A 52,383-nucleotide genomic window follows, 5' to 3' on the forward strand; every position below is an offset into this window, starting at 1 on the left:
CGGCCGCCACTAGCGTGGCGGCATGTTCGAGGAAGCGGGCCGAGGCCGCGCCGCGCCATTGCGGGTCGCTCGGGGGGAAGTGCATGCCGATATCGCCCGCGCCGATCGTGCCGAGCAGCGCATCGGTGATGGCGTGGAGCGCCACGTCCGCGTCGCTATGGCCCGACAGGCCCTTGCTATGGGGGATACGCACGCCGCCCAGCCATAGCGCCTCGCCCTCGGCGAAGCGGTGGACGTCATAGCCGGTGGCGGTGCGCACGCGCATCGCCGAGGCCAGGCGCGCCTCCGCGGCGGCGAAGTCGGCGGGATGGGTGATCTTTTCGAGCATCGGGTCTCCGGGGACGAGTGCGACCTGGCCACCGGCCGCGCGCAACATCTGGGCGTCGTCCGTCGCCTCCTGTTCGGCGGGCCAGCGGCGATGAGCGTCGAGAATGGCGTCGAAGGCGAAGGCCTGCGGCGTCTGCACGCGGTAGAGCCGGTCGCGCGGGACGGTGTCGCCGATCACGTCGCCCGCCCCGCGCACCAGCGTGTCGGCAACGGGAAGGGCCGGGATCGCGCCGCCTTTCGCATCCAGACTGGTCAGCAGGTCATCGATCACGCGGGCCGGCAGGAAAGGGCGTGCGGCGTCGTGGATCAGGACATGGCTGAACCCCCCGGCGAGCAGCGCCTCCAGACCGTTGCGCACCGACTCACGCCGGGTGGCGCCGCCGGTGACGAAGGGCGTGGTGCCGAGCGCCGCTTCGAGCAGCGCCTCCTGGCCGGCGCCGATCACGGTCAGCACCGCGTCGATCTTCGGATGGCTGGCGAGCGCCTGATGGGCGTAGGCGAGCAGCGGCTTTCCGCCGAGCAACGCATATTGCTTGGGCACGCTGCCCCCGGCGCGGGTGCCGCTGCCGGCGGCGACGAGGATGGCGGCGGTACGGGTCGCGTTCATGGCGGTGCGCCTAGCCCAGTTTGCGGGGCAGGGGTAGGCCGATCGAATTCCTCCCCGTGCCGGGGAGAAATTGGGGCGGCCTTGCCCTTGCGGCCCTGGATCGCTACATGCGCTGCCTGATTTTCAGGCAGAATTGATGAGCGAACTCGCCCCCATCCAGATCGGCCCCGTGCGGGTCGAAGCCCCGGTGCTGCTTGCGCCGATGACCGGCGTGACCGACCTGCCGTTCCGGCGCGCAGTGCGGCGCTTCGGCTCGGGGCTCAACGTCACCGAGATGATCGCCAGCGCCGCCGCGATCCGCGAGACGCGGCAATCGGTGCAGAAGGCGGCCTGGGACCCGATCGAGGAGCCCGTCTCGATGCAGCTGGTCGGCTGCACCCCGCACGAAATGGCCGAGGCGGCCAAGCTCAACGAGGATCGCGGCGCCGCGATCATCGACATCAACATGGGCTGCCCGGTCCGCAAGGTGACCAACGGCGATGCCGGCTCCGCACTGATGCGCGATCTCGACCATGCCGGCGCGATCATCCGCGCCTGTGTCGACGCGGTGCAGGCGCCCGTGACGGTCAAGATGCGGATGGGCTGGGACCATGACAGCCTCAACGCCCCCGACCTCGCGAAGATCGCCCAGGACCTCGGCGCCAAGCTGGTGACGGTCCATGGCCGCACCCGCAACCAGATGTATCGCGGCTCGGCCGACTGGAGCTTCGTGCGCCGGGTGAAGGATGCCGTCTCGATCCCGGTGATCGTCAACGGCGATATCTGCTCGGTGGCCGATGCGCGTGAGGCGCTGGCCCAATCGGGCGCGGACGGCGTGATGATCGGTCGCGGCGCGTACGGCAAGCCGTGGATCCTCCGCCAGGTAATGGACGCGCTGACCGGCAAGGGCGACAGGCCCGAGCCCACGATCGAAGAACAATATCGCGTTATTACCGAGCATTACATCGAGACGCTTGCCCATTATGGCAACGAGGTGGGCGTCAACATGATGCGCAAGCATCTCGGCTGGTATACCAAGGGGCTGCACGGCTCGGCCGAGTTCCGCAACAAGGTGAACCAGGTGGTCGATCCGGTGAAGGTGCTGGACATGCTGGCGGAGTTCTACGAGCCGTGGCTTTCCCGCGCGGCGGCCTGAAGCGGTTCCGCCCGCAAACCGTCGAAGGACCGAGTTTCGCCGAACTGTTCGGCGCGCTGCCGGTGGCCGTGCTTGTGCTCGACCCCGATGGTCGCATCGCTCACGCCAACCCGGCCTGCGAGGTGCTGCTCAATCACAGCGAGACCAGCATGGTCGGGCAGCCCTATGACGCCGTCCTGCTGCCGCCCGAGGATTACAGCACCCGGCGCGACGGCCGCGGCTTCGCGGCGTTCGATGCGGAGATCGAGGCGGTTCGGGGTACGCGGCTGCGCGTCGACTTCCTAGAGACGCAGGTGCCCGATCATCCCGGCTGGCGGATCGTGACGCTGCACCACGCCCCCCAGGCGCGCCGGATGGCGCACGGGCTGGATCGCACCGCAGGCGCCCGCGCGGCGATCGGCGCCGCGGCGATGCTGGGGCACGAGATCAAGAACCCGCTCTCGGGCATCCGCGGTGCCGCCCAGCTGCTCCAGAATGGCGGCGACCCCGAGACCAACGACGAACTCACCCGCCTGATCACCACCGAGGTGGACCGGATCGCCGCGCTGATCGACCGGATGCAGGATTTCACCGACACCCGCCCGCTCGACCTGCAGCCGACCAACATCTACCCGCTGCTCGATCACGGGCGGCGCGTGGCGCTGGCGGGGTTCGCGAGGGGCATCGTGATCGAGGAATGGTTCGATCCGTCGCTGCCCCCCGTACTCGTCGACCGCGACGCCTTTCTGCAGGTGCTGATCAACCTCCTCAAGAACGCGGCCGAGGCGCTGAACGGCCTTGCCCAGCCGCGCATCATCCTGTCGACGGCCTTTCGCCACGGCATGTCGGTCAGTGCCGGACCCGGCCAGCCGCGCCGGCCGCTGCCGATCGAGATCTGCGTGATGGACAACGGTCCCGGCGCCCCCGCCGACATTGCCGAGCATCTGTTCGAGCCGTTCGTCTCGGGCAAGCCGGAGGGGAAGGGGCTGGGATTGCCGCTCGTCGAGAAACTGGTGCGGGATATGGGCGGCATCGTCCAATATGCCCGCGAACGCGAACCGGAGGTTACGGTGTTCCGCATCCTGTTGCCGCGAGCCAAGGCATGACGCCCGGCTCGGTACTGGTCGTCGACGACGACGCCGCGATCCGCACCGTCGTCGCCGCCGCGCTGAAGCGAGAAGGGCACCGTGTCGCCACCGCCGCCAGCGTCGCCGAGCTGCGGCGGGCGCTGACCACAGGTCTGCCCGACGTGCTGGTGACCGACGTGGTGCTGCCCGACGGCAACGGCCTCGACGTCGTGTCCGGGCTGATGGCGCAGCATCCGGCGCTGCCCGTGATCGTCTTCTCCGCCCAGAACACGCTGGCGACCGCGGTGCGCGCCACGGAAGTGGGCGCGTTCGACTATCTGCCCAAGCCGTTCGACCTCGATGTGCTGACCCATGCGGTGCAGAGCGCGATGGCGCGCGGCAGGCGCCGCCCGGCGGACCAGCCGGATGCGGAGCAGGGCGGGGGTCCGTCGCTGATCGGCCGCTCCCCGGCGATGCAGGAGGTGTACCGGGTGATCGCCCGCGTCGTCTCCAACGATCTCACCGTGCTGATCAGCGGCGAGTCGGGAACCGGCAAGGAACTGGTCGCCAAGGCGATTCACGATCTCGGGCCCCGTCGCCGCGCGCCGTTCGTCGCGCTCAACATGGCGGCGATCCCGCGCGAGCTGATCGAGGCCGAGCTGTTCGGCCATGAGCGCGGTGCCTTCACCGGCGCGCAGGCCCGTGTCGCCGGCAAGTTCGAGCAGGCGGCCGGCGGTACGCTGTTCCTCGACGAGATCGGCGACATGCCGATGGACGCCCAGACCCGGCTGCTGCGTGTACTCCAGTCCGGCGAGTTCACCACCGTCGGCGGCGCGCGGACGATCCGCGCCGACGTCCGCATCGTCGCGGCGACCAACAAGGATCTGGGCCAACTGGTCCAGGTCGGCCAGTTCCGCGAGGACCTGTTCTACCGTTTGAACGTTGTGCCGATCAGCCTGCCGGCGCTGCGCGAGCGGCGGCAGGACATTCCGCTGCTCGCCCGCCATTTCCTGGACCGTGCGGCCGAGGACGGACTGCCGCGCAAGCAGCTCGACAAGGACGCGGTGGCGCTGCTCGAGACGCTGGACTGGCCGGGCAATGTCCGTGAGCTGGAAAACCTGATGCGGCGCATCGCCGCCTTGTCGCGCGACGAGTGGATAGACGCGGCGGCACTCCGTCGGGCGCTCGGGGACGGCGGCGGGGTTGCACCGGTTGTGCGCGATGCAGGCATCGAGGCGGCGATCCGCGCCCGGCTGGAACGGATCGCGCTGGAAGAACCCCGCGCGCTGGACGACGGCACCCTCTACGACCGGATCATCGGGGAAGTGGAACGGCCGCTGATCGAGATGATGCTTGCCCGGCACCAGAACAACCAGCTGCGCGCCGCGCGTGCGCTGGGCATCAACCGGAACACGCTCCGCAAGCGGCTGGACACGCTTGGCATCGCCCCGCGCGGGGAGGATGGCGGGGGGTGAGACACGTCCCTTGCGCCATGTTGACGCGATTGCGTGACAATCGCGCAATATTCTGTGTTCTTTCGGCCACATTCCCTGTGTATCAAGGGGGCAATGGTCGCCGTAACTCCAGCGAGTCTCGATAGCCCGAAGGATTGGTCGCGCCCGCGCCGCGCCTTCCGGCTGGTCGAGTTCGGGGTGCTGGCGATCGCGCTGGCGACGCCCATCGCCACCTTCTGGTTCGTTCAGGGGAATTCGAAGCAGCAGCTGTTCAGCCCCGGCGTCGCCGCGACGCTGCTGCTCGCCAACCTGCTGCCCTATGTCGCGCTGATCGTGCTGATCGGCAGGCGGATCGCGATCAATCGGACGGCACGCTCGGCGCTGGAGGGCGGCGGGCGGCTGCACGTGCGGCTGGTGGCGGTGTTCACCCTGATGGCCAGCGTGCCGATCGTGCTCGCGGTGATCGCCGCCTCGATCATGTTCCAGTCGGGCATCCAGCTCTGGGGATCGGAGCGGGCGCGCGGCGCGCTCACTTCCACCCAGGCGCTTGCCAATGAAGGCAAGAAGCTGGTGATCGAGAACTGGCGGGGGGAAGCCCGGCAGATGGTCAGCGACATGCTGGAAATCGCTCCCGACGTGCCAGAGCAGTCGGCCGTTTTCCAGGACTGGTTCCTGCGGCAGACCTATTTCCGCAAGTTCTTCCAGTCGGTCCTCTTCCGCGTCGTCGACGGCGAGCATGTCGAGGCGCTGTACGCCTATGAGGCACCCTCCGCGCCGACCTTCACGCGCCGTGTTTCGAGCAACGTCCTGAAGGTGCTGCGCAACGAGGACAGCTTCATCAATTATGATTCGGAGATGGTGTGGGTCGTCACCCCGGTGAACCGGTCCAAGAAGCTGTTCCTCTATGTGGCGACCCCCAACAATGTCGAGTTTCTCAACCGCCAGAACCTCGCCTCCGATCGGATCGGCCGCGAATATTCCGCGCTGATCGCCCGGTCGCGGGCGCTGCAACTGCAGTTCAACGCGGTGCTGTTCGGCGTCGCGTTGCTGATCGTCGGTATCGCCACCTGGATCGCGCTGGCAGTGGCGGATCGGCTGGTGCGGCCGGTCGACCAGCTCGTCCAGGCCGCGCGGCAGGTGGCGGACGGCGACCTCGGCGCGCGGGTGCCGACGCCGGAGACGATCGACGAGATCGCGACCCTCGGCATCGCCTTTAACAGCATGACCGAGCGGCTGCAGGACCAGACCAGCGCGCTCGTCACCGCCAACGCCCAGCTCGACAGCCGCCGTGCGCTGATCGAGGCGGTGCTTTCCGGCGTGTCGGCAGGCGTGATCGCGATCGGTAGCGACCACCGGGTGCGGCTGATCAACGCCTCCGCCAATGCGCTGCTCCGCCACAAGGCCGAGGATCCCGTCGGCCTCCCGCTGGAGGCGCTCGCGCCCGAGCTGGAGGCGATGCTGGCCAGCGGCGAGCGCGAGGGCATCGTCCAGATCGCCGCCGGCACGGACGCGCGGACGCTGGCGGTGAAGGTAACCTCGGATGAAGGCGGCCAGGTCTTCACCTTCGACGACATCACCCAGCAGCTCAACGACCAGCGCCGCGCCGCCTGGGCGGATGTCGCCCGGCGTATCGCGCACGAGATCAAGAACCCGCTGACCCCGATCCAGCTCGCGGCCGAGCGGCTCCAGCGGCGCTACGGAAAGCAGGTCGACCAGAGCGACGGCGTTTTCGCGCGGCTGACCGAAACGATCGTCCGCCAGGTCGGCGATCTTCGGCGGATGGTGGACGAATTCTCGTCCTTCGCGCGGATGCCCAAGCCGATGTTCCGTCGCGAGTCGCTGCTCGACATCGCCCGCCAGTCGATGTTCCTGCACGAGGTCGCCCATCCGGCGCTGCGCTTCACGCTCGACGCGCCCGATCCGGCGCCGACGCTGGTCTGCGATCGCCGCCAGATCGGCCAGGCGCTGACAAATGTCGTCAAGAACGCCGTAGAGGCGATCGAGGCGCGGAACGAGGCGGCCGCCGGCGCCGGCGCCGAGCTGCCGCAGGGCGAGGTCCAGCTGACGATCGCGCCCGAGGCCGAGGGCAAGCTGGTCCTGACCCTGGCCGACAATGGCGTGGGCCTGCCGGTCGAGCGCGACCGGATTGTCGAGCCCTATATGACCACCCGCAGCCGCGGCACGGGGCTGGGGCTCGCGATCGTCAAGAAGATCGTCGAGGAACATTGCGGCACCATCGCCTTCGCCGATCGCCCCGGCGGCGGCACGTTGGTGACCCTGTGCTTTGATACCGCAGCGCTGGCTGGCGTTGCGCTGACCGACACGCCGGACGACGCAAAGGATGCGCGCCCGGCGATGCTCACCCGAACCGGAAGCAGAGTATGAGCCTGGACATTCTCGTCGTCGACGATGAACGCGACATCCGCGAACTGGTAGCCGGCGTGCTGGAGGACGAGGGGTACGCCACCCGCAACGCCGCGGACAGCGACTCCGCCCTGGAAGCGATCGCCGAGCGGCGACCGAGCCTTGTGCTGCTCGACGTGTGGCTGCAGGGCTCGCGGCTCGACGGGCTGGAACTGCTCGACGAGATCAAGCGGCGCGATCCCTCGATCCCGGTGCTGGTGATTTCGGGCCATGGCAATCTCGACACCGCCGTCGCGGCGATCCGGCGCGGCGCTTCGGACTTCATCGAGAAGCCGTTCGAGGCCGAACGGCTGCTGCTGATGGTCGCCCGCGCGACCGAGACCGAGCGGCTGCGGCGCGAAGTCGCCTCGCTGCGGGCGGTGGCGGGGCGGGGGACGGACCTGCACGGCACCTCCACCGCGATCAACACCGTCCGCGCGACCCTCAAACGGGTTGCCTCCACCGGCAGCCGAGTGCTGATCACCGGCGGCGCTGGCGTCGGCAAGGAGGTCGCCGCCCGCCTGCTCCACGGCTGGAGCCAGCGCGCCGATGCGCCCTTCGTGATCGTCAGCGCCGCCCGCATGACGCCCGAGCGGGTCGACGAGGAGCTTTTCGGCGTGGAGGAGGGCGGGGACCTCGTTCGTCCAGGCCTGCTCGAACAGGCGCATGGCGGCACGCTGTTCCTCGACGAGATCGCCGACATGCCGGTCGCCACCCAGGCGCGCATCCTGCGCGTGCTGACCGACCAGAGCTTCAGCCGCGTCGGCGGCACCCGCATCGTGAAGGTCGACGTTCGCGTTGTTTCCGCTACCGCGCGCGACCTGATGGAGGAAATCTCGGCCGGCCGCTTCCGCGAGGATCTCTATTACCGGCTGAACGTGGTGCCGGTGCCGATCCCGTCGCTCACCGATCGCCGCGAGGACATTCCGCCGCTGGTCGAGCATTATGTCGCGCACTACGCCTCCGAACGCCGCGTGCCGACGCCGGAGATCGCCGCCGATGCGATGGTGGCGCTGCAAAGCTATGACTGGCCGGGCAATGTCCGCCAGCTGCGGAACGTCGTCGAGCGCACGGTGATCCTGGCACCGGGCGACCGGATCGGCCGGATCGACGTGGACCTCCTGCCGCCCGAAGTGCTGGGCCGACAGAATGAGGCCGGCAACGGCATGGCTTCCAACGCGATCATGGGCGCACCGCTCAAGGAAGCGCGCGAGAGCTTCGAGCGCGAATATCTGCGCGTGCAGATCCGCCGCTTCTCGGGCAACATCTCGCGCACCGCCAGCTTCATCGGCATGGAGCGATCGGCGCTCCACCGGAAGCTCAAGCTCCTCGGCATCACCGACGCGCGCGACGACTGAGCGCCTATGGACGCGGGCGGGGGAACGTCCTAGATTGATATCCGACGCCAGGGTGGCGTCGACCCTGACGCCGGGAACGGCGCATCGCGGGACAAATCCCGCCAAGAATAAACGGAGCCAACCATATGGCAGAGAAGCAGACGTCGCTTCAGGACCTGTTCCTCAACTCGCTGCGCCGGTCGAAGACGCCGGTCACCATGTTCCTCGTCAAGGGCGTCAAGCTCCAGGGGATCGTGACCTGGTTCGACAATTTTTCGGTGCTGCTCCGCCGCGACGGCCAGTCGCAGCTGATCTACAAGCACGCGATCTCGACGATCATGCCGTCCGGCCCGATGGACCTGGCCGCGCTGCTCGACGCCGCGGGCGAGTATCAGCACAAGAACCCGGTGCTGCAGGAAATCTTCCTCAACGCCGTGCGCAAGGCGCAGGAAAACGTCACGATGTTCTTGGTGAACGGTGTGATGCTCCAGGGCCAGATCGCCGCGTTCGACCTGTTCTGCATGCTGCTCCAGCGCGAGGGCATGGCCCAGCTGGTCTACAAGCATGCCGTCTCCACCATCCAGCCCGCGCATCCGCTGAACCTCGCCGAGGAAACCAATAGCGGCGACGACGATTGACATCGGCATGAGCACTGGTTTCGAGCGCGACCCCGATGAATTCGCACGGGGCGCGAAGGCGCTCGTCGTTTATCCGGACATGGGCGGCAGTTCGCGCGACGCCGAGGCGCGGCTGGAGGAAACGGCCGGCCTTGCCGCGGCGATCGGCGTGGACGTCGTCGAGCGGGTCGCCGTGCGGCTGCGCCAGCCCAAGCCCGGCACGCTGATCGGCTCGGGCCAGGTGGAAGCATTGGCCGAGACGGTCCGCGACGGTGAACTCCAGCTTGCGGTCTTTGATGCTGCGCTGACGCCGGTGCAGCAGCGCAACCTGGAAACCGCGCTGGGCTGCAAGGTGATCGACCGCACCGGCCTGATCCTCGAGATCTTCGGCGAGCGCGCCCGCACGGCAGAAGGCCGGCTGCAGGTCGAGCTTGCCCACCTGGATTACCAGGCGGGCCGGCTCGTGCGCAGCTGGACCCACCTGGAGCGGCAGCGGGGCGGCTTCGGCTTCCTCGGCGGCCCGGGCGAAACCCAGATCGAGGCCGACCGCCGCCTGATCCGCGATCGCATGGCGCGGCTGCGGCGCGAGCTCGACCAGGTCAGCCGCACCCGCACCCTCCACCGCGACCGGCGCCAGCGCGCGCCCTGGCCGGTGGTGGCGCTGGTCGGCTATACCAATGCCGGCAAGTCGACGCTGTTCAACCGACTGACCGGGGCGGAGGTGATGGCGGAGAACCTGCTGTTCGCCACGCTGGACCCGACGCTGCGGCAGATTTCGCTGCCCGGCATCGACAAGGCGATCCTGTCCGACACGGTGGGCTTCGTCTCCGAACTGCCGACCCAGCTGGTCGCCGCGTTCAAGGCGACGCTGGAAGAGGTGGTCTCGGCCGATCTGCTGATCCATGTCCGCGACATCGCGCATCCCGACACCGAGGCGCAGCGCGTCGATGTGGAGAAGGTGCTGCAGGAAATCGGCGTGTCCGAACACACGCCCCGCTTTGAGGCATGGAACAAGCTCGACCTGCTCGACGACGAGCAGCGCGAGGAGGCCCTGGCGATCGCCGCACGCCGCACCGACGAGGTGCGGGTGATCTCGGCGCTCACCGGTGAGGGCGTCGATGCGCTGGTCGAAGGGGTCGCGGGCCGGCTTACCGAGGGACACCGCCGCTACACGCTGCGGCTGGACCCGGCGGACGGCGCGGGTGCGGCGTGGCTGCACCAGCATGGCGACGTCATCGAACAGCATATCGAGGACGCGCAGGCGATCTACGAGGTCCGGATGGCGCCGCGCGATTACGAGCGGTTCCTGACTCGGGGGTAGGGGACGGGAGCGGCCTCTGCTTCGTTTCTTTTAGGCGCCCTTGAATTCGTCATCCCGGCGAAAGCCGGGATCCATTCGCCGCTCTCTTTCAGCAAAGGCCGCGACGTAGCGCCAATGGATCCCGGCTTTCGCCGGGATGACGTTGAACTGTTGGTACCCTTCACCCCCGCTTAACGGCCTGCCAAAGCACTTCCTTGTCGTCCAGAGACAGCCCGACGAACGCCGCACCGGCGCGTTCCTCCATTGCCTTGAAGCGGCGTTCGAACTTTGCGTTGCCTGCTCGCAGCGCAGCTTCTGGTTCCACACCCAATTTGCGGGCATAGTTCACCACGGCGAACAGCAGGTCACCAACCTCCTCGGCGCGATGCGCATCGTTCTCGGCGGCATCCACCTCGGCCAGTTCCTCGAGGATCTTCTCGCGCGCTTCTTTTGGATCCGGCCAGTCGAAGCCGGTGCGGGCCGCGCGTTTCTGCAGCTTCTCGGCGCGCAGCAGGGCGGGGAGGCCGATCGCGACGCCGTCCAGCGCGCTGGATGCCCCCTTGGCGCCGCGCTCCTCGGCCTTGATCGCCTCCCAGAGGTGGTGGCCGCCCTCTGCCACATCGCCGAAGATGTGCGGGTGGCGGCGCTCCATCTTGTCGCTGATCGAGGTGACCACATCGGCCAGCGCGAACTGCCCCGCCTCCTCGGCGATGCGGGCATGGAACACCACCTGGAGCAGCAGGTCTCCCAGCTCGTCCTTCAACTCGGCGATGTCGCCGCGCTCGATCGCATCGGCAACCTCATAGGCCTCCTCGATCGTGAACGGGGCGATGGTTGCGAAGGTCTGCGCGACATCCCATTCGCAGCCACGCTCGGGATCGCGCAGCCGTTCCATGATGGCGACCAGGCGGTCGATGCCGGTGGGGGACGTCATGCAAAAGGCCTCCTGAACGCGGGGTGCGGACAGGAGGCCTTTGAAGGTCCCGCGGGGCTTAGGCAAGCCGCGCGAGGGTCAGTCGAGGCGGCGCCCCAGTTCCTTGTTGAAGTAGAGCGCGATCAGCGTGCCCGCAGCGCCCGAGAGCAGATAGCCACCCGACGCGATCACGCCCCAGTTGCTCGCCAGCAGCAGCGCGGCGAGCGGCGCGAAGCCGGCGCCGAACAGCCAGGCCAGGTCCGAGGTGAGCGCCGCGCCGGTATAGCGGGCGCGCTTCGGGAAGTTGCTGGCGACCGCACCCGAGGACTGGCCGAACGCCAGGCCGAGCAGGATGAAGCCGATCACCATGAACAGCGCTTCGCCGACACCGCCCTTTTCGAGCAACTGCGGTGCGAACCCCGAATAGGCGGCAATGGCAAGCGCAGTGTAGCCGAGCAGCGAGCGGCGGCCGATCCGATCGGCAAGGATGCCGGAGATCACGATCGCAACCACGCCGCAGGCGGCGCCGCCCACCTCGATCCAGAGGAAACGGACCAGGTCCTCCGTCGTGTACAGCGCCACCCAGGAAAGCGGGAACACCGTCACCATGTGAAACAGCGCGAAGCTGGCGAGCGGGGCGAAGGCGCCGATGATGATGTTGCGCCATTGCGCCTTGATGGTCGCGGTGACGCGCGAGGGCGTCAGTTCGCGGCTTTCGAAGAGCTTCACATATTCCGGCGCCACCACCATGCGCAGGCGGGCGAACAGCGCCACCACGTTGAGCGCGAAGGCGACGAAGAACGGATAGCGCCAGCCCCAGCTCATGAAGTCGGCCGAGTCGAGTGCGCCCAGGAAATAGGCGAACAGGCCGCTGGCCACGATCAGTCCGAGCGGGGCGCCGAGCTGCGGCACCATCGCATACCAGCCGCGGCGATCCGCCGGCGCGTTGAGCGCCAGCAGCGAGGCGAGACCGTCCCACGCACCGCCAAGTGCAATGCCCTGGAGGATGCGCAGCGCCGCCAGCAGGATCGCCGACCAGGTGCCTACCTGCTCATAGCCGGGCAGGAACGCCATCGACACCGTCGCGGTGCCGAGCAGGAACAGGGCTAGGGCAAGCTTGGTGCCGCGACCGTGGCGACGGTCGACGCGCATGAAGATCTGGGTACCGATGGGGCGGGCGATGAAGGCGAGGGGGAAGAGGGCGAACGACCAGAGCGTGCCGGTCACGCGGTCCATGTAGGGAAACACCAGCGCCGGGAAGACCAGCACCGAGGCGATCGCATATACGAAAAAGTCGAAAAATTCGGATGTTCGTCCGATGATCACCCCAATGGCGATATCGCCGGGGCGGAGGTGATCGTCACCTTTTGCGGTGTTGATCAGGCGGGCGTCACGTTCGATCTGCGTCGAACCAAGCTGAGCATTGGCCATGGGATATGTCTACCGCAAAGCTTTGGGGAAAGCACCTAGGGAAACTCGCGGGTTGCGACCATGGGACAAATTGTCCTATTTCGCACCCGCACAACCCCTCCTAACTCGCGGCCGCTATGTTTCGATCCATGCCCCCATTCCGTCGCGCCCTCAGGCCGACGGCCCTGATCGCTACCCTTGCTGCTCCGCTGATCCTTGGCGGATGCGATCTTGTCGTGATGAATCCATCCGGCGATGTTGCACGGCAGCAGGCCGACCTGATCCTCTGGTCGACGTTCCTCATGCTGCTCATCATCGTTCCGGTGATGGCGCTGACCGTGTTCTTCGCGTTCAAATATCGCGCGAGCAACACCGAGTCGGAGTATGATCCGGACTGGGACCATTCGACCCGCATCGAACTGGTGATCTGGTCGGCACCGCTGCTGATCATCATCGCCCTCGGCGCGCTCACCTGGCTCGCGACCCACAAGCTGGATCCCTACCGGCCGCTCGATCGCATCGCGCCGGGCAAGCCGATCCCGGCCGACCAGCGGCCGCTGGAAATCCAGGTCGTCTCGCTCGACTGGAAGTGGCTGTTCATCTATCCCGAACAGGGCGTCGCGACGGTCAACGAGCTGGTGCTTCCGGCCGATCGCCAGGTGCGCTTCCGCATGACCTCGTCGAGCGTGATGAACACCTTCTACGTGCCGGCGATGGCGGGCATGATCTACACCATGCCGGGCATGGAGACGAAGCTCCATGCGGTGATGAACCGCGTCGGCACCTTCGAGGGCGTGAGCGCCAACTATAGCGGCGCCGGCTTCTCCGACATGCGCTTCCCGACCCTGTCGGTCGACGCGGCAGGCTTTGACCAGTGGGTCGCCAAGACCAAGGCATCGGGCGGTTCGCTGGATGCCGCGCAGTATCTCACGCTCGAAAAGCCGAGCGAGAAGGTGCCCGCGATGCACTTCGGCGCGATCGAGGCCGGGCTGTTCGACCGCATCGTCCAGATGTGCGTGAAGCCGGGCACCACCTGCAGCGGCCACATGATGCACCATGGTGCGGGTGCCCAGCAGGTCGCCCCTCCGGTAAATAACAAGCCGGGCGAAGGCGCGGACGGCGCGCTGATGAAGGCCCCGGACGAAATGAAGACGAGTCCGCACCTCACGCACCCGCACGGCGCACCCGCCGGCCATAGCGAGCCGGGCGCGGATTCGAACCGTAACATGACCCGCATGGACGCGACGACCTATCCCGGTCGCGCGGCGGCGGGCGAGGCTTGAGCACTGCCATGTCTGACACTTTGATCAAGATGATCTTCGGTCGGCTCTCCCTCGAGAGCCTGCCGTTGCATGAACCGATCGTGGTCGCCACCTTTGCTGGCGTCGCGCTCGGCGGCATCGCGCTCGTGGGCGCGCTGACCTATTTCCGCCTGTGGGGCTATCTCTGGAAGGAGTGGTTCACCACCGTCGACCACAAGCGCATCGGCATCATGTACATGGTGCTGGGCCTGGTGATGCTGCTGCGCGGCTTCGCCGATGCAATCATGATGCGTCTCCAGCAGTCGATGGCGTTCGGCGCCAACGAAGGCTATCTGAACGCGCACCATTACGACCAGATCTTCACCGCCCACGGCGTGATCATGATCTTCTTCGTGGCGATGCCGTTCGTCACCGGCCTGATGAACTTCGTGGTGCCGCTGCAGATTGGCGCGCGCGACGTCAGCTTCCCGTTCCTGAACAATTTCAGTTTCTGGATGACGGCGGCGGGTGCGGCGCTGGTGATGGCGAGCCTGTTCATCGGCGAGTTCGCGCGGACCGGCTGGCTGGCGATGGCGCCGCTGTCGGGCCTCGACTATTCGCCGGACGTGGGCGTCGACTATTATATCTGGGCCCTGCAGATCGCGGGCGTGGGTACCTTGCTGTCGGGCGTCAACCTGGTCGCCACCATCGTCAAGATGCGCGCGCCGGGCATGGGCCTGATGAAGATGCCGGTCTTCACCTGGACCGCGCTGGCCACCAACATCCTGATCGTCGCCGCCTTCCCGGTGCTCACCGCCGTGCTCGCGATGCTCAGCCTCGACCGCTATGTCGGCACCCAGTTCTTCACGAACACCGGTGGCGGCAACCCGATGATGTACGTGAACATGATCTGGATCTGGGGTCACCCGGAGGTGTACATCCTGATCCTGCCGGCCTTCGGTATCTTCTCCGAAGTCACCTCCACCTTCTCGGGCAAGCGCCTGTTCGGCTATACCTCGATGGTCTACGCCGTGCTGGTCATCACCATCCTGTCGTACCTCGTCTGGCTCCATCACTTCTTCACGATGGGCTCGGGCGCGAGCGTGAACAGCTTCTTCGGCATCACCACGATGATCATCTCGATCCCGACGGGTGCGAAGATCTTCAACTGGCTGTTCACCATGTACAAGGGCCGCATCCGCTTCGAGCTGCCGATGATGTGGACCATCGCCTTCATGCTGACCTTCGTGATCGGCGGCATGACCGGCGTGTTGCTGGCGGTTCCGCCCGCCGACTTCGTGCTGCACAACTCGCTGTTCCTGGTCGCGCACTTCCACAACGTGATCATCGGCGGCGTGCTGTTCGGCCTGTTCGCCGGCATCAACTACTGGTGGCCCAAGGCCTTCGGCTTCAAGCTCGACAAGAAGTGGGGCCTCGTCTCCTTCTGGTGCTGGGTGGTGGGCTTCTGGGTGGCGTTCACGCCGCTCTACGTCCTCGGCCTGATGGGCGTGACCCGTCGCCTGCGCCACTTCGAGGATCCCAGCCTCCAGATCTGGTTCGTCGTCGCCGCGATCGGCGCTGCGATCATCGCGGTCGGCATCGCTGCCTTCCTGCTCCAGATCTTCGTCAGCATTCGCAATCGTGAGGCGCTGAAGGACGAGAGCGGCGATCCGTGGAACGCCCGCACGCTGGAATGGGCGACCTCGTCGCCGCCGCCGGCCTACAACTTCGCGTTCACGCCGATCATCCACGACCTGGATGCCTGGTACGACATGAAGGCGAAGAAGGCCGAGCGCCCGGTGACCGGCTATCTGCCGATCCACATGCCGAGCAACACCGGGGCCGGCATCATCCTGGCGGGCTTCTCGCTGGTGTGCGGCTTCGCGATGATCTGGTACATCTGGTGGCTCGCCGCCGCATCGTTCCTGGGCCTGATCGTCATGGCGATCGCCCATACCTTCAACTATGATCGCGACTTCTACATCACGGCAGAAGAAGTGACCGAAACCGAGAATGCGCGCACCCAGGTGCTGGCGCGGCTGGGAGCCTGAGGCGATGAGCGCCACGACCATACCCACGACGGGCGACACACCCGTCTTCTACCAGCTCGAGGAGGAGCATCACGAACCCGGCGGCAGCACGCTGCTCGGTTTCTGGATGTACCTCATGAGCGACTGCCTCATCTTCGCGATGCTGTTCGCGGCCTGGGGCGTCTATGGAACCAGCTTCGCGGGAGGCCCGACCTCCCACGAACTGTTCAAGCTGCCGCTGGTGGCGGTGAACACGGCGATGCTGCTGTTCTCCTCCATCACCTACGGCTTCGCGATGATCGCGATGCAGGAAAAGCGCCAGGGTGCGGTGCAGGGCTGGCTGCTGCTAACCGCGCTGTTCGGCGCCGCCTTCCTCGGTATCGAGCTCTACGAGTTCTCGGAACTGATCCATGAAGGTGCGGGTCCGTGGCGCTCGGCGTTCCTCTCGTCCTTCTTCACCCTGGTGGGTACGCACGGTCTGCACGTCACCTTCGGCCTGATCTGGCTGTTCACGCTGATGGTGCAGGTGGCGCGCAAGGGCCTGATCCCGGCCAATGTCCGTCGCCTCCAGTGCCTGTCGCTGTTCTGGCACTTCCTCGACGTGGTCTGGATCGGTGTGTTCACCTTCGTCTATCTGTTTGGAGCCATGCGATGAGCGCGGACACCCACGGCCACGCCGGCCACCACCACGGCCACGGCCATGATCACGGCCATGACGCGCCGCATTCGACCCGTGGCGGCTACATCACCGGCTTCCTGCTCTCGGTCGTCCTCACCGCGATCCCATTCGGGATCGTGATGGGCGGCTGGATCGCCGACACCCGCGTGGCGGTGGCGATCTGTGCGGCGCTGGCGATGGTGCAGATCGTCGTCCACATGATCTACTTCCTCCACATGAACAGCAAGTCCGAGCAGGGCTGGACGCTGATGGCGCTGATCTTCACGGCGATCATCGTCGTGATCGCGCTCACCGGCTCGCTGTGGGTCATGTACAACATGAACCTCAACATGATGCCCGGGATGGCTTCCGGCGCCGGCATGTGAACCGGTCGGCTTCCCGCAACTGGATGGCGATCGCGCTCACCCCGCTGATCGCCATCCTGCTCGGCCTCGGCATCTGGCAGGTCGAGCGACGCAGCGAGAAGCTGGCATTGATCGATCGGCTAGAGCGGGGGCTGGCGGCAGCGCCGGTTCCCGCGCCCGGACCCGCCGAATGGGCGGGCATCGATCGCAACGCCACCTATCGTCGGCTCCGCGTCACCGGCCATTACCTTCCCTGCCGCACCAGGCTGGCACAGGCCGTCACCGATCTCGGCCCCGGCAAATGGGTGATGACTCCCCTGGTCTCCGATCGCGGCTTCACCCTCTTCGTCAATCGGGGCTTCCTGCCCGACAATCAGAGGCTGCCCGACTGTACGTCGGTGGCCGACGCGCCGGTGACCGTCACCGGCCTGCTGCGTCTGAGCGAACCCAAGGGCGGGTTCCTCCGCGCCAACGATCCCGCCGCCGACCGCTGGTACTCGCGCGATGTCGCCGCGATGGGGCAGGGGCTCACCCCGCTCGCACCCTATTTCCTCGACGCCGATCGCAGCGGCGACGGCTGGCCCCGCGGCGGCATGACCGTCGTGCGCTTCCCCAACAACCATCTCGTCTATGCGCTGACCTGGTTCGGCCTTGCGCTGCTCACCGGCTGGTTCGCCTGGCGTGCCTGGCGCGGGCGCGGAGAGGCATGAGCGCCCGCACGCCGGACGACGCCGCCCGCCGCAACCTGTTGCTGCTGGTCCAGCTCCGCTGGCTGGCGGTGCTGGGGCAGCTGACCACGATCCTCGGCGTCCACCTCGTCTTCGGCGTGCGCCTGCCGCTTGTGCCGATGCTGGCGACGATCGGCGTTCTGGTCGCGCTCAACCTGGCGATGGTGCCGGCCCGGGCGCTGCGCCCGGCGACCAACGCGCAGGTGATGGCCGGGCTGCTGGTCGATGTCGCCTGCCTGACCATCCTGCTCTATCTGAGCGGCGGGGCAACCAACCCGTTCGTGTCGCTCTACCTGCTGCAGGTGGTGCTGGGGGCGGTACTGCTAGACACCGGATCGAGCTGGGCACTGGTGGTGCTGACCAGCACGGCCTTCGCAACACTGGCGATCGTCCATCGCCCGCTGCCGCTGCCCCTGGCGCTGGCCAGCAGCCTGTCCGGCCCCTTCGTCTTCGCGCTGTGGTTCAACTATACGCTGATCGCGACGCTGGTCGTCCAGTTCGTCACCCGCATTGCCCGCAACCTGCGCGACCGCGACGCCCGCCTGGCCGAACTGCGCCAGCGCGCGGCGGAAGAGGAACATATCGTCCGCATGGGCCTGCTCGCCAGCGGCGCGGCGCACGAACTGGGCACGCCGCTCGCCTCGATCTCGGTCGCGCTGGGCGACTGGCGGGCCGATCCCAAGATCCGCCGCGATGCACAGTTGAGCGCCGAGGTCGCCGACATGCAGGCCGAGGTCGCGCGCTGCAAGGCGATCGTCGCCGGCATTCTGTTCGCCGCCGGCGAGGTGAGCGGCGAGGCGCCCGAGCGCACCACGCTCCGCCGCTTCGTCACCGGGCTGATCGAAGGCTGGCCGCGCAACGACAGCGTGACGCTCGACTATCGCCTGCCGACCGACCTGCCGATCGTCGCCGATCGCGCGCTCGGCCAGTCGATCATCAACCTGCTCGACAATGCGATCGAGGCGGGGGCGCAGCGCATCCGCCTTTCCGTCAGCGCACCCGAGGAGGCACTGGTGCTGGCCGTGCGCGACGATGGCCGCGGCTTTCCCGAGGCGGTGCTGCCGCGGATCGGCGATCCCTACAACAGCAGCAAGCAGCAGCAGGGCGCCGGGCTCGGGCTGTTCCTCGCCCATAATGTGCTGCGCACGCTGGGCGGCACGCTGGCTGCACGGAACCTTGAAACAGGTGGCGCCGAAGTCGTGCTGCGGGTACCGGTGGCGGCCCTGGCGCTCGAGGACGAATCCGAATGACCGCGCACAAGCTGTTGATTATCGAGGATGACGCGGTGTTTGCCCGCACCCTTGCTCGCTCGTTCGAGCGGCGCGGCTATGCGGTGGAGGTGCTCAACGGCCCCGAGGGCGTCGAGGAGACGGCGGCGGCCTTCGCGCCGACCCGCGCGGTGGTGGACCTGCGGCTCGGCGGCAGCTCGGGGCTGGTCTGCGTCAAGCAGCTGCACGATCTCGACCCCGCGATGCGGATCGTCGTGCTCACCGGCTTCGCCAGCATCAGCACGGCGGTGGAGGCGGTGAAGCTGGGGGCCACCAACTATCTGATGAAGCCGGCCAATACCGACGATATCGAAGCCGCCTTCGACCGCGTCGACGGCGACGTCGATACCGAGCTCAAGGCGCGGCCGACCTCGATCAAGACGCTGGAATGGGAGCATATCCACCAGACGCTGGCGGATACCAACTACAACCTGTCCGAAGCGGCGCGCCGCCTGGGCCTCCATCGCCGCACGCTGGCCCGCAAGCTGGACAAGAAGCACTTGTAAGACGTGTGTTGCCGGAGGTGGGAAAAGTGCACATGGTGGGTATTCGCCGTCCATGGAGGCGTTTAATCTGCTTCGACAATTTTTTCGCAGGGAGTTTCTCCTAGGACCCGCACTGTCGTGTGCATGCCTCCCGTCACATAGCCCCACTGTTTCCGCACACCGTTGGTGCAACGAACTTCGATTACGCCTTCAACCCGGGGAATGGCGAAGAAGTAGCCGTTCCAAAGCCTGTGCAATCTTTGCTCCGTACCGCCGCTATTGGTGACAAGGACCGTTTCTACACCACCCGTTTCATCGATTACGGCCGCGGAGCCCGCTATCCAGAACATGGCCGCAATCACCGCCAGAAGCGCCGCGCCGATTAGCCATGGAAAAGGACCAGAAAGCAAAGTGCGCATAGCGCAGCATTAACGTCTTCACGAATGACTGCAACGGACCATGATCTGCAGGCAGCGCTCCCGCACCGTGTGCCTAGTGCAGGTGCTTCGCTTCGGCCGTCTGGTGTGCCCGCTCCGCCAGCAGGGCCTGGGACTCGCGCAGGATCTGCGTCGCCCGTGCGACATCCACAGCGGGCGAGAACAGGTGCCCCTGGCCATAAGCGCAGCCGATGCCGCGCAACCGCTCGGCCTGGAGTTCGGTCTCCACGCCCTCGGCAATGACCGCCATGTCCAGCTCGCGGGCGATGTGCAGCACGCCTTCCAGGATCGCGCGGCTGGCGCTGCTCTGCATCAGCTGATCGGTGAAGGTCTTGTCGATCTTGAGATAATCCACCGGCATCGTCAGTAGATGGGTGAGCGAGGCATAGCCCGTGCCGAAATCGTCGAGGGCGACCTTCAGGCCCTGGCCGCGGAACCAGCGGAGCGTGTCGGAGACCGAGGTGTCCCCCTGGCCGAGATAGACCGACTCGGTGATCTCCAGCGTCAGATGGTGCATCGGCACGCCGTGGCGGGCGAGCACTTCCGGGATCACCTCGCGCAGGCGGCCGCCATGGAAGTCGCCCGACGAGAAGTTCATGCCGACATGCCGCGGGGCCAGCCCCATGTCGCACCAGCGACGCAGATCGACCGCGACACGTTCCAGCATCCGCGCGGTGATCGCCCCGGCGACCTTGCCGTCGGTGGTCGCCTCGAAGAACTCGGCGGCGGAGGCGACGCGGTCGCCCAGCTGCATCCGGCAGAGTGCCTCGAAGCCGATCACCTCGCCGGTCGTCAGGTCGAACAGCGGCTGGTAATAGGGCAGCAGGCGGTCTTCCGCCAGCGCGCGCTCGACCGAATGGATCGCCTCCAGCCGCCGCGCCATGCGCGTGGCGATGCCGGGCCAGTAGCGCACGAAGCTGCCGCGCGCGGTTTCCTTCGCATGGTACAGCGCAAGATCGGCGTTCAGCCGGACCTGCTCGGCCGTTTCGTTCGCGCCGATCAGCGCGCCGCCGGCGGTGGCGCGGGGTACGACGCTGCGCTCGCCGCCCTCGATCGGCTGGGCCAGCGCATCGAGCAGACGCCGGGCGGTCTCGGCGGGGTCGGCCAGTGCTTCCGGGCTCTGCAGCAGCACGGCGAACTCGTCGCCGCCCAGGCGATAGGCCCGGTCCGGGGCAGCGGCTTCCGCCAACCGCTTGGCCGCGTGGATGATCAGTTCGTCCCCGGCGACATGGCCGAACGTGTCGTTGACGATCTTGAGGTTGTCGAGATCGACCAGGAGCAGCCCCCAGCCATCCGGCTCGGTGCAGTCGAGGTCGCTGAGCGAGGCGGTGAAGGCCGAGCGGTTGGGCAACCCGGTGAGGCCGTCGAGCTGGGCACGGCGGACCTGCTTGGCGCGCCAGATGTCCTGCTCGATCGCGATGGCGCAGAGATGCAGGCAGACCTCGACGATTCGCCGTTCCAGCGGTGTGGGGCCGCGCGGCACGGGATAGTAGAAGGCGACCACCCCGGTCACGTCGCCGCGACCGTTCTTGATCGGGTTGGACCAGCAGGCCCGCAGGCCGATCGGCCGGGTAAGATCGAGAAACTTGGTCCAGTTGGGGTCGGTCTCGATGTCGCTGCTGATGTAGGGCTGGCCGTGATAGGCAGCCGCGCCGCACGATCCGACGCGGGGGCCGATCATCAGCCCCTCGATCGATTGGAGATAGTGTTCAGGAAGGCTGGGGCCCGCCACCGGGATCATCCGCCCGGCGACATCGACGCGCAGTACCGAGCATCGCACGTCAGGCACGCGGGCCTCGACCTCGCGACACAGCCGGTCCGTCACCGATGCCAGGTCGGCACCCTTTGCGACAAGCTCCAAGATGTTGTTCTGAAGCGAGATGTCCACGCGCGTCGTCGCCCTATGCCCGTCCTTGCGCAGATTGGGGGGTACAGCGTTGCACTGTGCATAACAGGAGCATCTGTAAAACTACATAGTCTTGCAGAGAGGCGCTATGCTAGGCGCGTGCGGATTGGCCGGCCGACGGCGCCCCGTTGCCATCCCAGGGAGGAGTTTCACGCATGATCCGTGTCGTAGGGGCTGCGGTTGCCGCCTTGATGCTCGCCGCCCCCCAGTCGCCAGATACCGGCGCCTATCTTGCGCCCGAAGCCTATCCCGACGGCATGGCTATCCTGCCGCCGCCGCCGCCGCCGGGCAGCGCGGCGGCGGCGCTCGACCTGAAGATCTTCCGCGACACCCGCCGGCTGGCCGGCACCCAGCGCTGGCAGATCGCGACCGATGACGTGACCAACGATCCGCTGCGCAGAAATGCCTGCGCGATGCACATGGTGCTGGATGCCCGCCGCGCGCCGGCGCTGGCTCATCTGCTCGATCGCGCCGCCACCGGCCCCGTCGTGTCCAGGGTCAAGGCCGCCTATCAGGTGCCGCGCCCCTATCTGCGCACCAACGGGGAGATTTGCGAGCCGAAGACCGCGCACCTGGCCGGCAATGGCGACTATCCGTCGGGTCATACCGCCAATGGCTGGATGGAAGCGCTGATCCTGGCCGAGGTGATGCCGGAGCGCGCGACCGCCATCCTCGCGCGCGGCCGGGCCTATGGCGAGAGCCGGGCTATCTGCGGTTCGCACAGCAGGAGCGCGGTCGAGGCGGGATTCATGGCCGGAGCGGTCGTCGTCGCCGCCCTGCATGGCGCCCCGGCATTCCGCCGCGACGTGGAGGCGGCGCGGGCGGAAGTCGCGGCGCTCGCCGCCAGCGCCCCGCGGCCTGACGAACGGACCTGCGCCGCAGAGGCCCACGCGCTCGCCGTCCGCCCCTGGTGAGCGGCGGCGCCGGCGCGGTTGATCCCGGCCACGGCATCGCCTAGGCAGGCGGCTCGATCGCGCCGGTGCCCTTGGCAGGGCTTAATCGGGAATGCGGTGCGGGGAGCGTGCTCCCCAAATCCGCGGCTGTCCCTGCAACTGTGAGCGGATAGCGCGATGCACTGGCCTCCTTCGAGAGGCAGCCACTGGGCGGCAGCGCCTGGGAAGGCGTGCAGCGTGCCGTGACCCGCAAGCCAGGAGACCTGCCGGCGTCCGGTCGCTCTTGCCCTGGTCCAGGGGATGGCCGCGGCACGGTGTACTCCGTCTGAGCGACGCATGAGCGGCGGGGGCCGCTTGCGGCTGCTCGGCCCGGTCGCTCGGCGTCCGGTCGGGAAGGGCAGCCGGCCGTGCGCGGCAGGCCCCGGCCAGGTCGCACGACGCCGCCGGAGTGCCGTTTCTTGGCTGCCATTTCGCTACGCATGCGCGTTGCCCTGCTGTTCGCCGGGCTGATCGCCGCCAATCTCGCTGCCTGGGGCTGGGCCTTCGCCCTGTTCCACGCCCAGCCGCTGATGCTCGGCACGGCGCTGCTCGCCTGGGGGCTGGGGCTGCGCCACGCGGTCGATGCCGACCATATCGCCGCGATCGACAACGTCACCCGCAAGCTGATGAACGACGGCCAGCGCCCGATCGCCACCGGCCTGTGGTTTGCGATCGGCCATTCGGGGATCATCGCCATCGCCTCCGCCGGCATCGGGCTGGCGACCGGCGCGCTGGCGGGTATGGGGGCCCTGAAGGAACTGGGCGGCGTCGTCGCCACCGGGGTCTCGGCGCTTTTCCTGTTCGCCATCGCCGCGATGAACCTGATCATCCTGCGATCGGTGTGGAAGACCTTCGCCCATGTCCGCGCCGGCGGCGCCTATGTCGAGGACGATCTCAACCTGCTGCTCGCCGCGCGCGGGCCGCTGTCGAAGCTGTTCGGCCCGATGTTCCGTCTGGTCAGCAAGAGTTGGCACATGGCACCCTTGGGTTTCCTGTTCGGGCTCGGGTTCGACACGGCTACCGAGGTGGCGATCCTCGGCATGTCGGCGGGGCAGGCGGCGCACGGCGTCTCGCTCGGCACATTGCTGGTGCTGCCGGCGCTGTTCGCGGCGGGGATGGCGCTGGTCGACACGCTGGACGGGGTGGTGATGCTGGGCGCCTATCAATGGGCGTTCGTGAAGCCCATCCGCAAGCTCTACTACAACGTCACCATCACGCTCATCTCCGCACTGGTCGCGATCGTGATCGGCGGGATCGAGACGCTGGCGCTGATCGGCGACAAGATGGGCTGGAGCGGCGGCGCTTTCGGCCTCGCCGTCGATCTCGGCGCGCATTTCAACGGGCTGGGCTTTGCGATCATCGGGCTGTTCGTCGGCTGCTGGCTGGTGAGCTTCGCCATCTATCGCTGGCAGAGGCTGGACGAGATCGAGGTGCGCGGCTAGAGCCGTACCAGAGGGTTCCTCGCGGACCTTCGCAAAGATCGCGCCGGTGCCCGGTAGAACGGGCTTAATCGGGAATGCGGTGCGGGGAATAATCCCCAAATCCGCGGCTGTCCCTGCAACTGTGAGCGGATAGCGCGATGCACTGGCCCCGTCTGAGGGGCAGCCACTGGGCCGGCAAGGCCTGGGAAGGCGTGCAGCGTGCCGTGACCCGCAAGCCAGGAGACCTGCCGGCGCAACGGTCGCTCTTGCCTTGGTCCAGGGGATGGCCGCGGCACGGTATTTGCTTCCGTTCGAGCGACGAAGCTGTGCGGCTGGGGCTGCACGGTCGCGTGGTGTCGGGCGTCCTTCGCGCCCGCCCGTCGTCGCGCGCCGGCCGGACGTTGGTTCTGGCAAGCCCCCGCCTGGTCGCTCCGGCGCGGGGGGGAAGAGTTCATGACCGACCTTGCCAAGGTCCCCGTCACCATCGTCACCGGCTTTCTCGGCGCGGGCAAGACCACGCTGATCCGCCACCTGATCCAGAACGCCGGGGGGCGCCGCCTCGCGGTGGTCGTCAACGAATTCGGCACGCTGGGCGTCGATGGCGAGATCCTCAAATCCTGCGCCATCCCCGATTGCCCGGCGGAGAACATCGTCGAGCTGGCCAATGGCTGCATCTGCTGCACCGTCGCCGACGATTTCATCCCCACCGTCGAGCGGCTGCTGGCGCTGGAGCCGCGGCCGGATCACATCCTGATCGAGACCTCGGGCCTCGCGCTGCCCAAGCCGCTGCTCAAGGCGTTCGACTGGCCGGCGATCCGCAGCCGCATCACCGTCGACGGCGTGCTGGCGCTGGCCGATGCCGAAGCCGTTGCCGAGGGCCGGTTCGCGCCCGATCTCGTCGCGCTGGAGGCGCAGCGCGCGGCCGATCCGGGGATCGATCACGAGACCCCGCTCGCCGAGGTGTTCGAGGACCAGCTCGCCTGCGCCGACATGGTGCTGCTGACCAAGGTGGATCTGGCGGGGCCCGAGGGGGTCGCCGCCGCCCGCGCGGTGATCGCCGCCGAGGCGCCGCGCCCGGTGCCGGTGGTGGAGATCCGCGAGGGTGCGATCGATCCGCGGGTGATCCTGGGGCTGGGCGCCGCCGCCGAGGACGACCTCGCCGCACGGCCCTCGCACCATGACGGCGAGGACGATCACGAGCATGAGGATTTCGACAGCACCGTCGTCACCTTCGGCGAGATCGCCGACCCGGCCGAACTGGTGGCGCGGATCGAGCGGCTGGCGCGCGAGCACAAGGTACTGCGGGTGAAGGGCTATGCGGCGGTGGCCGGCAAGCCGATGCGGCTGCTGGTCCAGGCAGTCGGTGCGCGGGTGCGGCACCAGTACGACCGCCCCTGGCGTGCCGGAGAGCCACGCGGCACCGCGCTGGTCGCGATCGCCGAGCATGACGATGTGAACCCCGACGCGTTCCGCGCAGTGCTGGCCGGCTGAGCCGGGCGGCACGCGATGCACGTCCTGTTCCGCGAAACGCATGGGCTGGAGGAAAATGCCGTGCCCCAGGACCTCGGGCAGGCGCCCGCGGAGCTGGTCGTGCTGTCCTTCTCCGACAGCGACCTCGGTGCGTTCGCGGCGGCGTGGCATGGCGGCAAGGATGTGCTGCCCTCGCTGCGGCTGGCCAACCTGGCGGCGCTGATGCACCCGCTCTCGGTCGACACCTATGTCGAGCGGACCTTGTCGGGCGCGAAGGGCATATTGATCCGGCTGATCGGTGGCATGCCCTATTGGAGCTACGGCCTGCAGCAGGTGGAGGCGCTGGCGCGCGCGCGGAGAATAGCCCTGGCGGTGCTGCCGGCGGACGGTCGGCCGGACGCGCGGCTCGATGCGGCATCGACGGTGGCGGAGCCTGTGCTGCGGGAGTTGCGGGCCTTGTGTGATGCGGGCGGCGCCGACGCGGCGCGAGCGGCCTTGGGGGTGCTGGCGAGGGCGGCGGGGATCGGCGGTGACGCCGCTGCCCCCTACACCCCGCTACCGGGCTTCGGCCTGTGGCATCCGGAACATGGCGCGTTCCTACCCTATACCCGTCATCCCCGCGAAGGCGGGGATCCATTGGTGGGAACCTCTCGGACCCTGCCCCCAGCGTCCTGGCAAAGGGATCCCCGCCTTCGCGGGGATGACAGTGTGAGTGGGGATGCGGAGCGCCAAGGCTGGACCCGCACCGGCCGACCGCTGGTGCTGATCGTCTTCTATCGCTCCTATCTCGCCGCCTGCGACGTCGCGCCCTTCGCGGCGCTCCATGAAGCGTTCGAACGAAAGGGCTTCGACGCGCTGTCGATCTTCGTGCCCTCGCTCAAGGCGCCCGATGCCCGCGCACAGGTGGAGGCCTGGGTGCGCGCGCTCGCTCCCGCCGCGATCGTGAACGCCACCGCCTTTTCCGCCTGCGACGCGGCGGGCCGTTCGCCGCTCGACGCAGCCGGCGTGCCGGTGTTCCAGCTGGCGCTTGCCACCACGCCGCGCGCCGCCTGGGCAGGGGGCGATCGCGGTCTGTCGCCCGCCGATCTTGCCATGCACGTCGTCCTTCCGGAGATCGACGGCCGCATCTTTGCGGGCGTCGCCAGCTTCAAACAGGCGGAAGCGCGCGACGCGGCACTGGGCTTTGCGCGCACCGTCCACGCGCCGGAGCCCGAACGGATCGGGGCCATCGTCGATCGTGTCGCCGGCTGGATCGCACGCGCCGCCAAGCCCCCCGCCGAACGACGGGTCGCGCTCCTTCTCTCCACCTATCCGGGTAAGGCGTGGCAACTCGCCCATGCCGTGGGACTGGATGCGCTGGCCTCGGCCGAAGCCATTGCCGCCGATCTGGGCGTGCCGGTGACGCACCTGGCCGCGCGGTTGCAGGGGGAACGGCTGCACTGGCCGCTGGCCGACTATCGACGGGCCCTCGCCGCCCTGCCGGAGGCGCTGCGCACCGCGCTGGACGCAGCCTGGGGAGCGCCGGAGGCGGACAGCCTCTGCCATGAGGGCAGCTTCCATTTCCCGGCGCTGCGCTGTGGCGCGCTGCTGATCGCGCTCCAGCCCGAGCGGGGCGATCCCGCCACGCGGGAAGACAGCTATCACGACACCGCCCGTGTGCCGCGCCACGGCTATGTCGCCTTTTACCTGTGGCTGCGGGCGCAGGCGATCGACGCCCTGGTGCAGGTCGGTGCCCATGGCACGCTGGAATGGCTGCCGGGCAAGGCGGTGGCACTTTCCGATGCCTGCTGGCCCGAGGCCCTGGCCGGCGACCTGCCGATCCTCTACCCCTTCATCGTCAACGATCCGGGCGAGGCCGCCCAGGCCAAACGCCGCACGGGCGCGGTGACCATCGGCCATCTTCCGCCCCCGCTGAAGACTGCCGGAAGCGGGGCGGGGCTCGGCCGGATCGAGGCGCTGCTCGACGAATTCTCCAATGCGGTGGGCCTCGACCCCGCCCGGCGCGACCGGCTGCAGGTCGCGATCCGCGAAGAGGCGCGCGCGGTGGGGCTGGACGCGGAGCTGGGGCTCGACACCGCCACCAGTACCGCCGAGGCAATCACCCGGATCGATCGCTTCGTCTGCGACGTGAAGGAGGGCCAGTTCGGCGACGGCCTCCACGTCTTCGGGCGGGGCCAATGCGGCGCGGCGGAGCGGGACGGGCTGCTGGCCGGGCTGGCCGGGCGGCGCGTCCCGGCCGGGCCCTCGGGCTCGCCCTTCCGCGGTCGCCGCGACGTGCTGCCGACGGGCCGCAATCTTTACGCCATTGATCCCCGCGCGGTGCCTTCGCGCGCCGCCCACGCCCAGGGGATCGTTCTCGCCGACGAGCTGATCCGCCGGCATTTGCAGGACCATGGCGACTATCCCAAGGGGCTGGTCGTCGACCTGTGGGGTTCGGCGACGATGCGCACCGCCGGCGAGGAATTCGCAATGGCGTTGCATCTGCTCGGCGCGGCGCCCGTGTGGGACAGCGCATCGGAGCGGGTGACCGGCGTGGAGATCCTGCCGCTGGCGATGCTCGACCGGCCTCGGATCGACGTGACACTGCGCATCTCCGGCCTGTTCCGCGATGCCTTCCCGACGCTGCCCCAGCTGTTCGGCCAGGCGGTGCGGGCGCTGGCGGCGCGCGACGAGCCGGCCGACTGGAACCCGTTCGCCGGGCAGGTAGCGGGTGCGCGCGTCTATGGCCCGCAGCCGGGCGACTATGGCCTCGGCATGGGCGCCACGGTGGACACCTATACGGAGGACGCCCGGCGTGCTGCGGGGGAGGCGTGGCTCGTCGCATCCGATCATGCGTTCGACCTGCCCGAGGCGCAGGCCGATCCGGCGGGCATCCGCGCCCGGGTGGCGAGTGCCGATACCTTTGTCCATGTCCAGGACCTGGCCGAGACCGACCTGCTGCTCGCCGCCGACTATGCCGCGCACGAGGCGGGCTTCGCGGCGGCGAAGGCGCTCGGCGGCGGGCGGGCGGCGGCGCTCTATCATCTCGATAGCCACGATCCGGCGCGTGCCGTCGCGCGGCCGCTGACCGAGGAGGTCGCGCGGGTGGTCCGCGCCCGTGCGGCGCATCCGGGCTGGATCTCGGGCATGCTGCGCCACGGCTTTCGCGGGGCGGCGGAGATCGCGGCGACGCTCGACCATCTCGGCAGCTTCGCGCATCTCGCCGGTGCCGTCCCGCCCCAGCTGTTCGACCTCTATCACGACGCGACGCTCGGCGCGCCCGAGGTGCGCGCCTTTCTCGCCCGCGAGAACCCCGCTGCGCTCGCCGCGATGGAGGCGCGCTTCGCCGCCCTCCATGCCGCCGGTCTCTGGCCGACCCGGCGCAACTCCATCCTCGCCAGTCTGGGGAGCACGGCATGAGCGGCTTTGCGGTGCGCGGCTGGTGCCCCGATGCCTGGCGGCCGATGGCGGCGGGGGACGGACTGCTGGTGCGGGTGAAGCCCCGGCTGGGGCGGCTGACCCGCGCGGAGCTGGCCCTGCTCGCGGACGCTTCCGCACGCTTCGGCAACGGGCTGGTCGACCTGACCAACCGCGCCAACCTTCAGCTGCGCGGCGTGTCGGACGCGGGCTGGCCCGCGCTCCTCGACCTGCTGACCGCGCACGCGCTGGTCGATCCCGACCGGACCCGTGAGCGCCGGCGCACCCTGATCGTCGCGCCGGACTGGGAACAGGGCGACGACACGCATCGGATCGCCACCGATCTGCTGGCGCGCATCGACGCGCTGCCGGCGCTGCCCGGCAAGACGGGCTTCGTGATCGATGCCGGCCCGGCGCCGCTGCTCCGAGACGCACCGGGCGACTTCCGCATCGAGCGGGGCGAAGCCGGCGGCCTGATCCTGCGTGCCGAGGGGCGGGGCACCGGCATGCCGCTCGCACCTGGCGACGAGGCCGCGGCGCTGGCGCGGCTCGCCCGCTGGTTCGTCGATAGCGGCGGGGTGGCCGCCGGACGGATGGCCCGCCACACAGCGCCGCTGCCCGACTGGGCCTTGGGCACCGAGCCGCCCGCCGCACCCCGCACCGCGATCCTGCCCGGCGCGCACCCCATGGGGTCGGCCGTCGGCGCGCCCTTCGGCCAGATGACGGCGGACAGCCTCGCCGTCCTCGCCGGGCAGCCCATCGCGGCGGTGCGGGTCACGCCGTGGCGGGTACTGCTCGCCGAGGGCCCGCTCGCCGCCGATCCCCGCTTCCTCGCGGACCCCGCCGACCCGCTGCTGCGCACCGATGCCTGCGCCGGTGCCCCGGCTTGTCCGCAGGCGAGCGTCGAGACCCGCAGCCTCGCCCGCGCGCTCGCGCCGCAGGTCGACGGACGCCTGCACGTCTCGGGCTGCGCCAAGGGGTGTGCCCGCGCCCTGCCAGCGGACGTGACCGTAACCGGGCGGAACGGCCTGCTCGACCTCGCCTTCGACGCGACAGCCGGCGCGCCACCCGATCATGTCGGCCTCGAACCCGCCGCGCTCCTCGCCCTCCTCGGAAAGTCCTGATGCCGCACGTCTACGAAACCGATGGGACCGCCATCTACCGGCAGTCTTTCGCGACGATCCGCGCCGAGGCCGATCTCGCCCGCTTCTCGGCGGAGGAAGAGCCGGTGGCGGTGCGGATGATCCATGCAGCCGGGATGGTGGGACTGGCGCAGCATATCCGCTTTTCTCCCGGCTTCGCGCGCACTGCGCGGGCAGCCCTGCAGGACGGTGCCCCGATCCTGTGCGACGCAAGGATGGTCTCGGAAGGCATCACCCGCGCCCGGCTGCCGGCCAACAACCGGGTGCTCTGCACCCTGCAGGACCCGCACGTTCCTGCCCTGGCGCACGAGATGGGCACCACCCGCTCGGCTGCGGCGGTGGAGCTGTGGCGGCCGCATCTCGGCGGGGCAGTGGTGGCGATCGGCAATGCCCCGACCGCGCTGTTTCACTTGCTCAACATGCTCGAGGATCCGCACTGTCCGCGCCCGGCCGCGATCATCGGCTGCCCGGTCGGCTTCGTCGGCGCGGTCGAGTCCAAGGCGGCGCTCTGGTCCGCGCCACCGGTGCCCTGCTGCATCGTCGAGGGGCGGCTGGGCGGCAGCGCGATCACCGTCGCCGCGATCAACGCGCTGGCGAGCCGCGCCGAATGACCCCGGGCACGATCCACGGCGTCGGTCTGGGACCCGGCGATCCCGACCTGCTCAGCGTACGGGCCGACCGGCTGGTCCGCGGCGCGCGTCATGTCGCCTATTTCCGGAAGGCCGGGCGACCGGGCCAGGCCAGGCGCATCGCCGAGGGCATGCTGCGCGCCGACGCCATCGAACTGCCGATGGAATATCCGGTCACCACCGAGATCCCCGTCTCCGATCCGCGCTACAATGCCTGTCTCTCGGCCTTCTACGCGACCTGTACCGAACGCCTGCTGGCGCTGGCGCGGGCCGGCGAGGACGTGGTGGTGCTGTGCGAGGGCGACCCGTTCTTCTACGGCTCGTTCATGCACCTCCATTCCCGGCTTTCGGGGCAGGTGCCGGTGGCGGTGGTGCCGGGGATCACCGGCATGGCCGGCGCCTGGAACGCTACCGGCCAGCCGATCACCTGGGGGGACGATGTCCTCACGATTGCGATGGCCACGCTCCCCGAGGCGGAACTCGTCCGCCGCATCCGCGATACCGATGCGCTGGTGGTGATGAAGATCGGCCGGAACCTGGCCAAGCTGCGCCGCGCGGTTGCGGAGGCCGGGCGCGAGGACGAGGCCTGGCTGGTCGAACATGCCGCCATGCCGGAGCAGCGAGTGACTCCGCTCGCCCAGGCGACCAGCGTAACCCCCTATTTCTCGATCCTGCTCATCCACGGCCGGGGGCGGCGGCCATGAGCGGCTGGCTGGTCATCGCCGGGCTGGGGCCGGGGGACGACGCGCTGGTCACCCACGACGTGACCGAAGCGCTGGCCGATGCGACCGACATTGTCGGCTACATCCCCTATGTCGCACGGGTCGCGCCGCGCGAAGGGCTGGTGCTGCACGCCTCGGACAACCGCGTCGAGCTGGACCGCGCGGCGCTCGCCCTTGGCCTCGCCGCGAGGGGGCGACGGGTAGTCGTTGTCAGTTCGGGCGATCCGGGCGTATTCGCGATGGCGGCGGCGGTGTTCGAAGCGCTGGAGGCGGGACCGGGGGCCTGGCGCGCGCTCGACATCCGCGTGCTCCCCGGCATCACCGCGATGCTGGCAGCCAGTGCCCGCGCCGGGGCGCCGCTCGGCCATGATTTCTGCGCGATCAACCTCTCGGACAATCTGAAGCCCTGGGCATTGATCGAGAAGCGGCTGCGTCTGGCAGCGGAGGCGGATTTCGCCATGGCGTTCTACAATCCGCGCTCCAGGGCACGGCCGGAAGGCTTCGCCCGCGTGCTGGATCTGCTGCGCGACTGCTGCGGTCCGGATCGCTGGATGCTTTTCGCCCGCGCCGTCTCCACGCCGGAGGAGGAACTGCGGATCGTCTCCCTGGCGGACGCACGGCCCGACATGGCGGACATGCGCACGATGGTGATCCTCGGCTCCAGCCGAACCCGCCGCATCGACAGGCCGGGATCTCCGATCCTCTACACCCCCCGTTTCGTGGCGGAGGGCGCATGAGCGAGCCAGTCGAGCACCGCTTGCGGATCGGTCACTTCCCGCCGGGGCGGCAGCGCCGGACGGTCGATCATCAGCACCGGAATGCCCAGCGCGCGGGCGGCGACCAGCTTGGCCGCGGCGCCGCTGCCGCCGGCATTCTTGCAGACCACCAGATCGATGCCGTGCGCCGTCATCAGCGCCTGGTCGCCCGCCGGCGTGAACGGGCCCCGGTCGACCACCAGATGGTGGCGGGGCAGCACCGGGGGCTCGGCGGGAGGATCGACGAAGCGCAGGACATAGTGGTGCTGGGGCTGGGCCGCGAACGCCGCGACATGCATCCGGCCGAGCGCCAGCAGGATGCGCCGGGGCGGCCCGGCAAGCGCCGCCACCGCCGCGGCGATGTCCGGCACCCGTTGCCAGCGGTCCCCGGCCTCGGGTGTCCATGCCGCGCGGGTGAGCGCGACCAGCGGCACGCCGGCCTGTGCGGCGGCCGCCACCGCATGGCCGCTCATCGTCGCCGCGAAGGGATGGGTGGCGTCGACCAGATGCGTCACCCGCTGTTCGCGCAGATAGGCGGCCAGCCCCGCCACGCCGCCAAAGCCGCCGATGCGCACCGGCACCGGCTGGGGGCGGGGGCTGTCGGTGCGGCCGGCATAGCTGAGCGTCGCCGGCAGGCCATGCGCGGCAAGCAGGCGGGCGAGCGCGCTCGCTTCGGTGGTGCCGCCCAGCAGCAGGACGTTCGGCATGGCTGACTCCCCCTGGTTGACGATCCTCGGCCTCGGCGAGGACGGCGTGGACGGGCTGTCCGTGGCCGCGTGCGCGGCGCTGGACGCGGCCGAGCTGGTGATGGGTGCCGCCCGCCATCTCGCGCTGCTGCCGGGGCTTAGGTGCGAAGTCCGCCAATGGCCAGTGCCGTTCGCCGAAGGGCTGCCGATGCTGCTTGCCGCGCGCGGCCGGCGGGTGGTGCTGCTCGCCTCGGGTGACCCCTTCTGGTTCGGCGCGGGGAGCAGCGTCACGCGGGATCTGGCGCCGGCCGAGTGGATCGCCCATCCGGCGCCCTCCAGCTTCGCGCTCGCGGCCTCTCGGCTCGGCTGGGCGCTGCAGGATACGCCGTGCCTCGGCCTCCACGCGGCCCCGTTCACGCGGCTGCGGCCGCATCTCGCGCCCAGGCAGCGCCTGCTGGTGCTGGTCCGCGACGGACAGGCGGTGGCGACGCTCGCGGCCTGGCTCGACGGCCTCGGCTTCGGCCCGTCGGTGCTGCATGTCCTGGAGGCATTGGGTGGCCCGCGCGAGCGCGTCCGCGAGGTACAGGCGGGCAGCTACGCGCTGGCCGATGTCGCCCATCCGGTTACGATCGGGATCGAGGTGGCGGGCGAGGGGGCGGTGCTGCCGGCGACAAGCGGGCGTGCCGACACCTGGTTCGCCTCGGACGGCCAGCTGACCAAGCGCCCGGTGCGCGCGCTCACCCTGTCGGCGCTGGCGCCGCGGCCGGGGGAGCTGCTGTGGGACCTCGGCGCGGGGTCGGGGTCGATCGGGATCGAATGGCTGCTCGCACACCCCGCCAACCGGGCGATCGCGGTGGAAGCGGATGCCCTTCGGGCCGAGCGTGCCCGGGGCAATGCCGCCGCGCTGGGGGTCGATCGGCTCACCGTCCTCCATGGCCGCGCGCCCGACCTGCTGCCCGAAGGCGAGGCGCCGGATGCGGTATTCGTCGGCGGCGGGCTGTCGCCGGTGCTGCTGGAGGCACTGTGGGCGCGGCTGCCCGGCGGCACCAGGCTGGTCGCCAATGCGGTGACGCTGGAGTCGGAGGCGCTGCTCGCCCGCTGGCACGGCAAGGCGGGGGGCGACCTGATGCGGATCGAACTTGCCGACGCGGTGCCGCTCGGGGGGCGCCATGGCTGGAAGGCGCGCTATCCGGTGGTGCAGTGGAGCGTCACGCGATGATCGTCGCCGGCTTCGGCTATCGCTCGGGCGCGACCCTGGAGTCGCTGCGCGCCGCACTGGCGCTCGCCCAGCAGGGTGTTCCGCCGGTCACCCATGTCGCCAGCCTGCCCGACAAGCTGCCGCTGCTCGCCGGGTTCGGCCTGCCGATGCTTCCGACGGCGACGCTGGCGGGCATTCCCACGCCGACCCGCTCCGCCGCCAGCCTCGCCGCGCGCGGCACCGGCAGCGTCGCCGAGGCCGCCGCGCTCGCCGCCGCAGGGCCGGGCGCGCGGCTGCTCGTGCCGCGCATCGTCTCCCCCGACCGGATGGCGACCTGCGCCATCGCCCAAGGAAGCTGTCCATGACCGTCCATTTCATCGGCGCCGGCCCCGGCGCGCCCGACCTGCTTACCCTGCGCGGCCGCGACCGGATCGCGGCGAGCCCGGTGTGCCTCTATGCCGGCTCGCTGATCCCGGAGGCGATCCTGGCGCATTGCCCGCCCGGCGCGCGGATCGTGAACACCGCGCCGATGGATCTCGACGCCATCCTCGCCGAGATCGTGGACGCCCATGCCGCCGGGCACGACGTGGCGCGGCTGCATTCGGGCGACCTCTCGGTCTGGTCGGCGATGGGCGAGCAGCTGCGGCGGCTGCGGGCGCTCGGCATCCCGTTCACCGTGACGCCCGGCGTGCCGGCCTTCGCGGCGGCGGCGGCGGCGCTGGAGGCGGAGCTGACCTTGCCCGAGCTCGGCCAGTCGCTGGTCCTCACCCGCACTCCCGGCCGCGCCAGCCGGATGCCGCCGCGCGAGAGCCTCACCAACTTCGCCGCGACCGGTGCGACGCTCGCCATCCACCTCTCGATCCACAACCTCGCCACCGTCGTCGCCGATCTGCTGCCGACCTATGGCGCGGATTGCCCGGTCGCCGTGGTGTGGCGGGCGAGCTGGCCCGACGAGCGGATCGTCCGCGCGACCCTCGCCACCGTCGAGGCGGCGATCGCCGGCAGCATGGAGCGCACCGCCCTGATCCTGGTCGGCCCGGTGCTGGCCGCCGAGCAGTTCGGCGAGAGCAGCCTCTACGCGACCGGCTATGACCGCCGCTTCCGTCCGCAAAGCGCCACCTCGCGCTTCGCCGGGTCCGCCGAATGAGCCCGCCGGGCCTCGTCATCGCCGCCCCTGCCTCGGGCAGCGGCAAGACGATCGTCATGCTCGGCCTGCTGCGTGCGCTGGCGGGGCAGGGTGTTCGCGTGCAGCCGTTCAAGAACGGGCCCGATTATATCGACCCGGCGTTCCACCGCGCCGCCTGTGGCCGCGCCTCGTTCAACCTCGACAGCTGGGCGATGGAGCCGGGCCTGCTCGACGCCATTACCGCACGGGGAAGCGACGCCGATCTGATGCTGGCGGAAGGATCGATGGGGCTGTTCGACGGCGTCGCACACGCCGGTGCGAGCGGGACCGGTGCCACCGCGGACCTCGCCCGGCGGATGGGCTGGCCGGTGGTGCTGGTGCTCGACGTGAGCGGCCAGGCCCAGTCGGCGGCGGCAACGGCGCTCGGCTTCGCCCGGCTGGATTCCGCGCTGCCGTTCGCCGGCGTGATCCTCAACCGCGTCGCCAGTCCGCGGCACGAGCGGCTGGTGCGCGCCGGCATGGCGGCGGCCGGCATCGCGGTCCTCGGCGCGCTGCCCCGCCGCGCCGATCTGGCGCTGCCGGAGCGGCATCTCGGCCTCGTCCAGGCGGTGGAACATCCCGATCTCGACGGCCGGATCGACGCCTATGCCGCCTTTGTCGGCGCGCATGTCGATCTTGCCGCGCTGCGGGCCGCCGCCGCCGGACACCTCGACACGGCGGCAGGCACCGCCGCCCGCACCGATCCACCGGGGCAGCGCATCGCCATCGCGCAGGATGCAGCCTTCTCTTTCCTCTACCCGCATCTTCTGGAGGGCTGGCGGGCGGCGGGGGCCGAGATCCTGCCCTTCTCGCCGCTTGCCGACGAGGCGCCGGCCGCCGAAGCCGATCTGGTCTGGCTACCCGGCGGCTATCCCGAACTGTACGGCGGCACGATCGCCGCCGCGGGCACCTTCCTCGCCGGCCTGCGCCGCCACGCGGAGACGCGGCCGGTCCATGGCGAGTGCGGCGGCTATATGGTGCTCGGCGAGGCGCTGGTCGACAAGTCGGGTGCGGCGCATCGTATGGCCGGGCTGCTCGGGTTGGTGACCAGCCATGCCCAGCGCAAGATGCACCTAGGCTATCGCCGCGCGACGCTGAAGGCGCCGATGGCGAACGTCGCGGCGGGAGCCCGGATGACCGGCCACGAATTCCACTACGCCACCATCGTCTCCCAGACCGATGCGCCCCTCGCCGAGGTGACCGATGCCGAGGGCAATGCGATTGCCGAGACGGGATCGGTGCGCGGTCGGGTGACCGGGAGCTTCTTCCACTGGATCTCCACCGCATGATCGCGCTGCAGCTGATCGGCATCGGCACCGGCAACCCCGATCACCTGACCGGCGAGGCGATCCGTGCGTTGAACCAGGCGGATCTCGTCCTGCTGCCGCGCAAGGACAATGCCGCCGACCTGGCCGATCTGCGCCGCACGATCTGCGCGGCGGTGCTGACCCGGCCCGTGCCGCTCGCCGAATTCGACATGCCGGTGCGGGCGGGGGAGGGCGACTATGTCGCCGCGGTACACGACTGGCACGATGCCATCGCCGCCGCCTGGCGCGCTGCGATCGACGCGCATCTGCCCGGCGGCGGCACGGTGGCGCTGCTCGTCTGGGGCGACCCGTCGCTCTACGACAGCACGCTGCGCATTGCCGCGCGCCTGCCTGATACGGTCGTCCGTGTGGTGCCCGGCATCACCAGCATCCAGGCGCTCACCGCCGCCCATGCCATCCCGCTCAACCCGCTGGCCGGGTCGGTGACGATCACCACCGGGCGTCGCCTGCGCGCGGCGGGCTGGCCCCGAGGGGCGGAGGTGCTGGTAGTGATGCTTGACGGGTGCTGCGGCTTCCAGTCGCTCGATCCGGCCGGCATGTCGATCTGGTGGGGCGCCTATCTCGGCATGCCGCACCAGGCGCTCGACGCCGGGCCGCTGGCCGAGGCGGGGCCGCGCATCGTCGAAACCCGCACCGCGCTGCGTGCGCGGCATGGCTGGATCATGGATGTCTATTTGCTGCGAAAGGACCAAGGATGACCCGCGACGACGCCGCGCATACCGAGAAGATGCGCAAGATCCAGGCCGCCCGCGCGACGATGATGGAGACCAAGACCGAGGAGAAGGGCCTGCTCATCGTCCACACCGGCAAGGGCAAGGGCAAGAGCAGCGCCGCCATGGGCATGGTGGTCCGTGCGATCGGGCACGGGATGAAGGTGGGCGTAGTCCAGTTCATCAAGGGCGCGATGGTCACCGGCGAGAAGGCGGTGTTCGATGCCTTTCCCGACCAGGTCGAGTTCAAGCCGATGGGGGAGGGCTTCACCTGGGACACGCAGGACCGCGCTCGCGACATCGCCGTCACCCGCACCGCCTGGGACGAGGTGAAGCGGATGATCGCCGACCCTTCCTACGACATGGTGCTCGCCGACGAGCTGAACATCGCGCTCCGCTACGAGTATCTCCCGCTGGACGAGGTGCTGGCGGTGTTCGGCGCGCGTCCGCCGATGAAGCACGTCATCGCTACCGGCCGCAACGCGCCCGATGCCTTGATCGAGGCGGCGGATCTGGTGACCGAAATGACCCAGGTGAAGCATCCGTTCCGCGCCGGTGTGAAGGCACAGAAGGGGATCGAGTTCTGAGCGAGGGTCCGGCCTTCGACGCGGCCTTTCTGCGCGATTTCGACACGCTGCTCCGCTGGCGCCGCGATGTGCGCCACTTCGTCGATCGCCCGATCGCCGAGGCCGAGATGCAGGCGGTGCTGGCGACGGCGGCGCTCGCCCCCTCGGTGGGCAATGCCCAGCCCTGGCGCCTGGTCCGCATCCGCTCGGCCGGGTGCCGGGCGGCGCTCGCCGCGCATGTCGACGCCAGCAATGCCCGCGCCGCCGAGCGCTATGCGGGCGAGGCTGGCCAGGCCTATCGCGCGCTCAAGCTCCACGGCATCCGCGAGGCGCCCGAACTGCTCGCAGTCTATTGCGACGAGCGGCCCCGGGCTGGCCAAGGCCTCGGCATTGCGACCATGCCGGAGATGCTGCGCTATTCCTGCGTCACCGCGGTTCACACTTTGTGGCTGGCCGCGCGCACGCGCGGGCTGGGGATGGGCTGGGTTTCCATCCTTGAACCCCAGGCGGTCACCGCCCTGCTCGACGTGCCGGACGACTGGACGCTGATCGCCTTGCTCTGCCTGGGCTACCCCGCCGGGCCATCCGACCTTCCCGAACTCGAACGCCGTGGCTGGCAGGCGCGCGAGCCGCTGGCCGACCGGTTGTTCGAACGCTGACTTCCAAGGAGAATTTCCATGCTTACCCCCGTGCCCGAAGGACCCGCGATCGTGGTCTGCAACACCTGCCGCCTCTCCGCCGAGGCGCGCGAGGACGGTGAGGGCCGGCGCGGTGGCGCGCTGCTGGCGGCGGCGCTCACCCAGCAACGCGACACCGATCCCCGCTATGCCGGCATCGCCATCCAGGAGATGCCCTGCCTGTTCGCCTGTACCGAGCATTGCACCGTGCACCTGCGTGCGCCGGGCAAGGTCGGCTATGTCCTCGGCCGCTTCACGCCCGATACCGAAGCGGCGGACGCGATCCTTGCGTATGCCGCCCATTATGCCGAGAGCGAGCATGGCCGCGTGCCGTTCGGGCAGTGGCCGCAGGGCGTGAAGGGGCATTTCATCGTCCGCGTGCCCCCGGCCGGGCAAGTCGTGGAGGGCTAGGCGGGAAAGGGGGGGCGCGCGCGCCTCCACCGTTCGACCGGATCAGAAGCTGAAGGTGACCTCGGTGAAGCCGTAGCGGGTGTTGCCGCTTTGCGGCGCCCGCGGCGCGTTTCGCAGGAACCTGCCCTTGGCGAGAAGGGATAAACCGACGCCCAGGCGCACGCGGTTAGGCTTCAGCCAGCGGCGGAGGCGGGTGTCGAGCTGTGTGCCGGCATAGCGGCCGGCGGCGCCGCGCGGATCGCGCAGGCCGGTGCTGGCGAAGGTGTCGGTCGCGTTCTCCAGCCACAGCGGGCGAACCGCGACATAGCCGTCCGAGCGCTTGCCCGGCCGCGCTTCCAGGCGAACCTCCGGCGAGCTCAGGTTCGCACGGCCGATAGGGCCGTAGAGCCCGCTCGGCCCATATTCGAAGACGCGGGCGCCGAAGAGCGTGTCGAACCGGCCATATTTCCCGCCGGGGCCGTCGCCGCTGGCGCGATCATAGGACAGGACGAGGCGCGGCGACCAGGGAGCCTTGAAGGTGCGGCCGATGCTGGCGTGCACGAAATAGGCACCGACGGACAGGTCCGCACGATCGCTCGCCGCGGTGCTGGCGCGGGCCTTGCCCCGTTGCAATATGGCCTCCACCTCGAAGTCGAGGGCACCGATGCGCGCGGGCCGCCAGACGCGGATGCCGCTCGTCCAGAGGCGGCGATCGCGGGTTGCGAAGTTCGGCGCGTCCCGCTCGGCCAGCCGATAGACATAGCCCTCCAGGCTGGCGCCGGCGATCACCCGGGTCTTCACGCCGCGCGCACCGAACAGCTGCTGCTCCAGCCGCTCCCGGTTGAGCGCCACGTCATTGTCGAGGATGCTGTCGCGGTCGTTGGGCAGCCTGTCCTGCGGCATCACCCAGAACAGCGTCGCGCCGTCGCCGGCCTTGGTGTACCAGTCGAAGCGCGCGCCGGTGAACGCGTTGGTGGAGTTCCGGAACACCTGCCGCGACACCAGCCGCCGCGAGCCCAGGTCCATCGTCATCCGCCCGACCTGCAGCATGGCGGTGCGGGTCAGCTCGGCGGTGACATAGGCCTGGACCGGCTCGAGCGTGTCGACCTCGGTGGTGCCGGTCGAGGAAGGCTGCCGATCGAAATAGGTTCGCGCATCCTGAAGCTCGCCGCCGATGCGGACCGGCCCCTTGCGATATTCCGCATGGGTCAGCGTGCGGACGAACAGCGCTCCCGTGTCGCGGATGCCGGGGCGAAACTGGCCGTCAATCCCCTCGAACCGAACCCGAACACTCCCCTCGATCTGAAACCCGTCTTCCTGGGCGTGGAGCGTTGCCGGCGCGATGAGAGCCAGCGGCACGAGCAGCCGAAGCACCCGCAAACCCGTGGTCCGTGCAGCCTGGACTAGCCCGATATTCGGCAACGCATACCTCGTGTTCGGATCCCGCCCATGGCGGGATGGGCAGATGATAGGCTGCATTATAGAGGCGCGGGCGCAGCGCGCGGGCGCCTTGCCGCGTTCAAGGGAAACCCCCTACCGCCTGGAGATGTCGATCGGTTCCGCCAATGCCGGTCGAGAGGGCCAAGCCAACGACACGTTTCGGTACCAGCAGGGCTACGGGGCGCTATCGCTCACTGCGGAGAAGCCGGTGGCTTGGATGTCGATGCGGCGCGTGGGATAGGATACCATAGCGCGTTCACGATCACCCAGCGGTCGCCAAAACGACCCATGTGAAAATAGTCCACGAACCATTTGGTTTCGAGACGAACCGAGGCTGTGTCGCTGGTTCGGTCCAGGATGCGGCACGCACGTTGCCACGCTTCCCGCGGTGTCCGCAGCACGCCTTGCCGCGTCAGGTCGACCAGTTCCTCCTTCGTCATCCGGCGAAGACCCAGCCGCTCGTCCGGCGTATCGCCGATAATCGCGCGCTTTGCGAGATCGGGGTGCAGGGATCGCGCGACACGCTTGGGGTCCCCTTCCAGTTGGCCGTCGATATAGTCCAGGCAGGTCGCTTCGATCTGCGCTACGGCCACGTCGTCCGTCTGCGGGACAGGGCCGGCGCTCAGCAGCGCGATCGCCAGTGCATGTATGAACATGGGAATGCTCCCCCTTATGCTTGGCACCCCGACATCCGACTTTGGCGTGCAGGGTTGCCGGTAGTTGTTTGGCCGCGATCGTGCAGCCCAGCGGATGGCATTGGTCAGGATGCGCCGGTACTTGGGATCGTCATAGGCCTCCGGCGTATGTCCGAATTATGCCGTGCATCCTGCAGGACGGGTGCGGCCTCGTTCAAGGCCAAAGCGTGGCCCAGCGGCGGCGGGCCTTGGATCAGGGCCGGTCGTCGCTACACTTCAATCTGGAGGCAAGCGCGACGCCGACGACGATCTGCAGCGCGCCATAGGCCCGTCGCCGACCCGGTCGATCGGCAAACGGCCGGACGAGCACATCCACGGCCGGTACGTTCGATCGCCAGAGCGCAACATGGCGCCGGGGTTGCAGCAATCCGAGCAGGCCATCGCCGATCATGAACACCGCCGCCATTTCCGCTGACCGCCGCATGCCGAGGGCAAGCGCTTTCGATCCATCCATACAGTCTCTCCCGCGGCTTCGATCTGCCGCTTCCAGGCCACCAACGCGTCGGACGTGCAGCCGGACGCTGCCGTCAGGCCGATCCCCGTTCAATTGTAGTAATAGGGCGATCGTCTGGCCCAGACAGTATCCGGATAGCGGCTGTGCAGCAGCTGAAAGGCGCGCTTGCTCAGCTGGTTGTGGTTGCTGCCCCAGCGTCCCACCCGGTTGAGCCGGTACAGCGCTTCGCCGGCACGCGGGTCGCGCGGATGGGCGGCGACATAGGCCAGCGCCTCCTCCCACAGCGTCGTGCCGCCGGACCTGCCGCGATCGATATCGGCGGCACGACGGAATGCGCCGCGTTCACGGAGCGCCGCCGCCTGCAGGGGCACGGCAAAGGGCGCCGGGCGGGAGGGAAAGGCTTCGCCGCAGCGGCCGTTGCAGGTGAGGTCGACGACGCCTTCCCGCCCGTCGTCACGCACGCCGCCCCACCATAGATCTTGATAATAGGCTTTCAGGGCCGGGAAGGAGGCCGGCGCCATATTCCGCGGCGGCCGTACGAACCAGTCGTCCCAATAGCCGCCGAACGACGCTTCCGCGCCATGGGGGCGGGTATAGTCGGCGAGATCGGTACGCAGGCTGGGAATCTTGGCCATGACGAAGATTTCGGCGAAGCGCTTGTCGGAGCCGGGCGGCGTTCGCAGGATCCTTGCCCAGTCGGTGCGGACCTGGGGCAGCAGGGTAGCGAGGATCCCGGCGGTCTCGTTCACCGCCGCGTCGCGCCCCAGCAGCACCGCGCGGACATAGTTGGTGAGGGCGAGGTCAAGCCGCAGTTCGGCAGGCAGATCGGCGCTGCGTCCCAGTGCCAGCCGTTCGGCGAGCGGCAGCCGATCGATCGTCATCCGCGCGTCGTCGCCCAGGCCGAGCAAATCCTTACCGCGCCGACCGAGCTGCGCCTCGGCGAGGACGCCGAGGCAATCGGCCGTGCCGGGCTCGCAATAGGGCTGGCGCAGCGCATAGGTGGTGAAGTCGGCGAGGCTGGTCGAGAGCTGCGCGCGGATCGACCGGAAGATGTTGCGATCCGACGGTGTCAGGTCGCGGCGGGCCAGCAGCGCGTCGACTTCGGGACGAAGTGTCGCGTCGGGCACGCGGCCGATGCGCAGCCGCAGCAGGTGATAGCGGGCAGTGAGCCAGGCGGGATCGTCGGCGGCGAGGCGATCGGCGGCCTGGGCGAGCGGGAGCATCCCGTCATCGTCCGGGCGGGCAAGACCGAGCGCGGCGATCAGCCAGGCGGTGCGATGCGTCGCCTGCCAGCGATCGGTGGCGTGGGAGAGCCCCTCCTCGCGATTGCGCGCGCCCAGCGTCGCGATCCAGTCGGCTGCTTCGGGCTTGTCGGGCTTGTCGGTCGACAAGCTCCAGTAATCCTTGAACTGGACCGCGATGTCCGGCGTAGGCGACGTCGCGTTCAGCACGCGATCGAGCCGGTCGCGGAGCGTGGCGGGGTGTTCGTTATAGTCGAGCACCTGCTGCATCCGGACGACTTCGCCCTTGCCATAGGTGTCGTCCGGCGCGGCGGCGAGCGTAGCGATGGCGGCATGGGCACGGACGAAGGCCGCGGGGTCGCGCGAGCGGAGTGCCGCCCGCTGGATGGTGCGGGTCTGGAGGTACAGCGCAAGCTTCTGCCAGGGCGAGGCGGGGTCCCGGCCGATCTCGGCGAACCCGGCCTCGGCGTCGGCGAGGCGGCCGTCATAGAGGGCAAGCGCTGCCTGCTGATACAGCCGGTCGGCGCGCAGCCAGGCCGGGGCGCCGGGATCAAGCGGCGGCAGGGTGATGCTGTCCTTGCTGCACGCCTCGAACACGCGATCTTGTGCTTCCACCCAGGCGCGCACCCAGGGGGAGGACGCGCCGTGCGCCGCGATCCGCGCTTTGAGCGTCGCCGCGGCGGTGGTGAAGGCGTCGCCGAAGCAGGTTGGAATGGAGGTGTAGTTGGGCCCCTGCCGCTCGGTCGATATCCAGTAAAGCTCCCCGTCGATGCCGGGCACCTGCCGCCGCGCCTCGAGCCATACCCCGGTGAGATCCTGCCCATCGCCGCAACAGGGGGTGGCGAGCGCCTCCACGGCGTCGCTACCTGTTTCCAACCCGGTAAGCAGCCGCCAGTCGAGATACCGCACCGCGGGCGGCGCACTGGGCTTGACGATGCCGACGGTACCGGCGGCGAAGGCGGCGCGGTCGATCGGGCGCAAGGCATGGCTGGTGACATAGTCGAGGATCGGGCCTGGATCGCCCGAGCCGGATGCCTGGCTTCCCCCCAAGACCACGACACATGCGGTCGCCGCGAACCACCATCCCCGCTTCATCGCCATTGCTCCACCCGTTTTCGCACCGCATCGAAGGTGGAGGGCGTCCAGCTTTGCGGGGCAAACAGGTAGATCCTACGCCCTTGCGGTATGCGAGCAATGGGGCTGTCGGCGGACAATGCGAGTGCGTTGCGGCAGGCCGGTTCCGCCCAGTCGCCGCCGCGTTCGATGCGGGCGCGGATCGCGGCGCCGCCCCGGCCCATGCGGAACAGCATCGGCACGATCTCGTCGACCGGCAGTGCGCCCAGCCAATCCTCCTGACACCAGCTGGCGATCGCGGTCATCGACAACGATATGGTTGCCGGCAGGCCGGCGCGGACGTCGTGGAGCAGATCGATCAGCACCTGACGCTGCGACTGGCGCACCTCGAAATCGATCTGCACGCGAGGCGAAGGCACAACGCGGGCAAGGTGGAGCACTGCGGTGCCGACGCGAGCGCGCAGCGCGGGCGTCCAGCGGAGCGGTCGGCGGTCGTCAATCTGGACGTGGACGACGGCGGTAGTCGGCGGCTTGTCGGTGCGCAGTGGAGAATGGCGGCCGCGGGCGAGGAAATTGTCCCCGGCAAGTTCGACGAATCCCGTCTGTACGGCAATCTCGGCGTCCTCCGGCAGAAATCGCAGATCCTCGGGCCGCTCCCATGCCCAGACGACCAGCGGCGGCCACGGCGTCGCGGGCTTGCAGGCGGACAAGGCTAGAAGCGGAAGCAGGACGAAGCGGCGCACGCCCCCCTTAGAGGGTTGAACGCTCTATTATTCAACCCGATTGAATATCAAGGGAGATGCGGGATTCACGCACACAACAGGCTGTGAGACAATCCACTGCGTCACAACCTCGGCCTTTGAAAAGGTGAAGGTGGTGACCCCTACGGGAATCGAACCCGTGTTTCAGCCGTGAAAGGGCCGCGTCCTAACCGCTAGACGAAGGGGCCAACTGCGTGGCGTGGAGCGGCCGAATAGGGGGCGATTCCAAAGTCGTCAAGCACTCATTCTGCCCATGCAGCATCTTCTATGTGCAATTCTGCCGCCGGGCGGCTGCCCCAGGTGTCGACCTTGGCGCGACCTGCCAGCCAAAGGCGGCGGTGCGAGGGGGCGGAGAGCAGCGCCTGGCCCAGCTCCGAATCGGCCTGGCGGAAGGCGACCGCCTTCATGCTGCGGCCGTCCGGGCCGGCCACGATCACCCGGACATGGCCGCCGGTACCGACGATATCGGCCTTGAGCACGCGCACCGGTCCTGCTGCGATCCGCGGGGCGGGCCAGCCCATGCCGTAGGGACCACCGGCCTCCATCGCCTCGACCAGCATGGGGTTCACGCCGGCGGGGCTCAGCACCGCGTCGAGCAGCAGCGCGCGCTCGCCCCGTGCGGCTGCGATTCGCTCCGCCAGACGCTCCTCCAAAAACGCGGCGAGCGCGTCGACCCGGTCGCCGGCGACCGTCACGCCGCAGGCCATGGCGTGCCCGCCGCCGGCGATCAGCAGCCCCGCGTCCTTCGCCGCCAGCACCGCCGCGCCGAGATCGACGCCGGGGATCGATCGGCCCGAGCCCTTGCCGATACCGTCATCCCCCACGGCGATCACCAGTGCCGGGCGGCCGAACTTCTCCTTCAATCGTCCTGCAACGATGCCGATCACGCCGGGATGCCAGCCCTGGCCGGCGACCAGCGCCACCATCCGGTCCTCGCCCGTCACGCAAAGCGATTCGGCAGCGGCCTGGACCTCGGCCTCGATCGCACGACGTTCCTCGTTGAGCAGGTCGAGCTCGGCGGCGATCGCGCGCGCCTCGGCGGGATCGCGGGTCGTGAGCAGGCGGACGCCCAGGTCCGACTTGCCCACACGACCACCGGCATTGATCCGCGGCCCGAGCGCAAAGCCGAGATCGGTGCAGGTCGGCGCGCGGGTGAGGCGCGATGCCTCGATCAACGCGGCCAGGCCGATGTTGCGGCGCTGCGCCATCACCTTCAGCCCCTGCGCAACAAAGGCCCGATTGAGCCCCTTCAGCTGCGCCACGTCCGCGACCGTGCCCAATGCCACGATGTCCAGCAGGTCGAGCAGGCGCGGCTCCTGGCGGCCGACGAAATAGCCGCGTGTGCGCAGCGTCCTGACCAGTGCCGCGCCCAACAGGAAGGCGACGCCCACGGCGGCGAGATGGCCATGCTCGGCGCCCTCGGTCTCGTCCAGCCGATTGGGGTTCACCAGGGCATGGGCGACCGGCAGTTCGCTCGCGCATTTGTGATGATCCACGACGATCACGTCGGCATCCACGTCGCGGGCCATGGCCAGCGCCTCGAACGCCTGTGCGCCGCAGTCGACGGTGACGATCAGGCCATGGCCCTGCTGCTTCAGCCGCACCAATGCCTCGCCCGAGGGGCCATAGCCTTCCATCAGCCGGTCCGGGATGTAGGGGGTGGCCTCCAGCCCGAGGTCGCGCAGCAACAGGATCAGCAGCGCGGCGGAGGTGGCGCCGTCGACATCGTAATCACCGAAGATCGCGACCTGCTCCCGCGCCACGACGGCATCCGCCAGGCGCTCGGCGGCGCGGTCCATGTCTCGGAAGATCGAAGGGTCCGGCATGAAGGCGCGGATGCTGGGGGTGCGGTGCCGCTCCAGATCGGCGCGGTCGACACCGCGGGTCAGCAGCAATTGGGTGACGAGATCGTCGGGCGCGAAATTCGGGTCGCGCGCATCGGCGGCCAACCCACGCCAGCGCCAGGGCTGGCCCAGGATCGAACGGTGAACATTAAGGGCAGGGGACATGCTCCCGATGTGGCCGGTGCGACCCCGCTTGTCGAGGGTGGACGCCCGTCCCGCACGCCGGAGGGGCAGGCGTGCGGCGCGGGGCGGGATGGCAGCCGTCAGGCCGCCTGCAGCATCTGCGCAAGGTCCGCGCGGGCCTCGCCGGTCGGGCGGATGTCGAACCTGTCGATGAGGATGCCGAGCACTTCGGGGGTGAGGAACTGCGGCAGCGTCGGCCCCAGATGGATGCGGCGCAGGCCCAGATGCAGCATCGTCAGCAGCACCGCCGTCGCCTTCTGCTCGAACCAGCTGATCGCATAGTGGAGCGGCAGATCGTTGACGCCGACCCCCAGCGCGTTCGCGACGGCCGTGGCGATGCGGATCGCCGAATAGGCATCATTGCATTGACCGATATCAAGAACGCGGGGGATACCATTGATATTGCCAAGCTCCTCACGGTTGAACCGGAACTTGCCACAGCCGATGGTGAGGACGAGGCTGTCCTTCGGTGTCGCCACTGCCAGATCGTGGAAATAGTTGCGACCGGGCCGTGCGCCGTCGCAGCCGCCGATCAGGAACAGGTTCTTCACCTCGCCCGTGCCGATCATGCCGAGCAGCGTATCTGCCACGCCCATCACCGTGTTGCGGGCGAAGCCGATGGTGATGGTCGTCTCGGCCGCGTCTTCGGCAAAGCCGGGCTGCGCGAGCGCACAGGCGATGGCCGGGCGGAAATCATGGTCGGTTAGGTGCGGCAGGCCGTTCCAGCCTACGGGACCCGCCGTGAAGATGCGGTCGCCATAGCCCTTCAGGTTCGGGTTGATCAGGCAGTTCGACGTCATTACGATCGCGCCGGGGAAGGCGTCGAAATCCTTCTGCTGGTCCTGCCATGCGCCGCCATAGTTGCCGGCAAGATGCGGGAACGTCTTCAAGCCAGGATAGGCGTTTGCGGGCAGAAGCTCACCATGCGTGTACACCAGCACGCCGGTGCCCTCGGTCTGCTGGAGGATAGCCTCCAGGTCACCCATGTCGTGGCCGGAGACGAGCAGGCACTTGCCGGCGCGCGGGGTTATCCGCACGACCGTCGGCTCCGGGTGGCCGAAGCGGCCGGTATTGGCGGCGTCGAGCAGTTCCATCACCTTCAGGTTGAGCGCGCCGATCGCCATCGCGTTGCCGAGCAGCGCATCGACATCGCTGGGGTCGGTGGCGAGGAAGGCGGCGATGCGGTGGAGCTCGGCCGCGATCGCATCCTCCTCGAAGCCGAGCACCCGGGCATGCTCGCCATAGGCGGCGGTGCCCTTCAGCCCGTAGAGGATCAGGTTGCGCAGCCCGACGATGCTTGCGCCGTCGCGATCGAGGAAGCGCTGGATCGCGGCGAAGGGAGCCGCGGCGGCCAGTTCCGCGGGGGTCGTGCCGGGGTTCCAGGTCGCCGGCTCGGGCAGGCTGGCCAGGTCCGCACCGGCTGCTTCTGCCAGCCGTCGCGCACGCTCCCGCAGCGTCAGTGCGCGGGCGATCAAGGGCACGAAACGGGTTTCGTCGAAGTTCACGTTGGTCAGGGTGGTGAACCAGGCATGCAGCGTGAACGAGTCCACCTCGGCATCGCGGGCCCCGCACGCCGCGGCTCGATCGGCATAGGCAGAAACGCCCTGCAGTACCCGCAGCAGCACGTCCTGCAGGTTCGCCACCTGCGCGGTCTTGCCGCAGGAGCCGATTTTGACGGCGCAGCCGCCTTTGTTCGATTGCTCGCACTGAACGCAGTACATCGCCGTCTCCGGTAAAGCTGAATGATAAATTCCACTTATTTGGCGACCGGGGGCGCAACGTTGATCGGAGTCAAACCGCCGTAATTCTTGCCTGTGCAACTGCACGTTTTGCCAGCTATGAAGAAGCCAGATGCAACTGACTCGCCACTCCGATTATGCGCTGCGTCTGCTGATCCATCTCGGCAGCATGGGTGATGGGCGCGTATCGATCGCGTCGGTGGCCGAGGAGCAGGACATCTCGGCCACGCATCTGATGAAGATCGCGAACGGCCTTTCCCATGCCGGCTTCATCGAGGCGGTGCGGGGACGCGGCGGCGGTATCCGACTCGCGCGTGACCCCATGGAGATCAACCTCGGTGCAGTGCTCGACGTGACCGAGCCGCGCTGCCCGATGGTCGACTGCACCGGGTGCAAGCTGGTGCGTGGATGCAATCTGCCGGGCGTGCTCGACGAAGCTCGGCGCGCCTTCATGGACGTGGTGCGGCGCCATACCCTGGCCGACGTGCTGCGCGGACGCGCGGGGATGCTCTGGCCGCCCCGCGCGGCGTGACGCTCAGTCGGCGTCGACGACCCCGGAGCGATAGGTGGTGATCGGGGCCTTGATCCACGCTTCCTCGCGGAACCATTTGGTGATGATGTATTTTGTGCCTTCGACCACGCGCATGCCTTCGTGCAGCGTGTCGTAGTTCGGGCTGCCGTCGGTCAGCATGTTGTTCCAGATCACCAGCAGACCGCGCTTGGGCTTGAAGCGGATGCCGGCGCGCGGAAACCAGGTGGCGCCGCCTTCTTCCACGTCGTTGAGATAGGCCATCGCGGTCCAGGTGCGCTGGCCGCCGGTCTCCAGCATCTTCTCCCAATAGCCGCTGTCTTCGTGGAAATAGTCGCAGTGGGCGCGGAACTGCTGGTTGGGCGCATAGCGCTGGCCCTGCATCGTCTCGGCATTCTCGACCGGAATGCCGAGGAGGTCCGCGATGCGGTTGTCGATCGCCTGCACGTCCGGTGACCAGCGATACAGGTCCGAACTGTGGCTCGTGCGATAGTCGGGATCGTCGGTCGCCGCGAGCAGCGTCGAGGGACGCGCATTGCTGTCGATCAGCGCCATCAGCATGTCGCAGTCGGCGTCGGTGAAGAAGTCCGGATAGGTATAGACCTGGGCCAGTTCCACCTTGGCCCGCCGGACATTGGGGTTGGCGTCCAGTCGCGCCGCCACGTCGCGCCCGATCTGTGCCCGCTTGGTGGAGGGCGATCCCTTGTTGTTGCCGTTCGTCTTGCTCACGCGCGAACTCTTTGCCGCCCGGGTCCGCGATTGCAAGGGCAAGGGGCCGACATCGCTGCCGGCCCCTGCATGCTTACCAGAAAATGCCGTAGATCACGTCGACCACCTGGCCGGTGTCCACGTCGACGAGCAGCGCGTCGTCATAATAGCGGACCCAGCGATACGGCCCCCAAACGTCGGGCAGGCGATAGGAATAGGGATCGCTGATCCAGTATTGCGGGGCGAACAGGAAGCTGTCGATCCGGTAGCCGATCGAGAAGCGACGATAGCCGTAGCTCCAGCGCGCCGGCGGATAATAGCGCGGCAGGCGGTACAGGCTGCGGTTATAGTCGCGATAGGCGCGCCAGTCGTAGCGGTGATCGCTCCGCCAGCCATTGTTCCAGACGCCGCGGTCGCCGCGCCAACGCTCCGCCCGATCCCAGTCCCGCCGGTCGTTCCAACGACGATCGCCGTCCCGACGCCCCCAGTCGCGATCGCTATTCCAGTTGCGGTTAGCGTTCCAGTTGCGGTCGCGGTTCCAGTCGGGACGGGGCTGGTTGTCCCAGCGACGGTCCTGCACGGCGGGATCGCGACGCCCGCCGCCGCGGTTCCGCCAGTCCGGCCGGTCGCCGCCACGCCAGTCCCGCGGGGGCTGGGCGGGCGTCGGGGTGCCCTGCGGCTGCTGGAAGGCGGAGCGAGGCACGCTGTCGGGCCGGCGCCAGTCCCCGCGATCCTGCGCCTGGGGCGCTGTCTGCGGGCGCTGCCACGAACCGCCGCTGTCCGGTGCGCGAGGGGCGCCTCCACCCCAGCGCTGGCCATCGCCGCGCAGACCTTCAGGGCGCATCCAGCCTCCGTTGCCGCGATGCTCGCCGCGCTCCTGGGCGATGGCGGCGGCGGGAACCAGCGCGGTTGCGGCTGCGATCGCCGCCAACAGCATCCTCTTCATCGAACCATTCTCCGGTGGCAGCGGCGGAGTCGCCGTGCCGATGCTGCCTCAATTAAGACTTCGCTGCTGAGCCGGTTCTGAATTGCCTCGTCAGCCAAATGAAAGCATTCATCCTGCGTCGGCCGGATCTCCGCGGGCGATGCGCGCCGCATCCTGGATGGCGGCCACCAGTCGCGGATAGATGCCGCATCGGCAAATATTGGGGATGCCCTGGCGGACGTCTTCCTCCGACGGATTGCGGTTGGTGCGGATCAGGATGGCGGCGGCCATCACCATGCCGGGGATGCAATAGCCGCATTGCACCAGGTTGGCGGCGAGGAAAGCCTGCTGCACCGGATGGCTGCGATCGGCTGAGAGCCCTTCGATCGTGGTGACGAACGTGCCCTCGATCGCGCCGATCGTCTCGCGGCACGCAAGCCGCGCGGCGCCATCGATATCGACGGTGCAGGCGCCGCAGTCACCGGTGCCGCAGCCATATTTGGTGCCGGTAAGGTTGGAAGCGTCGCGCAACGCCCAGAGCAGCGGCGTCTGCGGATCCATGTCGTACTGGACCGGCTGGTTGTTGACGGTGAACCGAGTCATGCCCCCAACCCTAGCGGGAAACGACGGGTTTCCGAAACGGCCATTGTCGCCGGGCGCCGGCCGCGCGACATGTCTGGCATGACCTTGCCCGCGCTCTTCCTGCCCCATGGCGGCGGCCCCTGCTTCTTCATGGATCCCGCCGGTGGCCCGCCGGACCCGATGTGGCGGCCGATGCAGGCCTATCTCGCGGGACTGATCGCCAGCCTGCCGGAGCGCCCGCGTGCGATCCTGCTGGTCTCGGGGCATTGGGAGGAACGCGACGTCACCGTGCATGTCGGCGACGGGCAGCCGTTGCTGTTCGACTATTATGGTTTCCCGGAGCATACCTATCATCTGCGCTGGGACGCGCCGGGTGCTCCCGACGTCGCGCTGCGTGCCAAGTCGCTGCTGGAGGCGGCCGGCTTCCCCGTCGGCGTCGAGCGCGAGCGGGGCTGGGACCACGGCGTGTTCATTCCGATGAAGGTCGCGGTGCCGGATGCCGACATTCCACTCGCCCAGCTGTCGCTGCGCGCAGACCTCGATCCCGCCGCGCATGTCGCGATCGGCAAGGCGCTGGCGCCCTTGCGCGACGAAGGCGTGCTGATCGTCGGCTCGGGCATGAGCTTCCACAATCTTCGCACCCGCGGCCCCCAGGCGACGCCCTATGCCGATGCCTGGGACGATGCGCTGGTCGCGGTGGCGACCGATCCCGACCCGGCCCACCGCGAAGCGCGGATCGTCGCCTGGCGCGATCTGCCCCATGCCGAATTCGCCCATCCGCGCGAGGAGCATCTGCTGCCGCTGATGGTCGCGATGGGCGCGGGCGGCGAGGGGCCTGCCGTTTGCGACTATCGCGACCATGTGTTCGGCTGGGCGGTGAGCGGGTTCCGCTTCGGCTAGTCGCGCCAGCTCCGGTCGATCCGGTCGACGAGCCGCACCATCGCCGCGAAGTCCGCAGCGCCCGGGCCGCCCGGCACCTGCGCCATGTGCATGTCGCGCTGGTGGACGGCGACGACCTCGGGCGAAATCTCGATCGGCTGGCCCATGCTCATCGTCGCGACCTGGATCTCGCACGCACGCTGCAGCGCCCAGTGCTTGACGAACGCCTCGGGCAGCGTGCGGCCCATGGCAAGGATGCCGTGGTTGCGCAGCAGCATCACCCGCTTGTCGCCGAGATTGGCGAGGAGCCGCTCGCCTTCCTCGTCGCGCACGGTCACGCCTTCGAAATCATGATAGGCGATCTGGCCGATGAAGTTGCATGCGTAGAAATTGGTCGGCCGCAGCCCGCCTTCCAGCGAAGCGACCGCCATGCCGGCGGGGGGGTGGGGGGGGGGGGGGGGGGGGGGGGGGGGGG

Annotated in this window: 49 protein-coding genes, 1 tRNA gene and 2 riboswitches; of the genes, 32 read left to right on the plus strand and 18 right to left on the minus strand. The window is 68.9% G+C overall.

Going from position 1 to position 52,383, the window contains the following annotated elements; translation table 11 throughout:
- A partial coding sequence (gene ispD, locus KK7_RS0119525) for a 2-C-methyl-D-erythritol 4-phosphate cytidylyltransferase (protein WP_010546325.1) occupies positions 1–934 on the minus strand: 934 nt, incomplete at its 3' end.
- Between the two features lie 136 nt (positions 935–1,070).
- On the opposite strand from ispD, the gene dusB reads away from it, so the two are divergent.
- The 7 genes from dusB (at position 1,071) to hflX (ending at position 10,247) form a co-directional block, all read left to right on the plus strand.
- Complete coding sequence (gene dusB / locus KK7_RS0119530) at positions 1,071–2,069, plus strand: tRNA dihydrouridine synthase DusB (protein WP_010546326.1); 999 nt, start codon at positions 1,071–1,073, stop codon at positions 2,067–2,069.
- Positions 2,045–3,154 carry a two-component system sensor histidine kinase NtrB gene (locus KK7_RS0119535; protein WP_010546327.1) on the plus strand — a complete coding sequence of 370 codons (1,110 nt, stop codon included), beginning with the start codon at positions 2,045–2,047 and terminating at the stop codon, positions 3,152–3,154. The genes dusB and KK7_RS0119535 overlap by 25 nt, the downstream gene beginning before the upstream one ends.
- The gene (gene ntrC, locus KK7_RS0119540; RefSeq protein ID WP_010546328.1) at positions 3,151–4,590 is read left to right on the plus strand and encodes a nitrogen regulation protein NR(I); all 1,440 of its coding nucleotides are present in this window, start codon (positions 3,151–3,153) and stop codon (positions 4,588–4,590) included. Before KK7_RS0119535 ends, ntrC begins: the two co-directional genes overlap by 4 nt.
- 93 nt (positions 4,591–4,683) lie before the next feature.
- Positions 4,684–6,954, plus strand: a complete 2,271-nt coding sequence (locus KK7_RS0119545; protein ID WP_010546329.1) for a sensor histidine kinase NtrY-like — start codon at positions 4,684–4,686, stop codon at positions 6,952–6,954.
- A complete protein-coding gene (gene ntrX / locus KK7_RS0119550) occupies positions 6,951–8,330 on the plus strand; it encodes a nitrogen assimilation response regulator NtrX (protein WP_010546330.1) in 1,380 nt (459 codons plus the stop codon). The genes KK7_RS0119545 and ntrX overlap by 4 nt, the downstream gene beginning before the upstream one ends.
- Before the next feature lie 125 nt (positions 8,331–8,455).
- Positions 8,456–8,947, plus strand: a complete 492-nt coding sequence (gene hfq, locus KK7_RS0119555) for an RNA chaperone Hfq (protein ID WP_010546331.1) — start codon at positions 8,456–8,458, stop codon at positions 8,945–8,947.
- A 7-nt stretch (positions 8,948–8,954) separates the two neighbouring features.
- On the plus strand, positions 8,955–10,247 hold the full coding sequence (hflX, locus tag KK7_RS0119560; RefSeq protein ID WP_010546332.1) for a GTPase HflX: 1,293 nt from the start codon (positions 8,955–8,957) through the stop codon (positions 10,245–10,247).
- A 160-nt stretch (positions 10,248–10,407) separates the two neighbouring features.
- Here the strand turns inward: hflX and mazG are convergent, their stop codons facing one another.
- Entirely contained in the window at positions 10,408–11,160 is a 753-nt protein-coding gene (mazG, locus tag KK7_RS0119565) for a nucleoside triphosphate pyrophosphohydrolase (RefSeq protein WP_010546333.1), read from the minus strand.
- Positions 11,161–11,238: 78 nt separating this feature from the next.
- The gene (locus KK7_RS0119570) at positions 11,239–12,570 is read right to left on the minus strand and encodes an MFS transporter (RefSeq protein WP_010546334.1); all 1,332 of its coding nucleotides are present in this window, start codon (positions 12,568–12,570) and stop codon (positions 11,239–11,241) included.
- 128 nt (positions 12,571–12,698) lie between these two features.
- Here KK7_RS0119570 and cyoA point away from each other — a divergent pair, with 128 nt between their 5' ends.
- Genes cyoA through KK7_RS0119605 form a run of 7 tightly spaced genes read left to right on the plus strand, consistent with a single transcriptional unit; the run spans position 12,699 to position 19,345 of the window.
- Positions 12,699–13,832 (plus strand): ubiquinol oxidase subunit II, encoded by a 1,134-nt coding sequence (gene cyoA, locus KK7_RS0119575; protein WP_029623467.1) that lies wholly within the window; start codon positions 12,699–12,701, stop codon positions 13,830–13,832.
- Between the two features lie 8 nt (positions 13,833–13,840).
- Positions 13,841–15,841: a cytochrome o ubiquinol oxidase subunit I gene (cyoB, locus tag KK7_RS0119580; RefSeq protein ID WP_010546336.1), complete on the plus strand. Its 2,001-nt coding sequence runs from the start codon at positions 13,841–13,843 to the stop codon at positions 15,839–15,841.
- 4 nt (positions 15,842–15,845) lie between these two features.
- Positions 15,846–16,475, plus strand: a complete 630-nt coding sequence (cyoC, locus tag KK7_RS0119585) for a cytochrome o ubiquinol oxidase subunit III (protein WP_010546337.1) — start codon at positions 15,846–15,848, stop codon at positions 16,473–16,475.
- The gene (gene cyoD / locus KK7_RS0119590) at positions 16,472–16,864 is read left to right on the plus strand and encodes a cytochrome o ubiquinol oxidase subunit IV (protein WP_010546338.1); all 393 of its coding nucleotides are present in this window, start codon (positions 16,472–16,474) and stop codon (positions 16,862–16,864) included. The genes cyoC and cyoD overlap by 4 nt, the downstream gene beginning before the upstream one ends.
- A 23-nt stretch (positions 16,865–16,887) precedes the next feature.
- Positions 16,888–17,553: an SURF1 family protein gene (locus KK7_RS0119595; protein ID WP_040599462.1), complete on the plus strand. Its 666-nt coding sequence runs from the start codon at positions 16,888–16,890 to the stop codon at positions 17,551–17,553.
- Positions 17,550–18,821 carry an ATP-binding protein gene (locus tag KK7_RS0119600; protein WP_010546340.1) on the plus strand — a complete coding sequence of 424 codons (1,272 nt, stop codon included), beginning with the start codon at positions 17,550–17,552 and terminating at the stop codon, positions 18,819–18,821. Before KK7_RS0119595 ends, KK7_RS0119600 begins: the two co-directional genes overlap by 4 nt.
- Entirely contained in the window at positions 18,818–19,345 is a 528-nt protein-coding gene (locus KK7_RS0119605; RefSeq protein ID WP_010546341.1) for a response regulator transcription factor, read from the plus strand. Before KK7_RS0119600 ends, KK7_RS0119605 begins: the two co-directional genes overlap by 4 nt.
- Positions 19,346–19,407: 62 nt before the next feature.
- Here the strand turns inward: KK7_RS0119605 and KK7_RS22755 are convergent, their stop codons facing one another.
- Together KK7_RS22755 and KK7_RS0119610 are read right to left on the minus strand one after the other, a co-directional pair.
- Positions 19,408–19,743 (minus strand): hypothetical protein, encoded by a 336-nt coding sequence (locus tag KK7_RS22755; protein ID WP_138984012.1) that lies wholly within the window; start codon positions 19,741–19,743, stop codon positions 19,408–19,410.
- 73 nt (positions 19,744–19,816) lie between these two features.
- Entirely contained in the window at positions 19,817–21,649 is a 1,833-nt protein-coding gene (locus tag KK7_RS0119610) for a putative bifunctional diguanylate cyclase/phosphodiesterase (RefSeq protein WP_010546342.1), read from the minus strand.
- Between the two features lie 173 nt (positions 21,650–21,822).
- On the opposite strand from KK7_RS0119610, the gene KK7_RS0119615 reads away from it, so the two are divergent.
- The 8 genes from KK7_RS0119615 (at position 21,823) to cobJ (ending at position 32,116) form a co-directional block, all read left to right on the plus strand.
- On the plus strand, positions 21,823–22,581 hold the full coding sequence (locus tag KK7_RS0119615) for an acid phosphatase (protein ID WP_010546343.1): 759 nt from the start codon (positions 21,823–21,825) through the stop codon (positions 22,579–22,581).
- Between the two features lie 51 nt (positions 22,582–22,632).
- A riboswitch (cobalamin riboswitch) is annotated at positions 22,633–22,845 on the plus strand.
- A 194-nt stretch (positions 22,846–23,039) separates the two neighbouring features.
- A complete protein-coding gene (locus KK7_RS0119620; protein ID WP_010546344.1) occupies positions 23,040–24,041 on the plus strand; it encodes a HoxN/HupN/NixA family nickel/cobalt transporter in 1,002 nt (333 codons plus the stop codon).
- Between the two features lie 27 nt (positions 24,042–24,068).
- Positions 24,069–24,287: riboswitch (cobalamin riboswitch) on the plus strand.
- A gap of 186 nt (positions 24,288–24,473) precedes the next feature.
- Positions 24,474–25,511: a cobalamin biosynthesis protein CobW gene (gene cobW / locus KK7_RS0119625; protein ID WP_010546345.1), complete on the plus strand. Its 1,038-nt coding sequence runs from the start codon at positions 24,474–24,476 to the stop codon at positions 25,509–25,511.
- Between the two features lie 15 nt (positions 25,512–25,526).
- The gene (gene cobN, locus KK7_RS0119630) at positions 25,527–28,889 is read left to right on the plus strand and encodes a cobaltochelatase subunit CobN (RefSeq protein WP_010546346.1); all 3,363 of its coding nucleotides are present in this window, start codon (positions 25,527–25,529) and stop codon (positions 28,887–28,889) included.
- Complete coding sequence (locus KK7_RS0119635) at positions 28,886–30,010, plus strand: precorrin-3B synthase (protein ID WP_010546347.1); 1,125 nt, start codon at positions 28,886–28,888, stop codon at positions 30,008–30,010. The genes cobN and KK7_RS0119635 overlap by 4 nt, the downstream gene beginning before the upstream one ends.
- Entirely contained in the window at positions 30,010–30,639 is a 630-nt protein-coding gene (locus KK7_RS0119640; RefSeq protein WP_010546348.1) for a precorrin-8X methylmutase, read from the plus strand. The genes KK7_RS0119635 and KK7_RS0119640 overlap by 1 nt, the downstream gene beginning before the upstream one ends.
- Positions 30,636–31,361 (plus strand): precorrin-2 C(20)-methyltransferase, encoded by a 726-nt coding sequence (locus tag KK7_RS0119645; protein WP_010546349.1) that lies wholly within the window; start codon positions 30,636–30,638, stop codon positions 31,359–31,361. The genes KK7_RS0119640 and KK7_RS0119645 overlap by 4 nt, the downstream gene beginning before the upstream one ends.
- Positions 31,358–32,116 (plus strand): precorrin-3B C(17)-methyltransferase, encoded by a 759-nt coding sequence (cobJ, locus tag KK7_RS0119650; RefSeq protein WP_010546350.1) that lies wholly within the window; start codon positions 31,358–31,360, stop codon positions 32,114–32,116. Before KK7_RS0119645 ends, cobJ begins: the two co-directional genes overlap by 4 nt.
- On the opposite strand, the gene KK7_RS0119655 is transcribed toward cobJ, so the two are convergent.
- Positions 32,083–32,841: a cobalt-precorrin-6A reductase gene (locus KK7_RS0119655; protein WP_010546351.1), complete on the minus strand. Its 759-nt coding sequence runs from the start codon at positions 32,839–32,841 to the stop codon at positions 32,083–32,085. The two genes, cobJ and KK7_RS0119655, sit on opposite strands and share 34 nt — an antisense overlap.
- Between KK7_RS0119655 and KK7_RS0119660 the strand changes: the two genes are divergently transcribed.
- Genes KK7_RS0119660 through KK7_RS0119695 form a run of 8 tightly spaced genes read left to right on the plus strand, consistent with a single transcriptional unit; the run spans position 32,840 to position 38,875 of the window.
- Positions 32,840–34,039, plus strand: coding sequence for a bifunctional cobalt-precorrin-7 (C(5))-methyltransferase/cobalt-precorrin-6B (C(15))-methyltransferase (locus tag KK7_RS0119660; RefSeq protein ID WP_010546352.1), 1,200 nt, complete (start codon positions 32,840–32,842; stop codon positions 34,037–34,039). The two genes, KK7_RS0119655 and KK7_RS0119660, sit on opposite strands and share 2 nt — an antisense overlap.
- Positions 34,036–34,383 (plus strand): cobalamin biosynthesis protein, encoded by a 348-nt coding sequence (locus KK7_RS0119665; RefSeq protein WP_010546353.1) that lies wholly within the window; start codon positions 34,036–34,038, stop codon positions 34,381–34,383. Before KK7_RS0119660 ends, KK7_RS0119665 begins: the two co-directional genes overlap by 4 nt.
- On the plus strand, positions 34,380–35,165 hold the full coding sequence (gene cobM, locus KK7_RS0119670) for a precorrin-4 C(11)-methyltransferase (RefSeq protein WP_010546354.1): 786 nt from the start codon (positions 34,380–34,382) through the stop codon (positions 35,163–35,165). The genes KK7_RS0119665 and cobM overlap by 4 nt, the downstream gene beginning before the upstream one ends.
- Positions 35,162–36,472, plus strand: a complete 1,311-nt coding sequence (locus KK7_RS0119675; protein ID WP_010546355.1) for a cobyrinic acid a,c-diamide synthase CobB — start codon at positions 35,162–35,164, stop codon at positions 36,470–36,472. The genes cobM and KK7_RS0119675 overlap by 4 nt, the downstream gene beginning before the upstream one ends.
- Positions 36,469–37,209 carry a precorrin-6A synthase (deacetylating) gene (gene cobF, locus KK7_RS0119680; RefSeq protein WP_010546356.1) on the plus strand — a complete coding sequence of 247 codons (741 nt, stop codon included), beginning with the start codon at positions 36,469–36,471 and terminating at the stop codon, positions 37,207–37,209. Before KK7_RS0119675 ends, cobF begins: the two co-directional genes overlap by 4 nt.
- Positions 37,206–37,808 (plus strand): cob(I)yrinic acid a,c-diamide adenosyltransferase, encoded by a 603-nt coding sequence (cobO, locus tag KK7_RS0119685; RefSeq protein ID WP_010546357.1) that lies wholly within the window; start codon positions 37,206–37,208, stop codon positions 37,806–37,808. Before cobF ends, cobO begins: the two co-directional genes overlap by 4 nt.
- A complete protein-coding gene (gene bluB / locus KK7_RS0119690; protein WP_040599477.1) occupies positions 37,805–38,446 on the plus strand; it encodes a 5,6-dimethylbenzimidazole synthase in 642 nt (213 codons plus the stop codon). Before cobO ends, bluB begins: the two co-directional genes overlap by 4 nt.
- A gap of 18 nt (positions 38,447–38,464) precedes the next feature.
- A complete protein-coding gene (locus KK7_RS0119695; RefSeq protein ID WP_010546359.1) occupies positions 38,465–38,875 on the plus strand; it encodes a DUF1636 domain-containing protein in 411 nt (136 codons plus the stop codon).
- A gap of 42 nt (positions 38,876–38,917) precedes the next feature.
- On the opposite strand, the gene KK7_RS21380 is transcribed toward KK7_RS0119695, so the two are convergent.
- From KK7_RS21380 to hcp, 8 genes are all read right to left on the minus strand, one after another.
- The gene (locus tag KK7_RS21380) at positions 38,918–40,228 is read right to left on the minus strand and encodes an alginate export family protein (RefSeq protein WP_040599470.1); all 1,311 of its coding nucleotides are present in this window, start codon (positions 40,226–40,228) and stop codon (positions 38,918–38,920) included.
- Positions 40,229–40,485: 257 nt separating this feature from the next.
- Positions 40,486–40,950, minus strand: a complete 465-nt coding sequence (locus KK7_RS0119705; RefSeq protein WP_010546361.1) for a nuclear transport factor 2 family protein — start codon at positions 40,948–40,950, stop codon at positions 40,486–40,488.
- A gap of 232 nt (positions 40,951–41,182) precedes the next feature.
- Positions 41,183–41,413, minus strand: a complete 231-nt coding sequence (locus KK7_RS0119710; RefSeq protein WP_237709264.1) for a hypothetical protein — start codon at positions 41,411–41,413, stop codon at positions 41,183–41,185.
- Between the two features lie 119 nt (positions 41,414–41,532).
- Positions 41,533–43,779, minus strand: a complete 2,247-nt coding sequence (locus KK7_RS0119715) for a hypothetical protein (protein ID WP_100207650.1) — start codon at positions 43,777–43,779, stop codon at positions 41,533–41,535.
- Positions 43,776–44,501, minus strand: coding sequence for a hypothetical protein (locus tag KK7_RS0119720; protein ID WP_010546364.1), 726 nt, complete (start codon positions 44,499–44,501; stop codon positions 43,776–43,778). The genes KK7_RS0119715 and KK7_RS0119720 overlap by 4 nt, the downstream gene beginning before the upstream one ends.
- Positions 44,502–44,632: 131 nt before the next feature.
- Positions 44,633–44,707: transfer RNA gene (locus tag KK7_RS0119725), tRNA-Glu, on the minus strand.
- A 54-nt stretch (positions 44,708–44,761) separates the two neighbouring features.
- A complete protein-coding gene (gene recJ, locus KK7_RS0119730; RefSeq protein ID WP_029623471.1) occupies positions 44,762–46,528 on the minus strand; it encodes a single-stranded-DNA-specific exonuclease RecJ in 1,767 nt (588 codons plus the stop codon).
- A 98-nt stretch (positions 46,529–46,626) separates the two neighbouring features.
- Positions 46,627–48,267 (minus strand): hydroxylamine reductase, encoded by a 1,641-nt coding sequence (gene hcp / locus KK7_RS0119735; RefSeq protein WP_010546366.1) that lies wholly within the window; start codon positions 48,265–48,267, stop codon positions 46,627–46,629.
- A 130-nt stretch (positions 48,268–48,397) separates the two neighbouring features.
- Between hcp and KK7_RS0119740 the strand changes: the two genes are divergently transcribed.
- Positions 48,398–48,817: an RrF2 family transcriptional regulator gene (locus KK7_RS0119740; RefSeq protein WP_010546367.1), complete on the plus strand. Its 420-nt coding sequence runs from the start codon at positions 48,398–48,400 to the stop codon at positions 48,815–48,817.
- A gap of 3 nt (positions 48,818–48,820) precedes the next feature.
- On the opposite strand, the gene KK7_RS0119745 is transcribed toward KK7_RS0119740, so the two are convergent.
- The 3 genes from KK7_RS0119745 to KK7_RS21385 form a co-directional block, all read right to left on the minus strand.
- Complete coding sequence (locus KK7_RS0119745) at positions 48,821–49,543, minus strand: prolyl hydroxylase family protein (protein ID WP_010546368.1); 723 nt, start codon at positions 49,541–49,543, stop codon at positions 48,821–48,823.
- A gap of 73 nt (positions 49,544–49,616) precedes the next feature.
- Positions 49,617–50,468: an RcnB family protein gene (locus tag KK7_RS0119750; protein ID WP_010546369.1), complete on the minus strand. Its 852-nt coding sequence runs from the start codon at positions 50,466–50,468 to the stop codon at positions 49,617–49,619.
- Between the two features lie 108 nt (positions 50,469–50,576).
- On the minus strand, positions 50,577–51,050 hold the full coding sequence (locus tag KK7_RS21385) for a (2Fe-2S)-binding protein (protein WP_010546370.1): 474 nt from the start codon (positions 51,048–51,050) through the stop codon (positions 50,577–50,579).
- 78 nt (positions 51,051–51,128) lie between these two features.
- Between KK7_RS21385 and KK7_RS0119760 the strand changes: the two genes are divergently transcribed.
- The gene (locus tag KK7_RS0119760; RefSeq protein WP_010546371.1) at positions 51,129–51,929 is read left to right on the plus strand and encodes a DODA-type extradiol aromatic ring-opening family dioxygenase; all 801 of its coding nucleotides are present in this window, start codon (positions 51,129–51,131) and stop codon (positions 51,927–51,929) included.
- Here KK7_RS0119760 and KK7_RS21390 read toward each other — a convergent pair.
- On the minus strand, positions 51,926–52,383 hold a 458-nt coding region (locus tag KK7_RS21390; protein WP_193378039.1), incomplete at its 5' end, for a class II aldolase/adducin family protein. The two genes, KK7_RS0119760 and KK7_RS21390, sit on opposite strands and share 4 nt — an antisense overlap.

Source organism: Sphingomonas elodea ATCC 31461, from assembly GCF_000226955.1.
Lineage (GTDB): Bacteria > Pseudomonadota > Alphaproteobacteria > Sphingomonadales > Sphingomonadaceae > Sphingomonas > Sphingomonas elodea.

What these genes read in the sequence shown, in the direction of transcription:
- ntrC (WP_010546328.1), top strand. Translation starts at nt 3,151, where the DNA reads ATGACGCCCGGCTCGGTACTGGTCGTCGACGACGACGCCGCGATCCGC.
- cobF (WP_010546356.1), top strand. Translation starts at nt 36,469, where the DNA reads ATGATCGCGCTGCAGCTGATCGGCATCGGCACCGGCAACCCCGATCAC.
- dusB (WP_010546326.1), top strand. Translation starts at nt 1,071, where the DNA reads ATGAGCGAACTCGCCCCCATCCAGATCGGCCCCGTGCGGGTCGAAGCC.
- KK7_RS21385 (WP_010546370.1), bottom strand. Translation starts at nt 51,050, where the DNA reads ATGACTCGGTTCACCGTCAACAACCAGCCGGTCCAGTACGACATGGAT.
- KK7_RS0119640 (WP_010546348.1), top strand. Translation starts at nt 30,010, where the DNA reads ATGCCGCACGTCTACGAAACCGATGGGACCGCCATCTACCGGCAGTCT.
- KK7_RS0119600 (WP_010546340.1), top strand. Translation starts at nt 17,550, where the DNA reads ATGAGCGCCCGCACGCCGGACGACGCCGCCCGCCGCAACCTGTTGCTG.
- KK7_RS0119695 (WP_010546359.1), top strand. Translation starts at nt 38,465, where the DNA reads ATGCTTACCCCCGTGCCCGAAGGACCCGCGATCGTGGTCTGCAACACC.
- cyoB (WP_010546336.1), top strand. Translation starts at nt 13,841, where the DNA reads ATGTCTGACACTTTGATCAAGATGATCTTCGGTCGGCTCTCCCTCGAG.
- KK7_RS0119660 (WP_010546352.1), top strand. Translation starts at nt 32,840, where the DNA reads ATGGCTGACTCCCCCTGGTTGACGATCCTCGGCCTCGGCGAGGACGGC.
- cyoA (WP_029623467.1), top strand. Translation starts at nt 12,699, where the DNA reads ATGCCCCCATTCCGTCGCGCCCTCAGGCCGACGGCCCTGATCGCTACC.
- KK7_RS0119705 (WP_010546361.1), bottom strand. Translation starts at nt 40,950, where the DNA reads ATGTTCATACATGCACTGGCGATCGCGCTGCTGAGCGCCGGCCCTGTC.
- KK7_RS0119740 (WP_010546367.1), top strand. Translation starts at nt 48,398, where the DNA reads ATGCAACTGACTCGCCACTCCGATTATGCGCTGCGTCTGCTGATCCAT.
- hfq (WP_010546331.1), top strand. Translation starts at nt 8,456, where the DNA reads ATGGCAGAGAAGCAGACGTCGCTTCAGGACCTGTTCCTCAACTCGCTG.
- KK7_RS0119760 (WP_010546371.1), top strand. Translation starts at nt 51,129, where the DNA reads ATGACCTTGCCCGCGCTCTTCCTGCCCCATGGCGGCGGCCCCTGCTTC.
- KK7_RS0119710 (WP_237709264.1), bottom strand. Translation starts at nt 41,413, where the DNA reads ATGCGGCGGTCAGCGGAAATGGCGGCGGTGTTCATGATCGGCGATGGC.
- cobN (WP_010546346.1), top strand. Translation starts at nt 25,527, where the DNA reads ATGCACGTCCTGTTCCGCGAAACGCATGGGCTGGAGGAAAATGCCGTG.
- KK7_RS0119635 (WP_010546347.1), top strand. Translation starts at nt 28,886, where the DNA reads ATGAGCGGCTTTGCGGTGCGCGGCTGGTGCCCCGATGCCTGGCGGCCG.
- KK7_RS0119655 (WP_010546351.1), bottom strand. Translation starts at nt 32,841, where the DNA reads ATGCCGAACGTCCTGCTGCTGGGCGGCACCACCGAAGCGAGCGCGCTC.
- KK7_RS0119615 (WP_010546343.1), top strand. Translation starts at nt 21,823, where the DNA reads ATGATCCGTGTCGTAGGGGCTGCGGTTGCCGCCTTGATGCTCGCCGCC.
- cobM (WP_010546354.1), top strand. Translation starts at nt 34,380, where the DNA reads ATGACCGTCCATTTCATCGGCGCCGGCCCCGGCGCGCCCGACCTGCTT.
- cobJ (WP_010546350.1), top strand. Translation starts at nt 31,358, where the DNA reads ATGAGCGGCTGGCTGGTCATCGCCGGGCTGGGGCCGGGGGACGACGCG.
- KK7_RS0119605 (WP_010546341.1), top strand. Translation starts at nt 18,818, where the DNA reads ATGACCGCGCACAAGCTGTTGATTATCGAGGATGACGCGGTGTTTGCC.
- recJ (WP_029623471.1), bottom strand. Translation starts at nt 46,528, where the DNA reads ATGTCCCCTGCCCTTAATGTTCACCGTTCGATCCTGGGCCAGCCCTGG.
- KK7_RS0119620 (WP_010546344.1), top strand. Translation starts at nt 23,040, where the DNA reads ATGCGCGTTGCCCTGCTGTTCGCCGGGCTGATCGCCGCCAATCTCGCT.
- cyoC (WP_010546337.1), top strand. Translation starts at nt 15,846, where the DNA reads ATGAGCGCCACGACCATACCCACGACGGGCGACACACCCGTCTTCTAC.
- KK7_RS0119750 (WP_010546369.1), bottom strand. Translation starts at nt 50,468, where the DNA reads ATGAAGAGGATGCTGTTGGCGGCGATCGCAGCCGCAACCGCGCTGGTT.
- cobO (WP_010546357.1), top strand. Translation starts at nt 37,206, where the DNA reads ATGACCCGCGACGACGCCGCGCATACCGAGAAGATGCGCAAGATCCAG.
- ntrX (WP_010546330.1), top strand. Translation starts at nt 6,951, where the DNA reads ATGAGCCTGGACATTCTCGTCGTCGACGATGAACGCGACATCCGCGAA.
- hcp (WP_010546366.1), bottom strand. Translation starts at nt 48,267, where the DNA reads ATGTACTGCGTTCAGTGCGAGCAATCGAACAAAGGCGGCTGCGCCGTC.
- KK7_RS0119645 (WP_010546349.1), top strand. Translation starts at nt 30,636, where the DNA reads ATGACCCCGGGCACGATCCACGGCGTCGGTCTGGGACCCGGCGATCCC.
- KK7_RS0119715 (WP_100207650.1), bottom strand. Translation starts at nt 43,779, where the DNA reads ATGAAGCGGGGATGGTGGTTCGCGGCGACCGCATGTGTCGTGGTCTTG.
- KK7_RS0119665 (WP_010546353.1), top strand. Translation starts at nt 34,036, where the DNA reads ATGATCGTCGCCGGCTTCGGCTATCGCTCGGGCGCGACCCTGGAGTCG.
- KK7_RS0119675 (WP_010546355.1), top strand. Translation starts at nt 35,162, where the DNA reads ATGAGCCCGCCGGGCCTCGTCATCGCCGCCCCTGCCTCGGGCAGCGGC.
- cyoD (WP_010546338.1), top strand. Translation starts at nt 16,472, where the DNA reads ATGAGCGCGGACACCCACGGCCACGCCGGCCACCACCACGGCCACGGC.
- mazG (WP_010546333.1), bottom strand. Translation starts at nt 11,160, where the DNA reads ATGACGTCCCCCACCGGCATCGACCGCCTGGTCGCCATCATGGAACGG.
- cobW (WP_010546345.1), top strand. Translation starts at nt 24,474, where the DNA reads ATGACCGACCTTGCCAAGGTCCCCGTCACCATCGTCACCGGCTTTCTC.
- KK7_RS22755 (WP_138984012.1), bottom strand. Translation starts at nt 19,743, where the DNA reads ATGCGCACTTTGCTTTCTGGTCCTTTTCCATGGCTAATCGGCGCGGCG.
- KK7_RS0119545 (WP_010546329.1), top strand. Translation starts at nt 4,684, where the DNA reads ATGGTCGCCGTAACTCCAGCGAGTCTCGATAGCCCGAAGGATTGGTCG.
- KK7_RS0119595 (WP_040599462.1), top strand. Translation starts at nt 16,888, where the DNA reads ATGGCGATCGCGCTCACCCCGCTGATCGCCATCCTGCTCGGCCTCGGC.
- hflX (WP_010546332.1), top strand. Translation starts at nt 8,955, where the DNA reads ATGAGCACTGGTTTCGAGCGCGACCCCGATGAATTCGCACGGGGCGCG.
- KK7_RS0119570 (WP_010546334.1), bottom strand. Translation starts at nt 12,570, where the DNA reads ATGGCCAATGCTCAGCTTGGTTCGACGCAGATCGAACGTGACGCCCGC.